At 58.1% G+C, this 55,951-nt stretch carries 38 protein-coding genes (1 of these 38 running past the window's edge); 20 read left to right on the top strand and 18 right to left on the bottom strand.

Annotated features, from left to right (window positions below; genetic code table 11):
• The coding region (rplT, locus tag ABIQ96_RS23985; RefSeq protein WP_348217190.1) for a 50S ribosomal protein L20 at positions 1 to 353 on the top strand (353 nt) is incomplete at its 5' end.
• A 273-nt stretch (positions 354 to 626) separates the two neighbouring features.
• Here rplT and ABIQ96_RS23980 read toward each other — a convergent pair.
• The 6 genes from ABIQ96_RS23980 to ABIQ96_RS23955 form a co-directional block, all read right to left on the bottom strand.
• Positions 627 to 917, bottom strand: a complete 291-nt coding sequence (locus tag ABIQ96_RS23980; protein WP_348217189.1) for a chaperone modulator CbpM — start codon at positions 915 to 917, stop codon at positions 627 to 629.
• A complete protein-coding gene (locus ABIQ96_RS23975; RefSeq protein ID WP_348217188.1) occupies positions 914 to 1,879 on the bottom strand; it encodes a J domain-containing protein in 966 nt (321 codons plus the stop codon). The genes ABIQ96_RS23980 and ABIQ96_RS23975 overlap by 4 nt, the downstream gene beginning before the upstream one ends.
• Before the next feature lie 161 nt (positions 1,880 to 2,040).
• Positions 2,041 to 2,778, bottom strand: coding sequence for a hypothetical protein (locus tag ABIQ96_RS23970; protein ID WP_348217187.1), 738 nt, complete (start codon positions 2,776 to 2,778; stop codon positions 2,041 to 2,043).
• Positions 2,779 to 2,780: 2 nt separating this feature from the next.
• Positions 2,781 to 3,485 carry an SDR family NAD(P)-dependent oxidoreductase gene (locus tag ABIQ96_RS23965; protein WP_348217186.1) on the bottom strand — a complete coding sequence of 235 codons (705 nt, stop codon included), beginning with the start codon at positions 3,483 to 3,485 and terminating at the stop codon, positions 2,781 to 2,783.
• Positions 3,482 to 4,462, bottom strand: a complete 981-nt coding sequence (locus ABIQ96_RS23960; protein ID WP_348217185.1) for an AhpC/TSA family protein — start codon at positions 4,460 to 4,462, stop codon at positions 3,482 to 3,484. Before ABIQ96_RS23960 ends, ABIQ96_RS23965 begins: the two co-directional genes overlap by 4 nt.
• 42 nt (positions 4,463 to 4,504) lie before the next feature.
• Positions 4,505 to 5,641 (bottom strand): M20 family metallopeptidase, encoded by a 1,137-nt coding sequence (locus ABIQ96_RS23955; RefSeq protein ID WP_348217184.1) that lies wholly within the window; start codon positions 5,639 to 5,641, stop codon positions 4,505 to 4,507.
• Between the two features lie 184 nt (positions 5,642 to 5,825).
• Here ABIQ96_RS23955 and ABIQ96_RS23950 point away from each other — a divergent pair, with 184 nt between their 5' ends.
• On the top strand, positions 5,826 to 7,010 hold the full coding sequence (locus tag ABIQ96_RS23950) for an RNA methyltransferase (protein ID WP_348217183.1): 1,185 nt from the start codon (positions 5,826 to 5,828) through the stop codon (positions 7,008 to 7,010).
• Positions 7,011 to 7,425: 415 nt separating this feature from the next.
• On the opposite strand, the gene ABIQ96_RS23945 is transcribed toward ABIQ96_RS23950, so the two are convergent.
• The 4 genes from ABIQ96_RS23945 to ABIQ96_RS23930 all read right to left on the bottom strand — a co-directional run bounded on the left by ABIQ96_RS23945 (position 7,426) and on the right by ABIQ96_RS23930 (position 12,899).
• Complete coding sequence (locus ABIQ96_RS23945) at positions 7,426 to 9,516, bottom strand: SEC-C metal-binding domain-containing protein (protein WP_348217182.1); 2,091 nt, start codon at positions 9,514 to 9,516, stop codon at positions 7,426 to 7,428.
• A gap of 9 nt (positions 9,517 to 9,525) precedes the next feature.
• Positions 9,526 to 11,055, bottom strand: a complete 1,530-nt coding sequence (locus ABIQ96_RS23940; RefSeq protein ID WP_348217181.1) for a hypothetical protein — start codon at positions 11,053 to 11,055, stop codon at positions 9,526 to 9,528.
• Positions 11,056 to 11,061: 6 nt separating this feature from the next.
• Positions 11,062 to 12,084 (bottom strand): hypothetical protein, encoded by a 1,023-nt coding sequence (locus ABIQ96_RS23935; protein ID WP_348217180.1) that lies wholly within the window; start codon positions 12,082 to 12,084, stop codon positions 11,062 to 11,064.
• 86 nt (positions 12,085 to 12,170) lie between these two features.
• A complete protein-coding gene (locus ABIQ96_RS23930; protein ID WP_348217179.1) occupies positions 12,171 to 12,899 on the bottom strand; it encodes a hypothetical protein in 729 nt (242 codons plus the stop codon).
• Positions 12,900 to 13,601: 702 nt separating this feature from the next.
• On the opposite strand from ABIQ96_RS23930, the gene ABIQ96_RS23925 reads away from it, so the two are divergent.
• Positions 13,602 to 14,207 (top strand): hypothetical protein, encoded by a 606-nt coding sequence (locus ABIQ96_RS23925; RefSeq protein ID WP_348217178.1) that lies wholly within the window; start codon positions 13,602 to 13,604, stop codon positions 14,205 to 14,207.
• A gap of 124 nt (positions 14,208 to 14,331) precedes the next feature.
• On the opposite strand, the gene ABIQ96_RS23920 is transcribed toward ABIQ96_RS23925, so the two are convergent.
• A complete protein-coding gene (locus ABIQ96_RS23920) occupies positions 14,332 to 15,648 on the bottom strand; it encodes a transglutaminase-like domain-containing protein (protein WP_348217177.1) in 1,317 nt (438 codons plus the stop codon).
• Between the two features lie 14 nt (positions 15,649 to 15,662).
• Entirely contained in the window at positions 15,663 to 15,899 is a 237-nt protein-coding gene (locus ABIQ96_RS23915; protein ID WP_348217176.1) for a hypothetical protein, read from the bottom strand.
• A gap of 105 nt (positions 15,900 to 16,004) precedes the next feature.
• Between ABIQ96_RS23915 and ABIQ96_RS23910 the strand changes: the two genes are divergently transcribed.
• The 7 genes from ABIQ96_RS23910 to ABIQ96_RS23880 all read left to right on the top strand — a co-directional run bounded on the left by ABIQ96_RS23910 (position 16,005) and on the right by ABIQ96_RS23880 (position 23,295).
• Positions 16,005 to 16,736, top strand: a complete 732-nt coding sequence (locus ABIQ96_RS23910) for an RDD family protein (protein ID WP_348217175.1) — start codon at positions 16,005 to 16,007, stop codon at positions 16,734 to 16,736.
• Positions 16,733 to 17,704: a stage II sporulation protein M gene (locus ABIQ96_RS23905; RefSeq protein WP_348217174.1), complete on the top strand. Its 972-nt coding sequence runs from the start codon at positions 16,733 to 16,735 to the stop codon at positions 17,702 to 17,704. Before ABIQ96_RS23910 ends, ABIQ96_RS23905 begins: the two co-directional genes overlap by 4 nt.
• Positions 17,694 to 19,124, top strand: a complete 1,431-nt coding sequence (locus ABIQ96_RS23900) for a DUF4129 domain-containing protein (RefSeq protein WP_348217173.1) — start codon at positions 17,694 to 17,696, stop codon at positions 19,122 to 19,124. Before ABIQ96_RS23905 ends, ABIQ96_RS23900 begins: the two co-directional genes overlap by 11 nt.
• Positions 19,121 to 20,215, top strand: a complete 1,095-nt coding sequence (locus ABIQ96_RS23895; protein WP_348217172.1) for a DUF4350 domain-containing protein — start codon at positions 19,121 to 19,123, stop codon at positions 20,213 to 20,215. Before ABIQ96_RS23900 ends, ABIQ96_RS23895 begins: the two co-directional genes overlap by 4 nt.
• An 11-nt stretch (positions 20,216 to 20,226) precedes the next feature.
• Entirely contained in the window at positions 20,227 to 21,219 is a 993-nt protein-coding gene (locus ABIQ96_RS23890) for a MoxR family ATPase (RefSeq protein WP_348217171.1), read from the top strand.
• Positions 21,216 to 21,881, top strand: coding sequence for a hypothetical protein (locus ABIQ96_RS23885; RefSeq protein ID WP_348217170.1), 666 nt, complete (start codon positions 21,216 to 21,218; stop codon positions 21,879 to 21,881). The genes ABIQ96_RS23890 and ABIQ96_RS23885 overlap by 4 nt, the downstream gene beginning before the upstream one ends.
• A gap of 109 nt (positions 21,882 to 21,990) precedes the next feature.
• Complete coding sequence (locus ABIQ96_RS23880) at positions 21,991 to 23,295, top strand: DUF58 domain-containing protein (RefSeq protein ID WP_348217169.1); 1,305 nt, start codon at positions 21,991 to 21,993, stop codon at positions 23,293 to 23,295.
• Positions 23,296 to 23,919: 624 nt separating this feature from the next.
• Here ABIQ96_RS23880 and ABIQ96_RS23875 read toward each other — a convergent pair.
• The 5 genes from ABIQ96_RS23875 to ABIQ96_RS23855 form a co-directional block, all read right to left on the bottom strand.
• Positions 23,920 to 25,893 (bottom strand): S8 family serine peptidase, encoded by a 1,974-nt coding sequence (locus ABIQ96_RS23875; RefSeq protein WP_348217168.1) that lies wholly within the window; start codon positions 25,891 to 25,893, stop codon positions 23,920 to 23,922.
• Positions 25,894 to 26,325: 432 nt separating this feature from the next.
• Complete coding sequence (locus ABIQ96_RS23870) at positions 26,326 to 26,892, bottom strand: hypothetical protein (protein WP_348217167.1); 567 nt, start codon at positions 26,890 to 26,892, stop codon at positions 26,326 to 26,328.
• 40 nt (positions 26,893 to 26,932) lie between these two features.
• The gene (gene hrpB, locus ABIQ96_RS23865; RefSeq protein ID WP_348217166.1) at positions 26,933 to 29,521 is read right to left on the bottom strand and encodes an ATP-dependent helicase HrpB; all 2,589 of its coding nucleotides are present in this window, start codon (positions 29,519 to 29,521) and stop codon (positions 26,933 to 26,935) included.
• Between the two features lie 77 nt (positions 29,522 to 29,598).
• On the bottom strand, positions 29,599 to 30,066 hold the full coding sequence (locus tag ABIQ96_RS23860; RefSeq protein WP_348217165.1) for a hypothetical protein: 468 nt from the start codon (positions 30,064 to 30,066) through the stop codon (positions 29,599 to 29,601).
• A gap of 106 nt (positions 30,067 to 30,172) precedes the next feature.
• Positions 30,173 to 30,382 (bottom strand): addiction module protein, encoded by a 210-nt coding sequence (locus ABIQ96_RS23855; protein ID WP_348217164.1) that lies wholly within the window; start codon positions 30,380 to 30,382, stop codon positions 30,173 to 30,175.
• Positions 30,383 to 30,656: 274 nt separating this feature from the next.
• On the opposite strand from ABIQ96_RS23855, the gene ABIQ96_RS23850 reads away from it, so the two are divergent.
• The 9 genes from ABIQ96_RS23850 (at position 30,657) to ABIQ96_RS23810 (ending at position 53,726) form a co-directional block, all read left to right on the top strand.
• Positions 30,657 to 32,864: a sialate O-acetylesterase gene (locus ABIQ96_RS23850; protein ID WP_348217163.1), complete on the top strand. Its 2,208-nt coding sequence runs from the start codon at positions 30,657 to 30,659 to the stop codon at positions 32,862 to 32,864.
• A 16-nt stretch (positions 32,865 to 32,880) separates the two neighbouring features.
• Positions 32,881 to 37,812 carry an autotransporter-associated beta strand repeat-containing protein gene (locus ABIQ96_RS23845; RefSeq protein WP_348217162.1) on the top strand — a complete coding sequence of 1,644 codons (4,932 nt, stop codon included), beginning with the start codon at positions 32,881 to 32,883 and terminating at the stop codon, positions 37,810 to 37,812.
• Between the two features lie 339 nt (positions 37,813 to 38,151).
• Complete coding sequence (locus ABIQ96_RS23840; RefSeq protein ID WP_348217161.1) at positions 38,152 to 42,414, top strand: autotransporter-associated beta strand repeat-containing protein; 4,263 nt, start codon at positions 38,152 to 38,154, stop codon at positions 42,412 to 42,414.
• A 120-nt stretch (positions 42,415 to 42,534) separates the two neighbouring features.
• Positions 42,535 to 45,327: a two-component regulator propeller domain-containing protein gene (locus ABIQ96_RS23835; protein WP_348217160.1), complete on the top strand. Its 2,793-nt coding sequence runs from the start codon at positions 42,535 to 42,537 to the stop codon at positions 45,325 to 45,327.
• Positions 45,328 to 45,332: 5 nt separating this feature from the next.
• Positions 45,333 to 46,004 carry a response regulator transcription factor gene (locus tag ABIQ96_RS23830; RefSeq protein WP_348217159.1) on the top strand — a complete coding sequence of 224 codons (672 nt, stop codon included), beginning with the start codon at positions 45,333 to 45,335 and terminating at the stop codon, positions 46,002 to 46,004.
• 607 nt (positions 46,005 to 46,611) lie between these two features.
• Positions 46,612 to 50,334: a hypothetical protein gene (locus ABIQ96_RS23825; RefSeq protein WP_348217158.1), complete on the top strand. Its 3,723-nt coding sequence runs from the start codon at positions 46,612 to 46,614 to the stop codon at positions 50,332 to 50,334.
• Between the two features lie 39 nt (positions 50,335 to 50,373).
• A complete protein-coding gene (locus ABIQ96_RS23820; RefSeq protein ID WP_348217157.1) occupies positions 50,374 to 51,114 on the top strand; it encodes a hypothetical protein in 741 nt (246 codons plus the stop codon).
• A 310-nt stretch (positions 51,115 to 51,424) separates the two neighbouring features.
• Complete coding sequence (locus ABIQ96_RS23815) at positions 51,425 to 52,585, top strand: DUF4861 family protein (RefSeq protein ID WP_348217156.1); 1,161 nt, start codon at positions 51,425 to 51,427, stop codon at positions 52,583 to 52,585.
• 28 nt (positions 52,586 to 52,613) lie between these two features.
• Positions 52,614 to 53,726, top strand: a complete 1,113-nt coding sequence (locus ABIQ96_RS23810) for a glycoside hydrolase family 88 protein (protein WP_348217155.1) — start codon at positions 52,614 to 52,616, stop codon at positions 53,724 to 53,726.
• A gap of 9 nt (positions 53,727 to 53,735) precedes the next feature.
• Here the strand turns inward: ABIQ96_RS23810 and ABIQ96_RS23805 are convergent, their stop codons facing one another.
• Complete coding sequence (locus ABIQ96_RS23805; protein WP_348217154.1) at positions 53,736 to 54,380, bottom strand: outer membrane lipoprotein carrier protein LolA; 645 nt, start codon at positions 54,378 to 54,380, stop codon at positions 53,736 to 53,738.
• 75 nt (positions 54,381 to 54,455) lie between these two features.
• Here ABIQ96_RS23805 and ABIQ96_RS23800 point away from each other — a divergent pair, with 75 nt between their 5' ends.
• A protein-coding gene (locus tag ABIQ96_RS23800; protein WP_348217153.1) for a M12 family metallopeptidase crosses the window boundary here: on the top strand, positions 54,456 to 55,951 show its 5' portion. Its footprint extends 1,408 nt past the window's final position; the window shows 1,496 of its 2,904 coding nt (coding positions 1-1,496); it begins with the start codon at positions 54,456 to 54,458; the stop codon falls past the right edge of the window.

Raw genomic sequence — 55,951 nt, 5'->3', positions numbered from 1 at the left:
GCCGCGCCCGCCGCAAGCGGACGCTGCTCCGTGCCAAGGGTTTCCGCGGTTTCCGCTCGAAACTCTTCCGTTACGCCAAGGACGCTGTCCGTAAGGCGATGACGTATGAATATCGCGACCGGAAGCGTCGTAAAGGCCAATTCCGCCGTCTGTGGACGCAGCGTATCAACGCCGCATGCCGCAACGAGGACCTGACCTATTCGCGCTTCATCGAAGGTCTGAAAGCTGCCGGTATCGAAGCTGACCGCAAGATCCTGTCGGATCTCGCGATCACCGACGCCGCCGCGTTCTCCGCCATCGTTGCCCAGGCCAAGAAAGCCCTCGAAGCGAAACACGCTTCCAAGGTCGCCTGATCCTGACAAGCGATACCCAAAACATCACACGCCGTCCGGACTCGTTCCGGGCGGCGTTTTTGTTGGACCGCGAAATTCATTTCGCCCGCATGTTGGGTGGCCGGGCGATATCGGAGGGATGAAAATCCTTTATGTGGCGATGTCGTATCCGGTCGCCTTCGCGGGGACCGGTTTGCCGTTTGAGAAGGATTGGCTCGCGGCTGCGGGTGTGCAGGGCATCCCCCACACGTTCGTGGCGAAAGACGGGAAAATCCTGTTGATGTCCGCCCCTCCTTATCTCCGCACGCGGAGCGCGGATTTCAAGCGGTCCACTTCGTCCATCAGATCGAGGATGAGCTTGAGGCCGGATAGATTGGCCTCGCACGTCTGGCGCAGGTGTTCGATGCGACGGAGGGTGTGGACGGTTTCATCGTCGAGGTCGGTTTTCCGAATAAGGCCTTGCTCCTGATAGTGGAGGATCGTTTGCGAGGAAACTCCGGTGAGTTGCGCGACGATATCGAGGGTGTAGGTCGTTTGCTCCTCGGGCTCGTAGAGCGGCAGGTCGTTGTCGGACTGCGGATTCATGCGGATGGAGTGGTGCGAGGGTTGAACTTGGAAACGTCCCGGAGTTTTTCCCAAAGGGAGCGTTCCTCGGCATTGGTGTTAGGCGGCAAGTGGATGTTGAGGGTGGCGTAATAGTCGCCGCGCCCGCCGGCTTTTCCTTTCGGCAGGCCGCGGCTGCGGACGCGAAGCTGCTGGCCGTTCTCGCTATTCGCCGGGACGCGGAGCTTGATGGGACTGTCGAGCGTGGGAACGGTGAGTTCGGCACCGAGCACCGCTTCCCAAGGCGCGAGATCGAGGTCGTAGTAAAGATCGTGGCCCTCGGTGTGGAAATCCGGATGTGCGGCGTGGCGCACTCGCAGATAGAGATCGCCCGCTTCGGCACCGCCACTGCCGGGTTCGCCCTGGCCTGGAACGCGGATGCGCTTGCCCTCGGTAACGCCGGCGGGGATGCGGACTTGGAACGAATGGGTCTCGACCTTGCCCGTGCGCGCGTTGGTCATTTGCAGGGAGATCGGTCTAACTGCTCCTTCCATCACTTCTTCCAGGGTGACGAGGATGTCGCCCTCGACATCGCTGCCGCGGCGCTCGCGGGCGGTGGGGGAGGGACCGCGCGCACCTTCGGGGAATCCGTAGCGACTGCCACCGCTGAAGTATTGCTCGAAGAAATCGCTGAAGCCGGTCCCGCCGAAGTTGAACTCCTGTCCGGAATCCTGCGGCGCTCCCTGATAGCGCTCCTGTTGGCCATGGTGCGGATCTTGCCAGTGTGCGCCGAGTTGATCGTATTTTTTCCGCTTTTCAGGATCGCTCAAAACCTCGTTGGCTTCATTGATCTCCTTGAATTTAGCCTCGGCGGTTTTCTTGTCTTTGGCGACGTCGGGATGATGGACCCGCGCCAATTTGCGGAAGGCTTTCTTGATGTCGGCGCTGCTCGCATCGCGCGCCACACCGAGGGTTTCGTAGTAATCTTTGAATGCGGCGGACATGGTGGATGGGGCGGAAACAGCTTTGCTGCTACCTGCATTAAAGCGGGATCCGGGCGGGTGTCTAGGCCGCAAAGTGGACTTGGGTTTGAAGATTTTTTAACCGCAGATGAAGACAGGGATAGGAAATCTGCCTTCTTACATTCTCATCCGAGATATCATCTTCATCCGCGGTCCAGTTGTTTGCGCCTCCGTAGTTTACCGACGACGACCAGTGCGAGAGAACCGGCGAGAAATGTGGCGGCTCCGGCGGAGGCTAACATCCACGTCGGAATTGGAGCCTTGGCTTTGAATCGGGTGATGACCGGGCCTTTGATCGCCTGTGCCAGAGGGAAATTCCAAACCAAAGTGCGCCCTTCATCCTCGATGCGGGTGGCGTTGGATTCCATGGCCGCCACTGGCAGATGGACGATGTAGCTCAAGGTGCGGCCCGCGAATTGCGAGGCGGGCATGAACGAGGATCCCGGCAAGGCGGAGCCAGCGTCGATGGTGCGTGAAAAATCCACCGTGCGGCCTTTCATGCTGACGTGGGTTTCTCCCGTTAGTCCGGTGGCGGAGGAGGGGAGTTTTTCCAAGGATTCGCCCTTGGAAATTTCCTTCAGATCCAGAGCGGAGTCGAAAGAGCCCTGGACATGGATCGTCAACCGTCCGTCGCGGGTGGTGACTTCGCAGGTGGAATTCTTGATCCCCGGAGTGTGGAGCAGGAAATCGCCGAGCATTTTTCTCACCCCGTCCTCGCCGCCTTGGAATCTCGCCGCAGCGGCGGGGAGATCGTAGGTGACGTCCGCGCGACCGCTGCCGTCGGCGTTCAGCCAGACTTCCTCATGACCATCGATGCAGGAAACCAGCAGGCACGCAGTGCTGACCGCGAGCACGCGGACGATGTAATCCGGAAATCCCATGTTCACATCTGCTGCTCCGAGCTGCGCATCAGGATGTCGCCGACTTCCACATGAGCGGGCGCTTCGAGGATCGTTAGAATGGCCCACGCCACGTCGGAGGCATCCAGCATCTTCATTGCAGCCTTGGTTTGGGTCAGCGATTCCTCGCGGCCGCGGAAATATTGGTCGAGCAGCGGTGTATCGACGAAGCCGGGGGAAACGCAGGCGACTTGGATCGGCGATCTCACGGATTTCAACTCCGCCCGCAACGCGTCGGTGATCGCTCTAACCGCGAACTTCGTCGGTGCATAGAATCCGCCGGTTGGCGGCACGCGGTGACCGCTCATGGAAGAAACGTTGACGATGCGTCCGCCGCTAACAGGGAAGTGTTTCAGCGAGAGCTGGCAGCAAAGGGAGAGCGCCATCACGTTGACGCGCCACATTTCCTCCCAGTCGGCGGGGTTGCCGTCGATGAGGCGCGAGAGGTAGGCGACGCCGGCGCAGTTCACCAATCCGTCGATTTTTCCCAGCCCTTGGAAAATCGCGGAAACCTGTTCGCGCTGGGTCAGGTCGGCGACGATTGGCGAAACATTCTCCGACAGGAGCGACGGCCTGCGGGTGACGCCGAGGACGTTGGCCCCGCGTTCGACTAACAAATCACACAATGCCTGGCCGATGCCGCTGGACGCGCCGGTGACGAGCAGGGTTTTGCCTTGCAGCGATGTCATGCGGACACCGTGTCACGACTTGTCGGCGAGGGCAACGCTTGGAAAAGCTCCGGAAGATGCGGCAGGTCGGACGCCGAATGGGCGCGCTGCGAGGAAATGATTTTTCCGTCGCGGAAAAGGAAGGCTCCCGGCATTTGCAGCCCGTCGCCGGCGAGGTGGCCGACTCCGCAGCCTTTGAAAATGGAAACCGCGCCACGCCACCAGACGTGCGGCCCGAAGAGTTCTAGGAAGCCGCCCTTGCCAAGACCGAACGCCCGATAGAGTTCGCAGCGCGGATCGGCGATACGGGCGACGCCGCTGCGCTCGCCGAGGAATTCGGTTTCCTTGCCGTTTTGCAGCATGTGGACGAGGACTAGTTCCGCGCCGTGGGCATCCGCCTCTTTCTGGATGCCTTCCAGCCCCCGCAGGATCTGGCGGGTGAAGGTGCAGCCGAAGTGGCGGAGGAATACCATCGCTAGCAGTTTGCCCTCCGATGCCTCCGCAAGGGTTTTTCCGTTGGAAAGGTAGTAGCTGTTAGCTGCTTCCTCGATGCTGTAGGGTTCCGAGCGCGTCGGCGGCACGCCGGTGTGGGCGCGGAGGCTGGCCCACAGGATGGCGGCGAAAGGAAACCACCAGATGAGATCGTCGGCGGTCATGATCCAGACGGAACGGAGCTGGATTTCGTGATGAAACAGCGCGCTGCCGAAGCCGATGATGCCGAGGGTAAATTTCACCAAACCGGTCAGGACGATCATCCAATGCTGAATCGGATTCTTCGCGGCGATGATCAGGCCGATGCCGAAAACTCCCATGACCAGTCCGACGCCTTGCCACATCAGCGGGTGGTTCGGATGTTCCATGCCGATCCAGTCGAACCAGACGCACGGCCAGACGATCGCCCACACGGCGAACGTCAGGTGATAGATCCCGGCCGCCAGCAGGACCTTCCGCATCCAGCAGGGAGTCTCGCAGCGGCCGTTTTTACAGGCGAAAGGCATGGCGGATCGTAAACGGCATTTCCCGGTGTGCAACCTGCGGATTCACGTGTGTTGCAGGCCGGAAATGAACGCGAAGAAGAACGCTGCTCCTTGCTCCAAGGCGGAAATTTCGATGAACTCGTCGATCGTGTGCGCTTGGTCGATCGAGCCGGGACCAATGCAGATGCTGGGAATTCCCCCGTTCGAGAGATGCGCTGCATCGGAAAACCACGGCGCTCCGGCGAGTCCGGTGCCGGCATCTGTGGCGAGCAGCGCTTGGATCATGGGATGATCGGGGGCCGTTTCCATCGGCGGTTTTTCGTCGGGATTGACGATTTCGACCGGTAGGTCGTGGAACTCGATGGTTTCCTTCAGCAACTTCAACGCCCCGCCCGCCGCCGAGAGGGCAGGGGTGATGCGGATGTCGATTTCCGCTTCGGCGAGGTCGGGCACGATGTTCGGTCGGGCTCCGCCGCGGATCATGCCGACGTTCATCGTCGAGCGACCGAGCACTGGATGAATGAAAGTGGCGAGCTGTCCGCCGAGGTGGTGATCGAGTTGGTCGAGCGAGCGCGTGAGTTTCAAAATGGCGTTTTCTCCGCGCTCCGGCTGTGAGCTGTGGGCGGCTTTTCCTGTCGCCCGCAGCGTGGCCCAGAGTGAGCCCTTCGTGACGTGGACGACTTGCATCGACGTCGGTTCGCCGACCAGTGCGAAGATGTAATCCTTGCCATGCCGTTTCACGAAATCCTTCGATCCCCACTGGCCGGACTCCTCGCCCATGAAGGCGACGAAATCGACAGCGACCGGCAGATCTGCTAGGATCTCCCGATGTTCGTGCAGCGCCCACAGCATCGCGGCCATCGGGCCTTTCGTGTCGGAGGATCCGCGTCCCCAGATTTTTCCGTCGCTGATCCCGCCGCCGAACGGCTCGACGATCATCCCGCCGACGCCGACGGTGTCGAGGTGCGGTCCTAACAAAATGCGCGGTCTGCCATCGAGCGGCGCGAAACGGGCGATGAGATTCGGCCGGCCCGGTTTGATTTCCTCCAGCAAGACTTCCGCGCCGATGGATTCCAGCCAGCCTGATAGAAATACCGCGATCGTTTCCTCGCCGATCTGCTCGGTGCCCGGCGCGTTGTCCGGGTTCACCGAGGGGATTCGGACCAATTGCTGGAGGAGGGAAACAACGTCTTGGCTCATGGCGGAAGAATCACCATTCCCTCGCGGCGGGGCAAGACCGGGATTCGCTGCGAGAGCAAAGGACATTTTTGCAACGCCTCTCTCTGAAAAAGATTCGCTCGATTCGCATGATTCGCGGTGCCTCCACCTCTTTTCCACAAACCAAGTTTGCCACGCGGTCCGCTTTAGGACAGCTTCCGCCTCCATGAAAATGCACCGCATCCTCGCCGAGGCCGCCTCCACTATCGCCAAAGCCGTCTTCCGCGAGCACAAGGTCCTCGATCACGAACTCGCCACCGCCTTCGAGGAAAACCCGAAATGGGGCAAGCGCGACCGCAGTTTCATTGCCGAGACCGTTTTCGAAGTCGCCCGCTGGCGGCGTGCGCTGAGTTTCCTCGTCGATAGCGAGGAAACCACCGCCCTCTGCGCCGCCCAGTGGGTCCGCATGGGCTACGAAATCCCCGAGTGGTGGGCCTACAACGGCAAAACCGCCGAGGAAATGAAAGCCCGCGAAGCCGAACTCGCCGACCAACCCCGCGCCGTCCGCGAATCCATCCCCGATTGGCTCGACGCCCTTGGTGCCGCCGAACTCGGCGATGCATGGGACGCCGAACTCGCCGCCCTCAACCAGCGCGCGTCCGTTTTCCTCCGCGTCAACACCCTCCGCACCACCCGACCCGAAGCCATCGCCTGGCTCGCCAGTTTCAACATCACCGCCACCGAAGTCCCCGGCCTGCCGGATGCCCTCGTCCTCGCCCCCGGCAAATCCCTGCCGAAAACCCTCCGCCTCGACGGCCGCGTGGAAATCCAGGACGCCGGATCGCAAATGATCGCCCCGCTCGTCGATCCGCAACCCGGCGAACGCATCATCGACGCCTGCTCCGGAGCAGGCGGCAAATCCCTCCATCTCGCCGCCCTCATGAAAGGCGACGGCCGCGTCTTCGGCATGGACATCGATTCGAAAAAACTCGTCGAACTCGAGCGCCGCGCCAAACGCGCCAACGCCAACAAGTGCATCAAGGCCAAGGAAATCAAAGCCACCACCGCCACCGAATTCGCGGAAGTCGGCGACCGCCTGCTCATCGACGCCCCGTGCTCCGGCCTCGGCACCTTGAAGCGCCAGCCCGATCTCAAGTGGCGTCTCAAGCCCGCCCAACTCGACCGCCTCCGCGGCATCCAGTCCGAGCTGTTGGAAAAATACACCGTCATGCTCAAGCCCGGCGGCCGCCTCGTTTATGCCACGTGTTCCATCCTCCCATCCGAAAACCGCGCCGCCATCGACAAGCTGTTGGAAAAAGGCGGCTTCACCCTGTTGGAAGAAAAGCCGGTATCTCCAGCAGCCACCGGATATGATGGATTCTACGCCGCGTCGCTGGTGAAGAATTCTTAACGGACCGCGGAATTCATTCCAATGCTTTTAAGGATTCGTTAGGATACCGTCTTTTCTTGATCCCAAAAGGGATCGCAGATTTTAGCCCCGGGTCGAGGAGCATCAGCGACGAAAACCCGGGGATACTTGTAGATAGAAGGATTCGACCCCGGCAGCGGGTCGCAGAAAGCGTGACGATCCGTGGCGCATCCGACGTTTCTGGCACTCCTTTCAGGGTGCAAATTCATGGGTAACCGGCACCCGGGGTGGTCGTCGCTTTCGCTTCTCGACCCCGGGCTACCCTCTGAAATCCCGACCGGGATATGGAATGAAGCCGAAATTCTATCCAGTCCTTAAAGGCATTGGAATTCATTCCGCCTCTTGTGTTCGTCCAGCGCCAGCGAAGACGAACACTCTTTGTTTTGCGTGTGGGATCTCATCCCAATTGCTTGATCCGCCGCTCCAGGTCCCTGCGGTTGATCAGGTCCACCACCTGAACGCTATCAGGCAGCAGCCGGAATAACAGGCGATGGTCGATGCCGATGCGGGCGCGCAGCGTGTCCGGACTCGCCTTCAGCCGCACCACCCCGGTAAATGCGGACGATTCACCTGCTGCCAGACGGCCGAGAAGGATCATCGCGCCCTTGCCGACCTGCTTGGGAAATCCATCGAGCGTTTCCCTGAATTTCTTCGGAAACTCGATCAGCCTCATCGGCTGGTTCCCATCCACGTCCCCGGGCAGGACCAGCGAGTCCTCGGGATCCACGGTGCCCGCCGGTTCTCCGCGCGGTTCGGTTAGGGCCTGTTTCTCGCGGAGGGTTTCCAGATCGGTGAGCGTTATTTCCAGATCACGGCGGAGGACCGCGCGCTCCTCATGACGCTCCTTGAGGGAGCCCTTGAGGAATTTCACCTTGGTCCGGAGTTCTTGGAGGGAGTGTTCGTCCGCGGCAGCCACCTCCTTGTTCTTTTCCGCGGGCGAAACGGCGTGTTTTTCCCGGCGTTCGATCTCGTGTTTCAGTTCATCGATCGACTGCTTCATCTTCCGCACCTCGCCCGCCTTGGCTTCCAGCTTCTGGTTCGCGGCGCGGAGGGCCTCGGCGTGCTTTTTGCCGCTGGCGGCGCTTCTCGTGGCGAGGATCACTTCCATGATTTCGCTGTAGGGTTCGTCGTCCGGCAGCTCCAGTTGGATGCGGGTGGCGAGAATCGTGTCGAGCAGGGCAAGCGACGTTCTCGGGTCCAACACGGGGATCATTCCGCGCGCCACCAGGATTCCCACTGCCGGCACGGTGGATTGAAGGAAACCAAATGTCACGTTCGCCAGTTCGTTCTGATCATTCTTGCTGCGCAGGACATCCATCGCCAGCTCTTCCAGCAGGTTCAGGGTTTTCGCCGGATCGTCCTTCACCAGCAGCAGCCGGGTGTTGGGGTATAACAGCTCCATCCCGGGAGTGAACTCACCCCTCACTTCCACCAGCCGCTCCGCGATGTCCTTGCGGCCCGCAAGCGCCGCCACCCGGATCACCCCCATCCATGCGTTGGCAATCCCGTCGGACCATCCCAGTTTTTCAATGGCGGTGGCCACTTCCTCGAACATCCCCAGAGCTGCCAGCTTGAGCAGATAGAATTCCACCAAATCCTCATCCAGTTCCAGCGGATCGATCCGGGCCATTTCGTGCGGATGGATCTTCTCCAGCCGGGCCATGGTAAGGCCCTGTTCCGGAGCCATCCGCACTTCCGCCTGGGTCTTCCCGGCCACATCGCTCGATTGGCTGAGCCGCTGCCGGTCGCTTTCGAAACAGCACCGCTTGTATTTCTTCCCGCTGCCGCACGGGCACGCGTCGTTGCGGCCGATCCGCTCGACGGACCGCCGCATCGTGAATCCCGTATGATTCAGGACAGGTTCGGCAGGGATCCGGTCGAGGATGGAACCCTTGGCTATTCTCATCAGAAGGTTTCTGAGATTCACACCGGCGGTTGTCGTTGATTCCGAGCCCAGCTCCTCCAGTGACGTGCCCAGGCTGGACAAGGTCTGCTCGTCCCTGATGCCCTTGGCGGTCAGAGTCAGCAGACTCTCGACATCTTCAGGAAGCCCCTTGAACCGGCAGAAAGTCCGCATGGACTTCACAAAACCCTCTGGCAGCACTCCATCCCTCCGCTCCACGCACCATTGCCAGATCGAGAAATAGGCATGGGCCTGTGTCTGTTGCAGGACACCACCCCGGCTCAACCCCGCCATCACCCGTTCCGGGACATCCTCTCCATCCAGATTCCAGATGATGCAACTGCAGAACATCGGAGTAGGCATCAATTGCAGTCCTCCCTCGATGTGCCGGGAAGCCACCTTCCTCCCCAGATGGATCGCGGGCAGCACCAGATAGGTGAAACCGCCGATATCATGTTCCTCCACCGCCTTGCCGATCCATCCGTCCAACTCCGCATCGTCCTCGGGCAGCAGGGAACCGGCTTCTATCACTGACGCATGGTAGAAGTTCGACGTGTTGATGATCTCACGGATTCTGGGGTGCATGGGTCTGTGCTAAATGGACGGTACCCCCTGAGGGACCGGAGAGCCTTGCTTAGTTTGCGAAGCGGTCTGTGGTCCAGTTTCTATGAAAATCACGACACCGCTCAGTATTAGCGTCGCTATCCAGACAAGCATTAACCAGAAAAGTCTGTCTTTTACATAAGACCTTGTCTTTATCATGGGAGATTTTCCTCCAGCCCCGAATATTGAGTCAAAATCTGCCGGCGAAAAAAAAGCGGAATATTGGGAACGAAGATCATCATACAGAGTGCACGAGCGCTCCATCTCGCCCCAAACAGAAAAGTAAGCATAGATGGCGTGTAAGAACGAAATTGCAATTAAAGCATAGCCAAGATTTGCAACTGGTTGAGAGAATGCGCCATTATAAGAATTGCTCGTCATTACTTTAATCAAAAGTATAGATGTGACGAATGTAGCTAGACCATAGAAGTTTTTCTCCATGTTGCCTGTAGCGGACTCCACAGACTTCGAGGCCTTTCCGTCGATTTCTAGAATAAATCCGGTTACTTTGGAACGGAGATCAACATAGTCCTTAAGATTGCGCTTCAAATAAAGTTCGTATCCTGAACGAACCGCTGCTACGACACGACAATCGAGATTGAATATTCCGTCTTCCCAATGCAGGGAAATGAAATTTCTTGCCATGCCAAGCCTATCTGGCAGTGGCCCTGATCCGCCCGTGGAATAGCACCAATAATATACTCCTCGTATTGCATTGCTCGGTTTCGCTGGAACGTCTCGCCAGGCAATATCCTGCTCCCGCAATCGATGACCCTTTACTTGTAAATGAAATCCATCTTGGTTTTTTTGCTGCAGGGTGGAATCGACCACAGATAGTATAGAAAGAAAATTTTCAAGTCGGGCGAACGCACCCCTAATTTTCAAAAAAGATTCTTCGCCATTCCACTTGAAATCTTCTGGGAATAATCGAGTATCTCCCCAATCTGATGTTATTTGTTCTCGACGCGAAAAAGCATATTCGTCGCGAGATGCTTTTGATCGAGCAGGAGTGAGGTTCTCAGAAGTAATCGAGAAATTAAACGTTTCGCTGCCCGTGGACTTTTTAAATGATCCATGGCAGAACCAAATTCGATCTTGGTTTTCAATTAGATCCGAGAATGCCGCTAAGGATTCAGGTATGTTTAATTTCCAAATCCAGTCACTTACTAAAGATGGATCGATCAGATTAAATATTTGAGAATTTTTATTTCTCTTTATGTTTATTCTGATTTCGATCGAATCGGCTTCGATCCAGCCCAAGCGTAGATCATCGATGAATCGATCAATATCCTGGATGCGACTTCTGCTCAATGAATGGGGGGCGTCTTGCCCTTCAATCATAATTGTTATCGTCCAATCGTCGCCCGGAAGGGCGCTTGCCGAAAGTTCGCCTGCCTTCAGCTTTTCCAATGGTGCTGGAAGGCCGATGGCAAAGATTGAATATTCCCAGAAAGTTTCTTTCTGTTCTTTTACTTCTGCTTTTGAAACGAAAAAATCGAGAATGTCAGTTAATGGATTCATCGTTGCTCAAGGAGTTAGTCTGTCGTATCCTTCAGAAGATACGATAAACACTCCCTTTTTATTATTAAAAACTTTTGGTATTATTACTGATGATAAATCTTCAATTGGTTGCTTAAGCACTAAATCAATCTCGGGAGTCAATCGTATGGGAGTGAGTCGAATGTTGCATGCTTTTGGATCAAGTTCGAATCTTTCATCGAACTTTTTTCCAAGTGATGATTGCTTCGGCAAGTCTTGCGCTGCTTTTTTGAGTTTATCAATATCGAGGTTTGGACTGCTCGCGGAATATGATCCAAGTAATGTGTCTACCAGGTCTTTGTGAACGTAACTTTTAGTGTTTTTAAAATGAAATCCCAAAGCGTTGCGCAAGATATGATAGTCGGACTCGGAAACATGCTTTACTCGCTGTTCTAGCATTCGCTTCCACGCGGCGTAGGCCCGCTGGCTGTTCGAACTGTCATTTGTAAGTTCTACAAGTTCTAAAAAATCGCTCCACCAAAAAGTTGATAAAGATGAATTGTTGTCATAAATAGAAATTTCAGTGAACTCCCATTCTTGATCAGTTAATGTGAGCTTGCACAAGCAGGTCTTGAGCAATCGATTTTTATCAAAAGGAAATCCGGCATCCTTCTGCCATGATTGCCTGCTCAAAAAATTTAGTTGTTCAAGTTTTGCCAATAAAATATACGTTTCTCCAGATATTTCTAATACCACGCTAAGAAGGTCCCCGCTCGTGACTGTAATTATTCCTATTTTGGCCTTCTGCTGCATTTCATTTAGTCGAGTCGCGAGAACTGCCGTTGCACTGTCAAATTGCTGATCATTTAGCATTTCCAGCATTTTTGTTCGTGACTCCGGCGAGCGGTCATGTGGAAACCCGAAATTCCGAGTGCTTGACTCGTTTGAAAGGTAAAGCAGCAGCTGTGTTACATAGTCATCAACTGCACCTTTGATGTTGATGGGTTCGGCGGTAGGGGGAGATCCGTCGATCGGAATGACATGCAAGGCGTATCGCTTAATTGTAATCATTGGGATTTTTATGTAACTCGCAATATGGAGGTTTTTAGAATTCGTTCCGGGTGTAACTGAAAAAGTCGAGGAGGAAACTGTTGTAATCACATCCCCAGCGGCCTCGTCAGCGGCAACCCGAAGGTCTTGCGGATCGGTCTGTTGGCTTCGTTGGACCAGGGCCAGCGGGAGTCGGCGGCGTGTTGAATGGCAGAGCGGCGGGTGTTGAGGACGTGGATGAGATCGTCGCGGTCGAGGCGGGCGATTTCCTTGTCGCGGGTGGTTTCCTGCTGGTCGCTGGATTTTCCGCGGTAGGCGGTGAGGAGGGTGGAGACGGCGTCGATCTTTTCCGGAGTTTTGAAGCCTGGCAAGTTGTCGTCGGTCGCGCGGGCGATGAGGGTTTCGGCACTCTGGAGGAGGATGGCGCGGCTGCCATTGAGGCGGCTGCCGATGAGATAGCCATCGGTGGGGAAGTTGGTGGCCGGGTCGCCATCCTCGGCGAGCATCTTGTGTTTTTGTTTGGCGGCGCTTTGGATGGATTGGAGCGCGGTGTGGAGGTGGGACGCGGCTTCGCCGGTTAGGCCGGTGGCGGTCTTGGAGTCTTCTGCATTCTGGCCGGACTCGATGGCGCGCTTGCGGGTCTCGGTGATGACGCCGTCGAAGCCATCGGCATAGGCGCTGGTGATGTCCCAGTCGATGAGATCGGCGGCATTGGCGCGGGCGGCGGCGAGAACGGTTTCCGCGAGATCGAGGTCTTCGAGCTGGGCCTTGTTGAAATAACCGCGGGTTTGGGGAGCGGCGGCGGGGGTGGGAGTGATAGGAGCGGTGTCGGGCATGGTGGTCGGTTTGTTAGGACTAGCCAGCAACTATCCGATTGTTCGGCGGATGGCACGGATTATCGTGCAAGATGCGCATTTTTGTTGGGAACGGGTGATAGAGGGGAAAGAAGAACCACGAAAGGCACGAAGAGTCACGAAAGGGAGAGGTTGAGTTGCAGTCGGTGGGAGACGGATTTTTGGTGAGATTTCGCCTTGGTGGTTAGTCATCTGGATTTGGCGGGATTTTCGGGGAAAATGACCCTTGCAGAGGGAAGCTGAGGCTCTGTTGAAGAATTCTATGGCGAAAACAATGAATTGCTCGGTATCTGCAATGAATCGGCCGTTTGCGTTGAAGGAAAATGCGGGTCCGTTGTTGAAATGCCGGGTTGCGTCGAAGAATTCGAAGTGAATGTTGAAGGTTTTCCGGTGTCCGTTGACGGAAACGGGGCTCCGGCGAAGAATATCGCGATAGCGTTGAAGGAAAATATCCCTCCGCTGATGAAAACCGGTTGTCCGTCGGAGGGAAATTCGCGCGGGCGGCAGGGTTTGGCAGGGAGGGGGGCGGACTGGTCCCTGCGGGAGGATTTCTTCGTTCGTAGTCCAGCCCTTTAGGGCGTCTTCATTCGGCTGAAGAGGAAGACGCCCTAAAGGGCTGGACTACGAACAAATTTCTGGAAAACAAGGTTGCCCCCGGAGCGGATGATTTCTATCAAATCTGCCATGGCCTATCTCTGGCGGAATTTGTCGGAATCCGGACGGAAGGAAATTCTCGCCTACCCGCAGCATCACCACCGGCCATGGCGGCGGCCTCCGCATTTCGACCAGGGAAATGTTTTCTATCACCTGACCGGCGCGTGTTACGAACATCGGGACTGGATCGGCCGTTCGCCGGCGCGGATGGAGGACTTCTGCGGCAGGCTGTTGGACGTTCCCGACGCGCACCCGGAAAGCGAATCCCCAGCAGCCTGGTGCGTTCTGCCCAATCACTATCATCTTCTGGTGAGAACCTCGGATCTGAAGTCGCTGGTCTCCTCATTGGCCAGACTGCACGGCAGCACGTCGTTTCAATGGAACACGGAGGAAAATTCGCGCGGGCGCAAGGTTTGGCACGGAGTCTCGGACCGGGCCATGCGGGGAGATGGTCATTTTTGGTCGACGTTGAACTACATCCATCAGAATCCAGTGAAACACGGATTCGTTTCAAAATGGGAGGATTGGCCCTATTCCAGTGCCTCTGACTACCTGCGGGAAGTCGGCCGGGATCAAGCCGTCACCATCTGGAAAAACTTTCCAGTCCTCGACTACGGAAAAGGCTGGGACGACTGACTTCTTCGTTTGTAGTCCAGCCCTTTAGGGCGTCTTTATTCGGCGGAAGAGGAAGACGCCCTAAAGGGCTGAACTACGAACGAAGAGCCTATCGGTTCGTTAGCGTGCGGCACAGCGGCTCGACCTATTTCAGCGTGGAGGTGGTGCCGTAGGTGCCGTTGGCGGCGTTGCCTGAAAAGACGAGCCAGCCGACTTGCGCGGTGGTTGTGTGGTCCCCGTCGACGCGATGATCTTCGCCGCGGCTGACGGCGACGAACTGGTTGAGCGAGGCATCGCTGCCGAAGAAGTAGGGATATTTCCCGGAGGGGTCGAAGGTGCGGCTTTCGGATGGGTCGAAGGGGATCCAACCGATGCCCTGGAGATAAAATTCACCGTTGACGTGCCATTGGTCGGTGCCGACCCAGAAGCCGCTGTTGGAGCGGGAGGGAATGCCGATGCTGCGGAAGCAGGCGGAGCAGAGATTGGTGTCGCTGCCGCAATCGCCCTTTTTCAGGCTGAGGGTGGTAAGGGCATCCTGGATGGCGGGCGTTTCATAAACGGTGCGTTTGACGATGGCCATGTAGAGTTTTTTGGCGGCGTCGTAGGGCGTGAGGGTGGTCTTGTAGTTCGCCGGGAGAACGGTCTTCACATACGCGGCGATGGCGGGATCGGTGGATTGGACCAAATCATTGGGCTGGAGGTAGGGCAGGATTTTCGCGGGAACCTGCGCTTCCTTGGCCCAGGTCACGGCCTTCAGATTGGAGATGCGGGTGCGGACGCTGGAGACGCTGACCTTGAAGTTCGTCGTGTCGATCCAGTGCTGGTTGTCGACGGCCGGGGTGTAGTTGATACGGGGGGTCTGCCAGATGGGATCGCCGGTGGGGGTGGTGATGACGGCGCTGCTGAATGTCGGACCGGTTGCGGATTTCACCACTTGGAAGCTATCGGTGACGGGCTTGCCCATGATGGTGTAGCCATCGGTGACGGAGCCGCCGAGGTTCCATGGCACGGTGCAGGTTTCCGAGCCGGTGTGGACGACCGGGTTGAAATATTCCAGAGCGGTCGCGGGCGGAGTGGGAGTGAAAGTGCCTTTGAAGACGTTGTTGGCCGTTTTCGTATCGCCGGAGAGATGGTCGGGATCGAGGGTGACGCTGAAGGGGATTTCTCCATCCAACTCCAAATTAAAGGAGGCGATCCCGCTGTATCCAGCACCGGCTCCCGTGCTGACGCCGGTCCATTTGTATTTCTGGCCCGCCACTTGAAAGAGAATGGAGTAGGAGGTTTTGGGAGTGCCGGTGACCTCCCACACGACCTTGAGGTAGTAGGTCTCGCCATATTTCGGATTGTAGGCGGTGCCGTTGGACTTGACGGTGTAGGCGTTCGTGACCTTGAGATCGCAAGCTGCATGAGCGGCGGAAAGGGAGATCAGACTGGCGGCGAGGGTGAGGATGAGGGGTTTCATGGGAGTGGAGGGATTTATTTTTGTTTCAGGTTGATGGCGTAGTCGGCGTAAAGCTCGACAAAACCGCAGTCGCCGCACACCCATGCGGAAACGGGAGTGGTTTGCTGGCCTTTGAAAAAAGCGGCCTTCGGATTGCTGAAGGTGGCGAGGGTGAATTCCTGCGAGGACTCGTAAGGGCTGCGGTCGAGCGCTTTCGCATCCGCGATGATGTCGGAGGAAGAGCATTTCGGGCACTTGCCTGAGGACTTCATGGGGCATAAATTGGCGCAGAAGGCCGTTCGCGGGAAGTCAGAAGTTTTTCCGACGCCGACGCTTTACGTGACTTGGAATGCCGTTAGTCTCGCTGGTAACGCGGAATGACGGCCGAAACGGAAAAACTCGACACCCTGCAAGCGGTGGAGCTGGCGGAGGGGATCGAAATCCGCCTGCGGATGGCCGGGCCGATGCTGCGGGCGGGTGCCTACATGATCGATTTGGTGATCCGCGTGGCCGTCATGGCGATCGGCGCAATCACTCTGGGACTGGCGGGAATCGGCATTGGATTCCAAGTCGCGGGCGGGATGATGCTGCTGATCTGGTTTCTCATGGACTGGCTCTATCCGGTGTTTTTCGAAGCGGGAAAACGCGGGGCCACTCCTGGCAAACGGATCATGGGCCTGCGGGTCGTTCAATCGACGGGCTCGCCGATCACGCTGGGGCAGGCGGTGGTGAGGAATTTCCTGCGCTTCATCGATGGCATGCCGGTTTTCACTTACATGTTTGGCGTGACGAGTTGCATGGCGACGCAGCGCTTCCAACGCCTCGGCGATCTAGCGGCGGGCACGGTGGTGATTTACGATCGCCTTCCACCCATGCCGGTCATCGCCGCGCCGCCACCGATCGTCGCGGTGCCGCTGCCGGTCGGTCTATCAGCTAACGAAATGCGCGCGCTGGCCTTGTTCCGCGAACGCGCTGGATTGTGGTCCGACGGCCGCCGCGCGGAAATCGCGGATCAGGCGTCTATCCTGAGCGGCGAGACCGGCGCGGCCGGAGTGAGCCGCCTGATGGCGATGGCGCATTGGATTCAGGAGAAAAGGGGGGGACGATGACCGCAGGAGATTTCGAACATCAGAACGAAGCGCGCTGGGCTGAATATGAACGGCTCGTCGGGCTGATGGAAAAGGGCAAGCGCAGTCCCGAAGCTGAGCAGTTGCCGCGGTTGTTCCGCGAGGTAAGCCTCGACCTCTCGCTGGCCGAGTCGCGGATGTATGGCACCCGCATCACGGAGCGGCTCAATGCCCTGGTCATCCGCGGCTATGAGCTGATCTATCGGACGCGGCGCGGGAGTTGGGAAAACGTGATCTCGTTCGTATCGGTTAGATTTCCGCAGGCGGTGCGCAAGGAGTGGCGTTTGTTCTGGCTGTGCAATGCGGTCTTCTGGCTGCCGTTCTTCGCGATGATGCTTTCCGCCCACCATGACATCCGTTGGGTCCAAGCCGTGCTCGGTGCCGACGGCATGGCGTCGATGGAGCAGATGTATGGCGGAAAAGAGGAACAACTCAGCCACCTGAGGTCCGAGTATGGCTCGAATTTCATGATGTTCTGTTTTTATATCTACAACAACGTCGCCATCGACTTCCGGATCTTTGCCGGCGGCATGGCGGCGGGACTTGGGACTTTGTTTTTCCTGCTGTTCAACGGCCTGAGCATCGGCGCCTCGGCGGGCTATGTGAACCACGCGTGCAATCCGGCATCGTTCTGGTCTTTTGTCGCGGGGCATTCGTCGTTTGAGTTGTTAGGTATGGTGGTTTCAGGAATGGCGGGGATGCGCCTTGGTTTGGCAATCCTCCAGCCGGGCCGCCTGCCTCGCGTCCGGGCCTTGGTGGAAGCGTCGAAACAAGCGATGCCTTTGATCTACGGAGCCGCGCTGATGACCACGATGGCGGCTGTCATCGAAGGGTTCTGGTCGGCGCAGGGGATTCCCTACGAATGGAAATACACGGTCGGCATCATTGGCTGGATCGGGCACATCGCGTATTTTTCCCTAGCAGGAAGGAGGCACGCCCATGCGGCTTGATTCGGTGACCGCGGAGATCCGTCCGCGCAGTGATTGGGAAGCGGTGGATCTCGGCTTCGCGATGGTGCGGCGTGATTTCTGGCGCTGTTTCACGATGTGGTGGCTGGCGATGGGCATTCCCACGGCCATCGCGACAGTGCTGTTATGGCGGCATCCGTTCTTGTTGCTGATCGTTTTCTGGTGGATGAAACCAGCGGGCTCGCGGATCGTGTTGTTTGAAATCAGCCGGCGTTTGTTCGGTGAGGAACCCTCATGGCGCGCGGTCTGGCGGGAAATTCCGAAGGCGTGGGTGAGGCGGTTTTTCTATCGATATCTGTGGGCGAGGTTGTCGCCGTGGCTGCCTGTCACGCTGGCGGTGGAAGACCTCGAAGGCCTGCGCGGAAAAGCCTACAAACAGCGCTGCGTGCATGTCGTCCGCCGCGGCGAAGGCGCGGTGATGTGGATCTATCTGGTGTCGCACGCCGCGGTGATCTGGTTCGGGCTGGCGATCCTCGCGACCTTGCGGATGTTGATTCCGGAAGGCCAGGACGGAGCATGGCGGCAGGCGATGGAGTCGTGGGATTCGCAAAATATGGCGGAAATGCCGTTGCTCATAGCTCGCAGCGCGGTGGCCTGCATGATGCTGGCGATGTCTCTATCTGATCTGTTCGCGACCGGAGCCGGTTTCGGCCTCTACATCAACAACCGGACATGGATCGAAGGCTGGGATGTCGAACTCGCTTTCAGACGCCTTGCCCAGCGCCTCGGCAAGGTCGCCGTGTTGCTAGTGTCGTTTTTCATCCTCGGCCTATCCGCCCATGGTCAGGAAGCTGCCACCCCTGCGGACAGGATCCAGCAAGTGAAGGCGCACAAGGATTTCATCGTGCACACCGTGACGGACCGGATTCCCAAATCAAAATCACCTTCCGGTTTCTCGTTTCCAAGCGAGCTGATGGAGATCCTGATGTATGTGTTCGGGATCAGCGCGGTGGTGTTGTTGCTGGCGTTCATCGGGCGTGCGATTTGGAAAAATCGTCATGTTTTCGGAATGAGGATGCGGGGCGAAAAACTCCAGAAAGCAGCGCCATCCGCACGGGTGGTCATGGGCATGGAAGTCTCGCCGGACACGCTTCCCGGCGACGTCCCATCCGCGGCATGGGCGCTGTGGCAGCAGGGCAAACATCAGGAGGCGCTTGGTTTGCTCTATCGCGGATCGATTTCACGGGTGATGGAAATCGGACGGGTGGAAATCCAGGAATCGGACACGGAAGGCGATTGCATGCGGCGCGTTGATTCGGCGGGCAATGCGGCGCATCCGGATTATTTCCGCGGCATCACCGGAGCGTGGATCCGCTTGGCTTACGCCGGAATTAACCCGGCCGATGCGGACGTGCAGGCGCTCTGCCAGCAGTGGCCGTTTGGAGAAGGGAGGGCGCTGTGAAAAGGATTTTCCTGCTCGTTGTTTCACTGGCTCTAACTGCTTGTGACTACACCGAAGTGAAACGCGAGATTGGTTACAAGGGCAAGTCGCGGGTGAATCCATGGCTCGCCGCCGAACGGTTTTGTGAACAATACGATGGCGACGTCCGCTCGCTGGCATCGTGGACCGCACCGACCGTGGCCGACGCCGTGTGGTTCGTACCCGCACCGATCCTGAGCAACGAAAGTTTCACTCGCCAACTGGAATCCTGGATCGAGGATGGCGGACATCTGGTGGTGCTGGTGGACTATGCGAACGCCGAGACAAACGACTGGTCGGGACCTCCGCCGGTGACGAACCCGGAACCGGCATTTTTAAAACTGTTGGAAGGGGCGGGGATCAAGTTGGAGCATCCCGAGATCGCTAGAAACAATGTGAAGGCTTCGGAGATCAAATTCGATGGCAAGTCGTACAATGTGGTCGCCGAGTCGGACAGCAGTGTCGCCCTTCGCGATGGCGAGGCCGGAGTCTTTGCTTCCGTGAAAAAAGGTGAGGGACGACTCACTGTTCTAACGGACGGCCGGTTGTTTCGGAATCGTTGGATCGGTGAGAAGGATCACGCGGCGCTGTTGGACGCATTGATCAGCGCAACCGAATATGACGGCAACATCGGCTTCACCCGTGGCTCGGCGCTGTCGCTTTGGGCGCTGCTTTCGGAACACCTGTGGCCGGTGTTGATCGGACTCGCTGTTCTCACGTTGCTGTGGCTTTGGAGAAATTTCAGTCGCTTCGGACCGCTCGAAGCCGCGCATGGGATTTCCACTCTCAGGGGCTACGACCATCATCTCGAAGCGCTGGGGGATTTCCAGTGGCGGCTCGACCGGGCGGCGGCACTCCTCGGACCGCTGCGGGCGCAGATCGTCGAGCGCGGCCAGCGGATGAGCCAGCGCTCCGGCCATCGTGACGACGACTTCTTCCAGTTTCTAGCCGATCTCGCCAGCCTGCCACGCGAAAGGGTTTTCCGTGCCCTGGCGGAAACCGCGCCAGCCGATTCAGCCATCCTCACCCGCACCACGGCGGACCTTCAACACCTGCTCCAGGTTCTTCACTAACACTCGTAACCATGAATCCCGATCCCTACGCCCCTCCTTCTCAAGAAATGCCGCCTGTCCGCAGTTTGGCCGAGTTGATCCAGCGGATGCGCGAGCAGATCCGCAAGGTCATCCTCGGTCAGGAAATCGTGATCGATCAGGTCATCGCCGCCTTGCTTGCCGGTGGACACGTGCTGCTGGAAGGCAAGCCGGGCCTTGGAAAGACCCACTTGGTCACAACGCTGGCAAAGACCTTCGGCGGCGCATCGGCACGCATCCAGTTCACGCCCGACCTGATGCCGTCCGACGTCACGGGTTTTCGACTGTTCGATATGAAGAGCCAGACCTTCCAGCTCCGCCAAGGGCCGGTTTTTACCAATCTCCTGTTAGCGGACGAAATCAACCGAGCCCCGGCGAAGACGCAGTCTGCGTTGCTGGAGGTCATGCAGGAGCAGCAGGTCACCATCGACGGCGAGACGCTGAAACTCAGCCCGCCGTTCATGACCCTCGCCACGCAGAACCCGGTCGAACACGAAGGAACCTATCCGCTGCCGGAAGCCCAGCTTGACCGTTTCATCATGAAGGTGCTCATCGACTATCCGGAGCGCGAGGCCGAGTGTGAAATCGTCACCCGTGCCTCTGCCGAAACTCCCGGCGGCGCGGGCCGCGAGGTTGCCGTGATCTGCGGACCTTGGGAAATCGTCGCCGCCCAGCAAGCGACGGCCGCGATCCAGGTCGTCCCGGAAGTGGTCGGCTACGCAGTGGCGATCGCCCAGGCGACCCGCGAGTCCCGTTCCGTGTCGCTGGGTGCGGGCACCCGTGGCGCGATCAGTCTCGTTAGAATTGGCAAGGCCTTTGCCGCCCTCGACGGCAGGGGATTTGTCACGCCGGACGATATCAAACGCGCGGCTCTCCCGGTGCTTCGCCACCGCGTTCAACTCACTCCGGAAATCGCGATCAGCGGCCAGGACGTGGACGACGTCCTGCAAGCCATCGTCGAAAGCGTGCCCGCCCCGAGACAATGAAACGCGTTGCGTCCATCGTATTCGTGGCCTTGCTTGGCTTTGTTGCCGGTTGGATGTGCGCGTGTATCCGTTTGCAACGCAGCTTCGGGGAGAGTCAGGTAATTTCACAGGTGGGCCGGGACGAGGAAATCAAGACGTTGCGTCAACGCATCTACGGATCGAACCATTATCACCAGAAGTGGATTTCTCCCGAAAGCGACGAACGGTTGGAGCGTCTGGATTTCTCCCAAAGCGGAGGGTCGATTACGCTGGCTTACGCGAATGGTCTCAGTGGCAGGAAAAGTAATCTGCAGATCCGATGCGATGGAACGTTTTCTATCAATAAGGACGGCGTGCCCCGCCTAATCACGACATTGGACAGCACCCGTTGTGCGGATTTCTTCAAGCGAGTGATCACCAGCGGGCTTCTGAACTATTCCGACGATGTGGTCGAAATGAAGCGCGATTTGAAACGGCCTAACCCTATATCCGATGTCAGCGACGCGTCGTCGGTTGGATTTGTCATCTCCGTCCCGAAACTTGATATCGAAAAAGAATTTTCCATCTATGCGCCGGAAGTGGAGCTGCGCAACTATCCCGACATCATTGAATTCCAACTTATTGTTGCAGTTGAGAAAGACATTTTGAACTTCATTCCGAAGAATGATCCATACTGGAAATGAACCGAGAAAGTGCGACGACAAGCGGAAGAAAAAATTCAAACTCCAAACATTACCTTGTTATTTCGATGGCCCCGTTCCCGAAAGAAATCGATAGAACAATTTTCCATCCATGACCCCGACTCCCCGACTGCTGGCATTGGCTGCGACATGGTTGCTCCTCGCAATCATCGCCAGTGCCGTGCCTGTGCTGATGATGCCTTGGCTGTGGCTTGGCGGAACGGTGGCAGTTGGAATTCTAATCGATGGTGTGAGAGTTCGCTTGCAGAAACCCTTGGAATTGCAGCGCCGCTTGCCCGGCCGTTTTGCCATGGGAGAAGCGGGCGAAGTGAGATTGATCATCCGTAACGACAGCAGCCAGCCGGCGATGGTGGAGATTTTCGATGGCATTCCGCAGGGGGCTGTGGCTCCGACTTTGCCTTGGTCGGGTGAAATCCCGGCAAACCGCGAGATCCGGGTGTTTCATCCGGTGACCTTGTCGGAGCGCGGCGAATCCACATTTGGTCCGGTGCATGTCAGACGAGTTTCCCCGTTCGGTTTGTGGACACGGAAAACACAGCACTTGGCGGGTGAAATGGTGAAGGTCTATCCGAACTACGAGCCGGTGATCCGCTTCGCGCTGCTTGCCATGCAGCACCGCGAAAGTCCGATGGGCATCGTCCGCCGTCCTCGTGCGGGGACGAGCCGGGATTTCCATCAGCTCCGGGATTATCGCGATGGCGACCCGCTTTCTCAGATCGATTGGAAGGCCACCTCGCGCCGCCAAACGCTCATCAGCCGCGATTTCCAGGAACAGCGGAACCAGTCCATCGTTTTCCTATTGGACACCGGCCGCCGGATGCGCGCGCTCGATGGGGGGGTCCCGCAGTTCGACCACATTCTCAATGCGATCCTGCTCGTCTCGCACGTCGCGCTGAGGCAGGGCGATCAGGTCGCGGTGAAATCCTTCGGCGGCTCCGACCGCTGGCTGCCACCGGTGAAGGGGGCGCACGCCATGCCGGTTTTGCTGAACCACCTCTACGACTATCAGACGACCGCCGCGCCCAGTGATTTCAGCGGAGCGGTGGAGCAATTGATGGCCCGCCAGCGCCGCCGCTCGCTGGTGATCCTTCTCACCAATCTGCGTGGGGAGGACGGCAAGGAATTGATTCCCGCTCTGCAGGTTTTAAAATCCCGCCACCTCGTCCTGCTCGCGAGCATGCGCGAACGGGTGGTCGAGGACTCGATCACGCAACCGGTTGAATCGTTTTCCTCCGCATTGAAATTCCTCGCAGCGGACCGCTACGTGCAGGAGCGCCGCGAAATCCTCGCCACGCTCGGTGCCTTGGGAATCCTGACGCTCGACTCCACCGCGCAATCATTCGCCATCGCTCTTGCGAATACCTACCTCGACATCAAGTCTGCGGGAAGAATCTGAGACTGATAGTTCTACGCGATCGCGGTATGGCGATGTGGCCGTTTTCTGGCATTCTCACCTGCGTAAGGGATAGCACAACAGCCCCCCAAAAGGCCCACGGGCGTCGGAACAAGGGATCCGGCGCCCGTGGTTTTTTCAGGCCTAAAGTTCTGGCCGAAAAGGATTTACGGAAATCCGGCAATCAAAAAACTACGCGATTGCGGTATGGAGATGTGGCCGGTTTGTGGCATCCTCATTAGCGTAAGGGATAGCACAAAAAAAGCCCCCCAAAGGGCCCACGGGCGTCGGAACAAGGGATCCGACGCCCGTGGTCATTTTAAGGCCCGGTAATCGGGAGATTCAGTGGTGAATTTTTTAAAATTGCTGCCTCAAAATTCAAATTTTGGCTTGCGAACCTGAAAAGTTTTTGCAACTTATCAATCACAGTGTGTGAGCTATTCATTAACGTGAATAGTTAATACCTCTGGCATTTCCAGCTTCCAGTTGGACGCCGCGAATATCGACTCGAGATCCGGGGGGAGATCGAACTCGAAGCGGATTCCATCTGGAATTCTTTGGGGGGAATGTGCTAAACGAAAGGCGTGGTCCGGAAACGGCCCACGCCTTTTCTATCTCATCGAGCCGTCAGGGGCGTGTGATTTTCAGACGGATAAACCGTTTCCCGGCGGTGGCCGAGAGGACGGAGTCACGCGCCTGAAACGCGGTCGTCGTGTTGGTTTGAATCACGGCGGATTGCCAAATTGAAAGATTGTCAGTGACTTCCGAATTCCAGATGACGTCGGTTGCCGCGGTATTCTTGGTTGCGGAAAGCGTCAAATAGCCGCCGGTGTTGCTTTGGATGATTGGCGAGGTGCCCGCGATTTTAGGCGGTAGTCCGAGGGCGTATTCGATCAAGTTGGCCAATCGATCACCGTCAGGATCCGAATTTTCCGCACTGATGGCAGGTTGGGTCAGTTCAGGCGCGGTGAAATTGGCAAATCGCCAGGCATCGAACGGCTTGTCCTGGATAGTCACGACTGCGGACTGCGCGGGATCCCTGACCAACGCGAAATCGGCGGCGACATTCAGAATTACGTTGCGATCTCCTTGGGCGAGGGCGTCGGAAATCGGCGTGATGGTCAGTGTGGTGGAGGCTTGCCCGGTGGGAATGGTGACTGTCGCCGGAATTGGTTGATAATGAGCGCCGGCGACGGCGGTGCCGGAAACCGTGAGCGGCACGAGAAGGGGCAGGGTGGTGTCACCGGTGCGGCTGATCGTGACGAGGCCGGTCTGGCCATCGATTTCACGGGCGGTGGCAGCGGTCGCGGCAATGGTCACGGTGGGAAGGCTGTGCCATGCGAGGGCATAGGGAGTCGCGGTGGAAGTGGCCGCGCTTTGAACGACCAAGGCGTAGTTTCCCGGAGCGAGCGCTGACTGGTAAACCAGTTCGACGTTGTCCACAGCGCTGTTGCTGGCAGCGATTTCGGAGCCAACAGTGAATCCTGTGGCGTGGTGAAGGTGAAGACCGAGGTCGGGGAGAGTGGAATCCCAGTTGTTGGCACCGGATTTTGTGGAAATCCGGTGCCAGGTAAGGGCCGCGCTGAATGGAGTGGTCACGGGACCTGCAGGAATGTTGAAATAGTAGGTTTTGGTGGAATTTGACGAGACTGTTTCCGCCGCCCAGCCACGAATGTTATATTGGATGGAGTTCGATGCGGTGGCTTTTCCGCTGCGAAGCGTGCTGTAGGCGTGGTAAATATTGAGTTCTCCGGCACCGTAAACGCTGTCGAGCGGGGAGGTGGCGGTGTTGTCCCATCCGGGCACGGTGTTTTTTGTCGCGGAGGCGAGCAACAGGGCTTTGATGACGCGAGGCAGGTCGGCGCCGGAGATCGCGTAGGAGTTGGTGAGTTTCTGGTAAAGCAGGCCGGCGGAACCCGCCACCATCGGAGTGGTCCAACTCGTTGCGTATTCAGGATCGGCGCTGGGGGCGACGATATCGGGTTTCATCCGCCCGGTTCCGTCGATGGCTGTGAGTCCGGCGCTGTGTCCGCCGTCGTCGCGCCCGACGGAAATAGTGTTGTAGCTCTGGCTGAGAAGGCCGGGCAGGGTGGTGGAACCGTTGTTGTCCGAGCCGACCACGCAGACGAAACCATCCCGGTTGATGGCGTAATCAAGGCGTCGATTCGCCTCGGCATCGGAAAATGAAGGCTCCAGCGATCCCACCCAACTGTGGTTTTGGACGGCGCGTGATTCAACGGCCGGCACGGTGTTGGAGCCCATTTTGAGGAAATCCGAGAACAGCCAATTGTCGGCGAGATACAGGTCCACTCCGCAGGCCCCCGGGATCTGGCTGGTGGACCCGTAGAAATTGGTCGCAACATGGGTGGCGTGGAAGCTGACGCCCACCGCTCCGGTTTTGGGCACGAAGGTTTTTCCTGAAAAAACCGGGCTGGCAGTATCCGGAATGCAAAGGGTGGGAGTCTCTGACAGAGAGGCTTCCACTTGAGTGAGTCCGTCGTTCGGAAAAGCCGGAAGAGAGTCGGAAAGGGCCACCTGTTTGAGGCGTGTGAATCCGATGTCATCCCGCCAGTCGGCGTGCAGCGACTCAAGGTTACCCAAGGCAAACCCAATGAGAGCAATCGTTTGAATTTGAAATCTCAATGGGCTCGGGAAGAGTCGATAGTGCATCGCAGGATGATCTAAACGTGGCGGGATTCGACTGCAAGAATCTTTACATGGTGGTTACCAGGAGGTGGAACGACTGTTTGATTCGCCTCATTCCAAAGTTATTCACATTGACCTGCGAGCACTTGTGTTGTTGCTCTGCTCACGGATTCGAACAAGTGATTGAAAAGCGCTGATCGAGATCACAATATTATTTGAATAGTGCTTTAAATCAATGATTAGAGTATAAATTTATTGATTTATAAACAAAAGCTCTGGCTGGCATTTAGTTGTGAGCAGGCTTCAATTTAAAGGTGTCATCTCTTTTGATTTAAACGATCGATGGGTCAGCTTCGCCGAGCTATTCCCGAACGCGAGTTACGAGAATTATTTCTGAAGCAGCCCGAGAATCGGCGGCAGCGTTTCTTTCCAAGCGTGAGCCATGGCGCAGCGAATCACCGCTTCTTCATCGTCGCTCCGGGGAAAACTTCTGGCCTCCCGAAGTCGGCGGGCGGTCCGGGTGATGGCGGCGAGTTCCGGGGTGAGGGAGAGAATTCCGAGTACGGCGGAAAGTGCGGTCGCGGCGAGGATGGCGGAAATGGCTCCCATCGCTGGAATTTTGGCGACCACTACAGCCATGATCGCGACGACCCCGCTCAAAGGAGGTACCGCCATTCCGAATCGTTTGGAACTCGCGCGGGCTCTTGCGGCCTTCGGGTCCTGCTCCTGCCAGTCCTCCAAAGCCCTGAGTCTGAGCTGTCGGCCGAATTCGTAGGCGGATTCCTCGGATTTCTGACTGACTTCGACTCCGGTTGAAACCGGGACCCATTTCGCGAGGTCGCATTTGCAGGGACGACCGCCATTTTCGGTGAGCACCCGCAGCCCGAACCACCAGCGGGCGACCATCGCCGCAACGAGAGGAATCAGGGAAAACATCAGGATCACGCGCCACATGTCGCCAGCGTCGGGTGAAATCGAAAGAATGTCGCGCTGATTATTTCCTCGGCGAACCCGCCGCGACCCAAGCCCGAGGATCGTCCGGCCACGGATGGCGCGGGTAACGACCGGCGACTTCCTTTTTCATTTGGGCGTAGCCGGTTGTCCAAAAGCCCTTGAGATCCTTGGTCATTTGCCATGGTTTTTGGCCCGGCGTGAGGATGTGAACCAGCAGCGGAATCCGTCCGCTCGCGATGGTCGGCGTTTCCCAAATCCCGAAAAGGTGGGAAACCCGCAGTGAAATGAACGGGTCTCTGCCTTCGCCGTAGGTGATTTTCGCGGATTGGCCGTTCGGCAGATCCACCCGCTCCGGACAATACGAATCGAGCGCCGCCCGTTGCTCAAAACTCAGCCATTCGCGCAACACCCGCCAGACGTTTGCCTCCTTGATTTCCTTGTAGCTCACCGCGCCATGGCAGATTTGGGCAATGGCATCCGTCCGGTCCTCGTCCGACCAGCCGGGCATTCCCAGCTCAGGCATCCAGGTTCCCAGCGAGGCGAGGCGGGCGGTCCACTGGGTCACCGAATCGTCCCAATTTTTTAAAATTAGCTCACCCGACAGCACTCGCGTGGCGAGTAATTCGGCGGCTTGATCGAGATTCACGCCGTGGTCGCTTTCCTTGGCTTCGAGCACCAGATCTCGGAAACGGGTTTCCTTCCGCGCGACCACCCGGCGGCGGGTGTCGTCCCAAGCCGCTCCGTCGTTCTGTGCCAGATCGTCGGGAAACAATTCCGCCAACCACGCCGGATCGATGGCGGTGGCGCGGCGCAAATGGACGATGATTTCCCGTGCTTCGACCTCGGTGATCTCCGCCGCCACGAATGCCGGGGCGTTCCTCACACAGGATTCCTCGTCGAGCTTCCCTTTGCGATTTCCTACCAGCTTGCAGGCCAGCGTTCCCTGGCTGATGCGGATCGCCAATTGATCGCTGAAGGCGGCGAGCATCGCTTTTCCCACCGCCTCGCGCCGGGCTTTGAAATCAACGGGCTGCCACTCCCAACCGAAGCGCTTCGCCATCGAGCACAGCCGGTCAAATCCCTGCGCCGTTTCGCGGGCACCGCGCGCCATGACCCCGACCTGATCGCAGCGCCGCGGATCGAAACCCATCGCTTCCGCCGATTCGAAGGCCCGCCACTCGCCGGCGAAATCCGAGTCGTCATCGGCGAAAATGAAATCCTTGCGGCCGACTCCGCCGCGTTTGTTCGTGAAAATTCCCTCGCCCTGCACCGTCGCCGCGATGAACGCCGTCTCCGCCACACAACCGTGTTCGTAGCCTGCTAACATGAGCCGTGAGAAACGTGGCTCCAGCGGTAGCGATGCCATTTTCCGCCCCTCGTCGGTCAATTGCCCGCCCGCATCCAGCGCTCCAAGATCGTGCAACAATCGCTCGGCGCGAGTCAGCGATTCCTCGGTCGGCGCATCGAACCAACGGAAATCCCTAACTTCGGAAACGCCCGCCGCTTTTAATAAAAGCACCGCCTCCGCCAAATCCACCCTCCGGACTTCCGGCGCTTCGAATTCCGCCCGCCGCCCGTGATCCGCCTCGCTCCACAAGCGGAACGCCCGACCCGGTGCCGTCCGTCCTGCCCGGCCCGTGCGTTGCTCGGCGGCGGCACGGGAAATCTTCGTGATGAGCAACGTGTTGATCCCGCGCCGAGGCTCGAACGATGCGGTGCGTGCGAGCCCGCTATCGATCACCGTGCGCACGCCATCGATGGTGAGCGAGGTTTCCGCCACGTTGGTCGCCACGATGATTTTCGGCCTCGGCGCTGGAGAAATCGCCGCCTCCTGCGCTGCGGGAGCCAGCGCCGAATACAGCGGGAAAACGTCCCAGCCTTTTGCCAAACCGCTCGTCTCCAGCAGTTCAACGGTCCGCCGGATTTCATGCGTGCCTTGCAAGAACATCAGGATGTTTCCCGCGTCCGGCATCGCCATCCCCTCACGGCAAACGGTCGCCATTTTTTCCCAAATCGGCGTCTCCCGTGGCGGTCCGCCGCGCCGGTCGTTCACCGGCGGCCGGTCTGCCCGATAGAGCACCTGCACCGGATGCGTCCGCCCGCCCGCTTCCAGCGAAACCGCCGGGGCCAGATAGTCCGCCAGTCCCGCCGTTTCGAGCGTCGCCGACATCACCACCACCCGCAGGTCGGGCCTTGCTCCTTCCTGCAAATCCAAACAACGCGCCAGCGCGATGTCCACCGCCAGCCGCCGTTCGTGAAACTCGTCGAACACCACCGCGCCCACGCCCGTCAGCTCCGGATCGTCCTGGATCCAGCGTTGGAAAACCCCATCCGTCAGATAGACGATCCGCGTGTCCGCCCGGTATTTCGTATCGAACCGCACCGCATAGCCCACCTCGTTTCCCAAAGTCGCCTTGCGTTGTTTTGCCACCCAGCCCGCCAACAACCGCGCCGCCATCCGCCGTGGCTCGATCACAATGATCCGTCCGGAAATCCCCGCATCCACCAGCATCCCCGGCACCGACGTCGATTTCCCCGATCCCGTCGGCGCTTTGAGAAGCACCCGGGCACGCTCACCCTGCACCGCATTCCGCAGCTCCCCCTCGATTTCAAATACCGGCAACGTCACGCCGGAGGATTTGCCGGAAATCCCAAGGAGTGGCGATCTCCGAATCGCGTCTTTTTCCCGATCACTGAACCTTCCGGCTAATAAAGGAGGCGCTTCGTCTTCGCATAAAGCCGCTCTGCAATGTCACCTATCGGATCAGTAAGTCCCTCGAGTGCACCTAGAATTCCAATATCACCGCTGGTACCGAAATCCTTGAGGAGGCGGATCGCGACCACCTTCGCTCTTGCTGGGTTTTTCAACGGAATCTCCTTCCTCCGGGTCTTCGTTCCATACGTAGCGGTGGGATGGCTATTGAGAACTTTTGTAGTATCAATGTCGAAACACATGTCGTATTGAACTCCCGTTTTATCGACCAGATCTATTCTCACGCTTCCGCCGTCCATAATGGTGTAGCCGGTGATCGTTTGTAGAGGCAGCACCATCGACTTGAACGGTTCCTCTTCGTGGCTCAGATCAAGGGGAGCGGGCGGGAGCAGGAGGAAAACGAGGGCGATTACCAAGAGAACTGCAAATGCGGCTAGCAGAATGTAGCGGGGTCGTTTCATTGAATCGAGCTGGCAAAGTAATCACCGACACCTGCCTCCTGTGCTTCATAAAACCAAAAACCATCGTCCAGATCATCAAACGCTTCGTTTGAAATCCTGACCTTGATCATCTGCGTCCGATGCTGTGCTTCACCACGTCCCAATCGTGCAGCGTGGATTCTCCCGCAGCGACCCGCGCGCGGCGGGCGTCGAAAAGCTGCCGGTGCTCCGGAGGATTTTCAAATCGCTCCACCCGCTCGCTCAGATCAGCCCAAATGGCTTCCATGATCTGGAACTTCTCGCGGAGCGGAAGCTTGGCTACTTCGGTGAGACTCATGGGAAGAACCTACCCGAGTGACGGAATCCGATCCAGCGGCAATTTCAAAACCAAGTAACGTCATGGTGGAGGATTTTCCGGAAATCGGGAGGAGCGGCGATCTCCGAATCGCCTCTTTTCATAAGGGGCTGGGACGTCTCGTCCCAGCGGATGGACGAGATGTCGATGCGTCTTATTTTTAGCCTCGGTGCGATCCGAAATCCTTGCCATTGCTTACCTATTACCCCTTTTGAGTAGGGGACGGCGGGGCCTTTCCGTGTAAGATTTGCACCTCATGTCGCTACGTGCTTTTGCTGTTTTCTGCCTCGCCGCCGGGGCGATGGTCGTCTCCTGTTTGGCGAAGCCGACCCTCTACATCATCGGCGACTCGACGGTGCGGAACGGCACCGGCGGCCAGATGGGGTGGGGGGATCCGCTGGTCAATGAGTTCGATCCGGCGAAGATCTCGGTGATCAACCGCGCAATCGGCGGCCGCAGCAGCCGGACTTTTCTAACTGAATGCCGCTGGGATGCGTTGATGGCGCACCTGAAACCCGGCGATTTCCTGCTGATGCAGTTCGGCCACAACGACGGCGGAAAATTGAACGACGAGAAGTGCCGGGCATCGATCAAAGGGATCGGCGAGGAAGTGGAAGACATCGTTCGCGTCACCGACCAGCAACCGGAGACGGTTCATAGCTACGGCTGGTATTTGCGCAAATTCGTGACCGAAGCGAAGGCGAAGGGGGTCACTCCGATCATGGTTTCGTTGATTCCCCGCAACATCTGGACGGACGGGAAAATCGGACGTTCGGGAAATGATTACGGCGGCTGGGCGAAACAGGTGGCGGAGCAGGAGCACGCTGCCTTCATCGATTTTAACAACCTGTTAGCCAACCGCTATGAAAGTCTCGGCGAGGCGAAAACTGCGGAACTCTTCGCCGGCACCGACCACACCCACACCGGGCCCGCGGGCGCGGCATTCAATGCCCGGGTGATGGCGTCGGCGATCCGCGGGCTAACCGATTGCGATCTGGGCAAGGAACTCTATCCGGCGGATCTGTGGCTGCCTTCGGTTTTTTCGGATCACATGGTCCTGCAACGCCAGATGCCGATCCCGGTTTGGGGAACGGCGGTCCCCGGCGCAGAGGTGAAAGTCACTCTAGCAGAAAAATCCGCGGTGGCGAAAGCGGACGAAATCGGGAATTGGAAGACCGTGTTGCCTGCGATGGAGGCGGGCGGGAGCCAGTCGCTCGAAATTTCATCCGGCGCGGCCAAGCGGGTTTATGGCGATGTATTGATTGGCGAAGTCTGGCTGTGCTCGGGTCAGTCGAACATGGATTTCACGCTGGCGAAAACCGCGAAGCGCTCGTTCTCAGGCGCGGCGGATTGGGAAAAGGAAGTGGCGGCGGCGAATCATCCCGCGCTCCGGATGTTCTCCGCGGAGTGGGAGATGAATGAATTTCCCCAACGTGACGTGCCGGGCAAGTGGGCGGTATGCACGCCGGAAACAGCCGGGGACTTCTCGGCGGTCGCCTATTATTTCGGACGGCAGCTTCAGTTGGATCTCAAGGTGCCGATCGGCTTGGTCACTTGTGCCTACGGGGCCAGCACCATCGAATCGTGGATTCCGCAGGAAGCGCTCGCGGCTCATCCGCAGTTCAAGGAGTTGCTCGATGCCTTCGGCAAGAAATGCCTCGTTTACCGTGACGATCCGAAACAATTCCTTAGCTATGGTGAAGCCCTCGCGAAATCGAAAGGTGGAAGATCCCCGAAAAATCCCGATCCATTTCAAGACCAGCACAATCCCTTCGTCCTCCACAACGGCATGATCGCCCCGGTCGTTCCCTACGCCATCCGCGGCGCGATTTGGTATCAGGGCGAGTCCAACATGAACACCCGCAAGCTCTACCCGGAACTCCAGCAAGCGCTGATAGAAACCTGGCGCGCGCAGTGGGGAAATCCCAACCTGCCATTCTATTTCGTGCAGCTCGCTCCTAACAAAGCGCCATCGCCCGAACCGTCTGGCGGCCAACTTCCGGAAATGCGTGAGGCACAGGCGAAGTCGCTCGCCATTCCCCACACCGGCATGGCTGTGACTCTCGACATCGGTGATGAAACGAACGTCCACCCGCGCAACAAGCTCGATGTCGGGAACCGCCTCGCCAGACTCGCAATGACCGGGACATACGGCCAGTCCGGTGAATCAAGCGGCCCGTTGTTTCGTGAAAGCTCGGTGCAGAACGGCAAGGTGATCATCAAGTTCGATCACGCGGGCGGTCTTGTGGCCAAGGATGGTGCTCTCAAGCAATTTGCGATCGCCGGAGCCGATGGTAAATTCGTCTGGGCGGACGCGGTGATCGATGGCGAAAGCGTCATTGTTTCCAGCCCGAAGATCACCGAACCCACCCAAGTCCGCTACGCTTGGGGCGAAAATCCTGCGGGTGCCAATTTGACCAACGCCGAAGGACTTCCGGCAGCTCCATTCCGAACCAATCCTTGATTCAAACCCATTTTCCATGCTTAAACCCAGTCTTGCTTTTCTTGTCGCCGGCATCGTTCCTGCGATGGCGATCCCTGCGTTTCCCGGTGCGGAAGGGTACGGCGCCAACGCGGTGGGCGGCCGCGGCGGCGACGTGTATCATGTCACGAACCTCAATGCGTCCGGCGCGGGGTCGTTCGCGGAGGCCATCGCCACCGTGCCATCCGCCGGACGGACGATCGTGTTCGACGTGAGCGGTTACATCCGGCTCCCGAGCGGATCCAATGGAACGCGGATGACGACTTCAAAGGTCACCATCGCCGGGCAAACGGCCCCCGGCGACGGCGTGGGTTTCTATAACAATTTCTTCCGCATCTCCGGAGATGATGTGGTCATCCGCCATCTGCGTTTCCGGCATGGCAAATACGGCTCGGGCGGCGACTGCATCGACCTCGACAGCGGTTGCCTCAACGCCATCCTCGACCACGTCTCGATGCAATTCAGCACGGACGAGAACATGTCGAGCTTCGGCAGTCCGCCGGAAAATCTAACGCTCCAATACTCGCTCAACGCGTGGGGCCTTGAAAGCCACTCCTGCGGCGGACTGTGGGACCAAAATCACGCCACGTCGCACCACAACCTGTGGGCGCACAACCACACGCGGAATCCGAAGGCCCGTCCTAACGGATTGTTGGAATGGGTGAACAACGTCACATTCGATTGGGATATCGGCTTCATCATGGGCGATACGACCAGCGTCCAGAACTACAAGGCGAACGTCATCAACAACTACTTCGTCTGCCCGCCCGGCAACACGCAGTCCAAGGCCCTCGTCAAAGGCAGCGTGGCCACCAACGGGCTGCCGAACTTCACCGTCTTTCTCGGCGGCAACCTGACCGACAACAACGGCGACGGCATTCTCAACGGCACGGACAAGGGCTACTCCATCGTCGAAGGCTCGCCCTACTCCGCTGCGGAAAATCCGCCAGCCGCCACGGGCGCGTTCCGCTACTATCAGGCCCCCTCGGCCATCACCGGATCCACCGTCGGAGTCGCCGCGGATCCTGCATTGGTGGCTTACAAGAAGGTCGTTTCCAATGCCGGCGCGCTCCGCCTCGATGCGAACTACACCGGCGCGATCCGCGACGAAGTGGACACCATCCTGATGAGCAAGCTGACGACACAGGCGCGGTTCCACGTCTCCCGCGAGAGCGATACCGGCGCGAGTGCGAGCGGCTTCGGCGTGCTGGCTTCCACCGCTGCTGCGGTGGACACGGATCACGACGGCATGCCGGATTTCTATGAATCCGCGCTGGGATGGAATCCCGCGGCGCAGGATCACAACACGGCGCTCGCGAACAGCGGCGGCCTCATCACCGGCACCACGTTTTTTCCAACAGGAACCGTCGCGGGCTACACCCGCCTGGAGGAATACCTGCAATACCTCGCCATCCCGCATGCGACCGTGGCAAAGAACATTTCGGGCACGCCCACCAGCATCCAGATGGACTTGCGGAAGTTCACCTCGGGCTTTTCCACCACGCCGTCCTTCGCCATCGCGGCGATTTCAAACGGTGCCATCACCCAATATCTAGCGGACGGAGTGACCCTATCCGCCACCGGGCCGATCGTGAAATTCACGCCCACGCTCAACTTTGTCGGTCGCGCGCGTTTCGATTTCACCGTGACCGATGCGGCGGGCAGTGCGTGGACGCAGACTTTAGCTCTGCTGGTCTCGCAAAGCGGCCTGCCTCGCGATCTGACCTGGAAAGGCGACGGCTCCGCGAACGTGTGGGACTCCGCGGCTAACAACTGGGTGCGGAATGGAGCCGCGACGGCTTTCAGCTTCGGCGACCGTGTGACGTTAGACGACGGCGGTTCGCAATCACCCGCCGTAAACGTCACCGGCGCGGTTGCTCCGACGACCGTGGACGTGAATGCCACCGCAAACTACAACCTCGGGGGCACGGGATCGGTGACCGCATCCGGGGCGTTGACCAAACGGGGCAGCGGGATACTTACTTTCTCCAACAGCGCGGCGAACGGCTTCGGCTCCGTGATATTGGACAGCGGGACCATCACCGCAGGCCGGACCGACAGCATCGGCACGGGCAACGTGTCTATCGGGGACGCGACGCTGAATCTTCCCGGCGGAGGCGGCACGTTCACCAATCCGCTGGCGATCAACGGCAGCTCGACGCTCAACTGGACGAGCAATTCGAACATGTATTTAAGCTCCAACATCACCGGGGCGGAGCAATTCAACCTGAACTTCTCGAACAAGCTTTTCACGCTCCAGGGAAGTTGGGCGAATTTCACCGGCACGCTGAACACAGGAAGCAGCACCGGCACCCTGCGCATCAACAGTGCCAGCTCGCTCGATTTTTCGAAAACCGATTTTCAGCTCGGGAACGCCTCGGTAAGGCATCACTTGAACGGCGCGCAGAGCGTTTCGTTCGGAAAGCTCAACGCGGGCGCCGGAGCCTTTCTCACGGGAGGCGACACCAACTACGCGGTCACCGATACCTACACCATCGGCGCGCTCAATGCGGATTCGACCTTCGCGGGAACCATTGCCGATGGGTCGGGCACGGGCCACAAGCTAGGCATTACGAAATCTGGAACGGGTGCGCTCACTCTATCAGGATCCAGCACCCACACCGGCCCGACCGCTGTTAGCGCGGGCTCGCTCATCGTGTCGGGAAATCTGATGAATTCCCCGGTAACCGTCGCCAGTGGCGCGGTGCTCGCCGGCGGGGGCACGTTAGGCGGCGGAGTGACCGCCAGCGCGGGTGCGATTCTCTCACCCGGGACCGCGCCGTTCACCGGCGCGACGATGACGGTTAGCAACGGCCTCGCGCTCAACGGCGCGACCTTGTACTTCGACATGACAAATTCACCGGGCGGAGCTAACGACCGGATCGCGATGAACGGTGGCACGCTGGCCCTGGCCGGCAGCCAGTATTTTCAGTTCCTGCTGCTTCAGGGCGGGCTCCAGGCCGGCACCTACGACCTTATCTCCGGTGCGACTAACAGCACCGTGAACGGCGTCACCCTCACCCACAACCTTCCCGCTGGCAGCCGTCAGACCTTCACGCTCAATCGCACCGCCGCAGGCTCCAATCCTTCGAAAGTCTGGCTCGATGTCGTGGGGGATCCCGGCACCCTGACGTGGACCGGTGGAGCGAGCGCCGTCTGGGACACTGCCACCGCCGGCAACTGGACCGGTGCGTCGCCCGGCACGTTCTATCCGTACGACGCCGTCGTTTTCAATGACTCCAGCACGGTCAGCAACATTTCCCTGCCGAGCCCGGTCAGCCCGCGCTCGACAGTGGTCGACAATACCGCCCGCGCCTACACGCTTGCCGCTGGGTTGAATGGAGGCTCGCTGGTGAAATCCGGAACGAACTCGCTCACCTTGTCAGGTGCTAACACCTTCGGTGGCGGTCTCACGCTCAGCGCGGGAACCATTGTTCTCGGTAGCGAGGCAGCCAACGGTAACGGACTTGGCACCGGCAGCGTTACGATGAACGCCGGCATCATCTCGATGCGCGATGACATCGCGACTTACAATGATTTCAACGCGAACATGGTTGTCCCGAACGGTGCCACCGCACGCCTGAACGCCGACGGCCGGGTGGACATGTATGGAACACTTGCCGGCGCGGGCACGCTGAACTTCTACGTTCCGTGGGTGCGCACCACGCTCTACACCGATTGGAGCGCCTTCACCGGGACCATTAATGTCATCACCGATGCCGACGGCGGCGATTTTCGGATGGGCACGAATTACGGCTTCCCGGGCTTCCCGAATGCGGCGCTGAATCTATCGGACAAGATCTACGCCTACCATGTCGGCACGCTTTCCGGCGGTGCGGGAACCACCATCGACATCGGCGAAGTCAGCGGCACCAGCCAGGCCCACCTGCGCGGCGGCGTGACCGGCGGACGGGCGCTGACCTATCGGATCGGCGGCCGCAATACCAACGCGACCTTTGCCGGCTTCATCGAAGAGCAGAACACGGGAACCGCCACCAACTTCGTGAAAATCGGGACAGGAACGTGGACATTGGGAGGCAGCGGACTCTGGAACGGCGGCACCGCGGTGAACCAGGGGACTCTCGCCATTTCCGGCAATTTCACCAGCACCGGCGCGGTCAATGTCGCCAACGGCGCGGCTCTGGTCCTTACCAATGGAACGCTCGCCACCGATGCCGTGAATCTGGAAAGCACCGCGAATCTAACCGGCTATGGCACCGTGGCGGCCGATCTCAACTGCAATGGCAAGTTCGAGGGCCGCGGCTTTTCATCGGGCACTCCGGGGACCCTCAACATTGGCGGCAGTGCCTTCTTCGATGCTGCCTCAACGATCCGCATGCGCGGCGGCATTTCCTCCGATCTCATCGCGATCAACGGCGATCTATCACTTGCCGGCACGGTCCAGATCGCCCTCGCGCCGGGCACGGCCTTCGGCCGTTATCCGCTTTTCAGCTACGGTGGAAGCCTCGCGATGGATTCGGTGTCACTCACCGGAATTCCCGGTGGCACCACCGCACAGCTTTCCACGAGTGTTGCCGGGCTGGTCTCGCTGGTGATTGATGACTCGGACGAGGACGGGCTGCCGGATTCCTGGGAAATGCAATACCTCGGAAATCTCTCAACCAACGGTGCTTCGGACCCGGATGGTGATGGGCAAAACAATGCCATCGAGTTTCTCGCCGGAACGAATCCCAACAGCGGAACCTCCCGATTTGCCGTCACGATGGCTCCGGCGAGCGCTACCCAATTCACGCTCACCTGGCCGAGCGTTCCCGGGAAATCCTATCAAATTCTAACGAATTCTGCGCTTGTCGGGGGCTGGAGTCTTCTTACAACGGTTCCAGCCGCGAATTCTCCGGCGGCAACCACCAGCTACACGGTGACGAAGTCTCCCGGAAGCAGGTTCTATCGGATCGCTATCGCCCCTTGAGCCGCCTGTATCGACTTGGGAATCGTGGATGATCGGCTGTATTCGACCGCAAACCCATGTGTCATGCGTCTGTTGAGCCCGCCATCCCGCTTTGGTCGATGTTTCCAGCATAGGGAAGGGAACCCGCGGATTGAAATTTCAATCCCGGCGGACGTCCGGTTGCCGCAACTTCGAAGAGGAGATGTTTTTGTGTTAGGAAAATGGCGGTCTTGATGTCTTAGAGCGTTCGGGACCAGGAAGCTACTTCATACGGGTGATTGCCCGTCTTGCGCCGGGGCTCGTTTAATCACCACGACGGAGATTCAAATCCGTAATCCATCGTTTCCAAACCCACCCTTCATGAAATCCCGCAGATTCTTCCTTGGTAAATTATTGTTGTCCGCGCCCGCAGCCTTTTTCGGAATCACAATTTTTATCGGTGGTGAAAAGGCGATGGCCGCGAATGCAACGCATACTTGGACCAACACCACTGCCGCTAACTGGAATGCGGGGACCTGGTCGGGCGGTGCGCCGAGCGCAAGTAGCGCGGGCGACATTGTGCTGCGGAGTGCCACGACCGCCGCGACGGTAACTCTGAATGTGTCGGGAGTCGTCGTCGGGGCTATTAGGAACTCCGCAGGCAGCGCAAACAACTGGACCATTCAGGACGACGCCAACCACTATGCGATCACCCTCGACAATTCCGGTTGGACGGGCGCTGCGAATTCTTTCGGCAGCACGGTGAATTCGAGTGTCAATGCGACGAGCAGCGGTCCGCTGACGGTCAACGCGAATCTCGTGTTGTCCAATACCGACGCGGATTTCGGAACCGTCAATGCTAACAACGGCGGACTGACAATCGGCGTTCTCGGTGTCAATACGATCAATGCCGCGGCGTCGCAAAACCGGGTTCTCAATATTTATGAAAATGATACCGCCTCGGCTCACATTCTGAACATCAACAGCGATATCGGAACGTCGGGAGGCAACCTCACGGTCAACAACATTGGCACGGGGAACAAGAACACCACGATCAACGGCAGCCTTGGAGCGAACGTTACCAACCTCAATCAGAATACCGTACAGGCAGCCAGCATCCTGATTATCAATGGAGCGAACGCCAACTATGCGGGAACGACCGCCATCAAGGCCGGCACGATCCAGACGAATACGGCGACGAAGCTTGGTTCGGTGGTGATTGGAACCGCGACAACGAACGGAACCCTGGCGACTAACAGCCAAATCGTCACCGTCTCGGGCCTCACCACGGGAGCGGGTGCCACATTAGGTAGTCAGACCATCAACGGAGGTGGCACTTTGAATTATGCAGGTTCCACCAGCAACGAGTTTGACGGAATCATCACCGGTACTGGCACCAAGCTAACAGTCAGTTCCGGCACCCTGGTTCTCAATGGCGCGGGCAACTCCCACACCGGAGTCAACACGATCAACGGCGGCACTCTGAACATCAACAGCCAGTTCGCGTTGGGCGGAGCGAACTATTCCGGGCTGACCTTCGGGGCGAGCGGTGGTACGCTGATCTATAATTCCACGTTGCTGAACGCCACGACCGACGTGACGGCCAACTCTGTCGGTGTTGCGAAAGCAGTCACTTTCACAGGCAACGCGACCATCAATACAAACGGAAGCAATGTCACCTTTGCCAACCCGGTCGGCAACAGCGGGACAGGCGGTTTTACGAAGGCTGGTAACGGCACACTGACCTTCAACAATACGGCGACCTATTCAGGCGACACCACCGTTGGCGGAGGCACGTTGAAATTCGGAGCCACCACCAGTACTCCGGCATCCGCGAAGTTCAACATCGGATCGGGTGCGATACTCGACGTGTCCGGACTTACCAGCAGCACGCTGAGCTTGGGCAGTGGCAAGACCCTGACCGGTGCTGGTTCTGTTACCGATACGGTTTCCGCTGGAAATGGTTCGTTTTTGACTCCCGGTACGGTCATTTCCGGCAATGCGGGTTCCGGTTATCTAACAGTAGGCAATCTCGTCCTGAGCAGCGGTTCCGCACTGAACTTCGGACTCTCTACGGGGAATGCGCTCAACAACTATCTGAGCACCACCGCGCTGACACTTCCCGGCTCGGGATCGATCTCGCTGAATCTTTACGCGCCGGGTACGGCAACGGCATTCGCTTCGGCCGGAACCTATGATCTTTTCCAATACACCTCGATCAGCGGCGGTACCCCGTCCAGTCTCTTTACCTTCGGAACGAGCATCGCCGGTTTCACACCAAGCTTCGGAACGGCGGCGGGTCCCGGTGGCACGACTTATCTAACATTGACTTTGACGCAGGCTGGAGTGCTGGCGTCCTGGACCGGTGGCGGACCGGGCACGAACTGGACCACCTCCACCAACTGGCAGGGCGGCAATATTCCCGGTGCTGCCGGTGACAGCGCGACTTTTGACAATGCAGCCACTCCCGGAACCATCACCTTGGATGCCAACGAAACGGTTGGCGGACTGACCTTCAACACCACCAGCGGGTCCTACACACTCGCCGGTGCCAACACGCTTACTTTGGATAACAACGGTTCCGGAGTTTCGATTTCGAACACGGGGACGCACGCTATCGCGGCCACGCTGGCGTTGAATGAGAACACCAGCGTCAATGTTGCAGCATCTTCCACTCTTAGTGTCTCCGGCGCGATCAACGACGGATCCGGTTCGCACAGTCTCAGCAAAACCGGCTCGGGAACGCTGGTCTTATCCGGATCTAACGGATATTCAGGCGGCACGTCGATCAATAACGGCGCGCTCGATTTCTCCTCCTTGGGCAATCTCGGAACGGGCGGGATCTCCATCGGCGGTGGAACCTTGCGCTACAACGGAAACACCGACGATATTTCGGTGCGAACGGTGACTCTCAGTAGTGGTGTCGCGACGGTCGATACCAATGGCAGCGATGTTACCTTTGCCAATGCCATCGGCAACGGCGGTAACGGATCCCTGAACAAGGCTGGAAACGGAACCCTAAGCCTCAGTGGCACGAACAACTATACCGGCGGCACTGCGATCAGTGCCGGTACCGTTGTCATCAATAATTCAGCGAGTCTGGGAGACGTGAGTGGTGCCTTGACCATCAACAACGGAACGCTTCAGACGACGGCGGACATTGCTACGGCCCGCGCCATGGTCATCAACCATGCGAACAGCGGGATTCTTGTCGATGCCGGCACGACCTATGCCGACACCGGCGCGGTCAGCGGCAGTGGCACACTCAACAAGACAGGTGCCGGTACCCTGGCTCTTGGCGGGATCAACACATTCAACGGAGCCTACTCCGTAACCGCAGGCACGCTGTCCTTTACCAGTGAGAATGCGACCGGCAGCAATGTCATCAACATCGCGGACACTGCCGCGGTGACGCTCACCTCCGCTGCGGCCGATACGGTGGGCAACCTGAATTTCACCAGCGGCACCGGCAGCTTTTCATCTAGCAACACGGGATCGAACTATATCACCACCGGAGTGGTGAACGTCGCCTCGGGCGTCACCGCGAATCTGCAACTTGGCAATGGCGGGCGTGCCAGCATCGTGGGCGGCTCCGGCAGTGGCACTCTCAATCTGGCCGTCGGCAACGTCAACGGTCAGGGCGATCCCCGCTATGAGCTCAATGGAAGTTGGACTGCTTTCAGCGGCACCCTGAATTTCACCGCCACGACAGCCTCCAGTGGCGCGCGTCTCACAGCGAACGGTGGAACCTTCAACGGCGACCTCTCGAATGCGACGGTGAACATCTCCGGGACCAGCGGCAATTCGATGGCGGTCGCCGGACGCTTCTTCACGAGCGGCAGCATGAGTATCGGAGCCTTGAGCGGAGATACCGGTGCCATCCTACAAACCGCAAGTGGCAGCGGCGCGGGAACATTCGTGATCGGAAACAAGGGATTGAACACCACCTTCGCCGGTGTGATTCAAAATGGAGCAACCACTCTCTCCATCACCAAGGTCGGAAGTGCCGGAAGGCTGACGCTAACAGGCAACAGTAATTACACCGGAGCCACGCTCGTCTCCGCCGGAACGCTTCTCGTCAACGGCTCGCTTTCCAATACGTCGGGTACTACGGTCACCGGCGGCAAGCTCGGCGGAACCGGAGCGATCGCCAGTTCGGTGACGCTTTCCGGAACGGCGACCCTCTCACCCGGAGCCTCGGTGGAAAGTCTTGCCACCGGATCACTCACCATGGGTTCGGGGACTACTTTTGTCTATGAAGCCATCGACAACAGTTCCAGCGGAGGTGACCTCCTCGCCGCCAACGGCAGCCTGAGCCTGACCGGCGTCACCCTCGATCTATCAGGTTCGAATCTCGATCTTGGCACTTGGCTGGTAGGAGACAAGCTGACGCTCATCAGCTACACTGGTGCTGGAATCACCAGCGGTTTCACCGGCTTTACAGACGACACAACCTACACCGGCGGAGTCTTTGGCGGCAACCAGTGGCTCTTCAACTACAACGATACCGCCTACGGCAACAACTTCTCGTCTGAAGCGTCCGCCACCGGAACCTCATTTGTGACACTTACCGTCGTCCCCGAGCCGGCATCGCTGATTCTCGGCTCCATCGGTTTTCTGACGCTTCTTCGCCGCAGAAAATGATCTTTCCGGGTTAAACAGGGTATGGACTACAACCGTCGGCTTCGTGGGAAGCCGGCGGTTCGTCTTTGCTGGGTTCCGAATCCTCGACAAACCCTCCGCTTCCGTTCATTGGTCATTCCCGTGCGATTCATCGGTTTCATTTTCATTTTCCGGTTCCTTCTCGGAGTTGCGTGGAGCGAGGTTCCGGAAGGCCAGTCCGGATTTCTGGTGCGCGTCTGGCAATCGCAGGACGGTCTGCCGAGCAACGTGGTGCGGTCGGTGGTGCAGGCAAGCGACGGCTATCTATGGGTCGCCACAGCGGAAGGGGTGGCGCGTTTCGATGGATTTGATTTTGAAGTGATCGAACCGGAGGGGGAGCTCCGCCGGTTCCGCCTCGCGTTTTACCGGCTTTTTGCGACCGGTGACGGTGTGGTCTGGGCCACGACCTATCAGGGCGGGCTTTTCCGGGCGGACAATGGAAGACTCCATCGGATTCTCGACAATATCAGAACGCCGCTGCCTCCGCTGGTGACGCAGCTGATAGACGTGGGCGATGGTCTGGTCTATTACAAGCGTGGTCCCGAATACGGCCGGATTGCCGCGGACGGAACGGTCACGGTGGTCAATCCGGATGACACGCTTTTGGCGAAATTCGCCGACGATCTCGACAAGCAATCGACCAGCGGGAGAATCGTTGAGAAAGCGGGCAGGGCGGTTTTGAAGGACCGGATGGGGAGCACGTGGACGGCCGGTGCCACGGGTGGATTGAGCGTCACCACCGAGGGGCAACAGGAGATGAAGGTCGAACTACCCGACCGTGGCCAGGGCTTTGCGGTGAATGAGTTGTTAGAAGACCGGGAGGGAAATGTCTGGATCGCCTCTCCGATCAACGGGCTGGTCCGAGTCCGCCATTCCCGGGTGAATGTGCTTGATACCAATGAAGGCCAGACTGAACGAGCGGTATCCTCGGTCTTGCAAGATCACGAGGGCACGTGGTGGATCGCCAACCGCCGCGGTGGAGTGACGCGGTGGACGCCGGAGGAATCCCGCTACATCCAGTTGAGCGCACGTTACTATCGACCCGCCGCCGCCTTGTTTGAAGACAAGGACTCGCAACTGTGGGTCGCCTCGCGGGACGGCAGTGTTTTTCGCTACAATGCCGGGGTCTTCCAACCGCAGTTTTCCAGGACCCAGGTTCCTTCCAAGGTGCGATCCATCACTCAGGATTCGAATGGGGTATTGTGGTTCGGCGGCTCCCAAGGTCTTGCGTCCTATTCCGGTCAAACCGTTCGCAGTTTCGGAAAGGCCGAAGGAATCGGCGATCTTGATCTAACGGTCCTTCAGCCGTTCCATGGCGGCAGGATCATCGTCGGCACTTCGTCGGGACGGGTAATGTTGGGAGATAGCAGCGGTTTTACCACCATCGCTTCTCCCGAGGTCCTCAAACACCAGTGGATTTCCGGAATCCTGTCGCTCAGCGCGAACGAAACCTGGGTCACCACGCTCGGCAGCGGACTTTATCTCTGGGACGCGAAAAAATGGTCCTGTTTCGACATCAATGACGGACTGCCCGACGTCCGGCTCACCTGTGTTGTCAGCGACGACCGGGGCTACATCTGGATGGGGTCGCTCAGCGGCATCATCCGGGCCGAGCGGAAACAATTGCTGGCCCACGTCCAGAAACCCGATGCCCGGGTGCAGTGGCTCCGTCTCGATCATACCGACGGCCTCGCTTCGCGCGAATGCATCGGCGGCTATCAGCCGGCGGGGTGGCGTGCGAAGGACGGATTGTTGTGGTTTCCCACCGGCAGCGGGATTGTTAGGGTTCGGCCAGATTTCGTCGAACAGAACAAGATTCCCCCACCGGTGTTTCTGCAAACCGTCCGCACGAACGGCGTGCTTTACACCGGAGCTGTCGGACCGGTGACCACCGACCCCGGCACGGCCCGTCTCGAGTTCCGCTTTGTGGGTTTGAGCTTCAGCGCCCCCGAAAAAATCACCTATCGCGCCCGGCTTGCCGGCTCGGACGATTCATGGCGAGAACTCGGCAATCAACGGGTCGCCGCTTTCGAGGCCGTGCCGCCGGGGAAATACACCTTCGAAGTGATGGCAGTGAATGGCGACGGGATGCGCAGTGTCGCCCCCGCCCGCATTTCCGTCGTAATCCCGCCTCATTTCTGGCAGACCGCGTGGTTCTATCTATCAGTGGGCGGTCTGATTCTCATCGTTGCCGTCGGCACCGGTTGGGTCGCAGCCCGCCTCAAGATGAGGAGCCGGATCCAGTCGTTGAAAATCCGCAACGCGAGGGAAGGGGAGCGTTCCCGGATCGCGCGCGACCTGCATGACGATCTCGGCGCGAGTCTAACGGAAATCTCCATCCTCGCCGCGCTTGCGGCCGAGGATGCGGAGACCACTGCCTTGCGGCCGTCGCTCGACCAGCTTTCCGTCAAGGCCAAGCACGTCGTCGGCAGCCTGGATGAAATCGTCTGGGCGGTGAATCCCCGTGAGGACAACCTGCGGTCGCTGGTGGATTATGTCGCGGCGTTTGCCCGCGAGTTCCTCGACATCGCGCGCATCCCGCTGCGGACCGATGTTGCCCGCGACATTCCCGAACATCCGCTTCCCACTCCCCAGCGCCACGGGGTGTTCCTGGCGGTGCGTGAAGCGCTCAACAATATCGTCAAGCATTCTCAAGCGACCGAGGTGAACCTTCGAATTTCGGTTTCAGACGATTCGCTGGAAATCCACATCGAGGACAATGGCTGCGGATTCGAGCCCGAATATTCCAGCGCCAGCGGTGGAAACGGGCTCGGCAATCTCAAACAACGCATGCAAGATGCCGGCGGTGATTGTCGTATCGAAACGTTCCGCATGCAGGGAACCACGATTTTCCTGACTCTTCCCTTGCCTGCTCCCGCCAAATCCGTTTCCTGAATCAAATGCCGACCGCAAAAGAGCCGATCACCGATGTTGCCATCGTCGAAGACAATGCCGCTCTCGGTGCCGGGTTGCGTAAAATCGTCGAATCCGCGGAGGACTTCCGTTGCCTCGGAGTCTGGACCAGTGCGGAAGAGGCCTTGAAAAAAATCGATGCATTCCGGCCGCAGGTCGTTCTAATGGATATCAATCTGCCGGGAATGTCCGGGATCGAGGCGACCGCGCGCATCAAGCACCACCTTCCGGAGATTCAGGTGATCATGGTCACTGTCTATCGCGATCACGACCAGATTTTTGCCGCCCTCAAGGCCGGGGCTTCGGGATATTTGCTCAAGCGCTCCACCCCGGAGGAAGTTCGTCAGGCGGTTCGTGACGTGCGTTCGGGCGGTGCGCCGATGAGTGCGGAAATCGCCCGACGTGTTGTCGAAGCTTTCCACCAGCCCGTGAAATCGACCGAGGCGGCCGCAGTGAAGCTCTCCAAACGCGAAACGGAAATCCTTGAGCTGCTCACCAAGGGGCTGGCTAACAAGGAAATCGCTGATCGGCTCGACATCAGTGTGGAAACCGTGCGCGTCCATCTTCGCCGGGTTTACGAGAAGCTTCACGTCCATTCCCGCACCGAAGCCGCGATGAAATTCCGCGACTCGAAAGAGGACTTCCGCGGAAATCTTTAAGGCCTGACCTCCCCAAAGTGGTGAGGCATCGCCAGCAGAATCATGCGGCGTTTGCTGCCGTTGTGTCAGTGAAATCCGCGTCTCGATTGATGCTTGGAAACCGCTGAGCGCCGGGTGACGTTGGAGTCCGCGCGGTCCGTTTTTAGGGGAAGTCTTTGGCCCTGTCTGGCGGGATCTTACACAACAAACCCGCAATCTTACAAGCGAAGCCCCCCTCAATTGGGGTAGATTGATTCAGCCCTCGTGGGTGACTTGAAACCTTGGATTGCGCCTGTGAACCGCTTCCAACAAACCCTTCGCCAGTTCGGAATTTCTAACATCCGCTCTCGCTTTTTTAACGATTTTGAAGCATTTTCCTACGATTTTCCGCCGTCTCCAATTACCCCACAATCGGGGGGGTACGGCCAATTCTATTTGTGGCCACCGGAATGGAGGGGTAGGGTTCTCAGCTCTGGATGCGTCCGGGGTTGCGATGGCATCGATAGGGAGAATTTCACACGCCTGATCTCCCTGAAAAAATATTTCAGGGATGGAATAAATTTCGATTGTAATCACATTGTGATCATTTAGTATTTCTTCGAAGTCATTGAAGAAACCCCATTTTCCCATGAAGACTAACCCAAAAAGAACCCGGCAATCCGGATTCGCTCTGATTGTCACCCTTAGTTTGATGATTCTACTCACCGTGATCGCTGTGGGGTTGCTGACACTTTCCAGCATTTCGTTGAGATCCGTTGGACAGACTTCGGCAGCGAGCGTTGCTCGAAGCAACGCCCGGCTCGCAATGATGTTAGCCTTGGGAGATCTGCAAACTTCATTGGGTCCGGATAAGAGTGTCTCCGCGCCGGCTTCTTCCGTCTTTTCCACGACCCCGCGCCCGCACATTGTCGGAGCTTGGGAATCTACGGATACTTCGGATTATTGGCACTGGACTCCGACAACAAGCGGCTCGCCCTCTTTCTCCAGCAAACAGGCCCGTTTCAGCCGTTGGTTGGTATCCTCTCCCACACCTGAGGATGCCAGGGATTTTAATTTCGGCTCGAAAGCCGCTCCTACCGAAGACAAAGCGGTCGCGTTGGTGGGCAGCTTGACCAATCCGGTAAAAGACAGTGAAGGCGTTGATACTACGGTAGTCGCTGCCAAGGTCAAGGTGGGAGGTACGCGAAATCCAGGCAAGTTTGGATACGCGGTGTTCGACGAAAGCACCAAGGCCGCGATCGATTTGGGCGATCCTGCGACCGCGCTGTCCCAAGGAATTGAAATCGCATCCCGCACCGTTCCCAATCGAGTGCGCGCGGACGTACTCGACTCGAAATTGTCGTCGCTGAAGACGCCGAAAAACCTGATTTCTCTCGAAACTGCGGTTCTGCCCGCAGGTTCTGAGAACCAATCCGAATTCCGCAAGCGTTTCCATGATTTCACCACCGGCTCAGTCGGGCTACTCACGAACACGGCCACCGGCGGTTTGAAGACCGACCTGACGTCGTTGTTCGAACCGGCGAACCTTCCAGCGGGATCCTTCGTCGCGCCCACCGCGATCTCTCCCTACCCCTCGTCTTTTAACGTTTCCTCAGGGGCACCCCGATGGAGCTACCTCCGCGAACACTATCGGAAATATAAGAACATGGCATCCGCATCGGGTGGTGAAGTGACTTACAGCCTGACTTCCGCCTTGGCGAAAGATCTCAGGCTCAACTCACAAGGAATCAACCCCGGCGATCCTCTTGGACTCAGCCCCTCGCCGGATACAGAGCGTTTGCTTCCCGTGATTGCCAAATTCCAGTTGGTATTTTCCCTCGTGAGCCACAGGCCCACGTATGGAAACCGGTTGGCTGAGTGGGATGCCAGATTGGGAGCAGGCAACAGCGCCGTTCCCCACTTGGTTTATGATCCGGTGATTACGTTGTACAATCCTTACGACGTGACCTTGAGTCTGGTGAAAACCCGCATCCGCATCTGGGATCCACCGGTGGGCTTCCGGTTGACCAAAATCGACAAAGCGCCCGGCGGCAAGCCTCCTTCTCCATTCCGGGATCCAAACTCAGCCGGTGTCATTCCAGGTTCAGGTGGATTCACCAGCTTGGCTCAAATGCAGATTGATAATCAGACAACTCCCACCTCCCGCAAATGCTTTACTTTAATCCTCACTGACGGCACCCCCGAGGCATCAGGTGCCTCCTTAAGGCTGAAACCAGGTGAGGTGAAGGTCTTTTCGCCCCGGGTGCAGGCGGGTTGGAGTTGGGGTTGGGAAACCTCCAATGGACCGAATGTGTTTTTCGATTATGCCAAGAACCTTAATTTCGGAAACGAGGATAACAGAACGAAAAACCAGTCGGGTTCGCTTGGATTGTATGGCGTGGAAACCGTACCCGGATGGAGTTTCCGAGCGGGATTGCAGGAGGACCATTTGGCGATGAACAATCCTCGTTATGAACTTTCCAAATATGCGGTCGAATCGGGCCTCAATGATGGGTTCGTGACGATGCGGATGACCGATGAGGTTACCTTGGAGGTCAAGCCGATGGTCGCATCCGCCTCCGCGCCCAAGCAATTCCAAGTGGATATCCTAGCTGGAAATAACGTTGGAACTCCGACCCCCGACGACTCGAATAACGGTGTGAAGGGCGATACCTTGCGCAGTTACGGTTTTACTTTCACCGGGGACCCCTCGGCGGACATGAGCGAGGATCCGTCCAAGCCGATCATCAAATCGCTCAACTATACAATCGCGGAGCTGATGCAGAAAAATGACGATAATTTCACCAAAGGTGGCAAAAAGGCGGTCGCCATGCTGGAGATGACGGCACGCACCACCAAGGATGACCTCACGGACAGCAAGCCGTGGCTTTACAACAACCCGGTGGTGGAAGGCGCGGAACAAGACACGTCCCGAGTCGGGCTCAGTAATCAGCCTTATGATCTCCGCCTGATCCGTTTGACCAGCCTCGATAGCTTTCCGCGGGGAATCGCGGTGGATCCGACCACCTATCGTGGCTATTTTGGTGCCAGCGGCAGTTCGACCGATGGGTCATCTTTCGTGCCGATGCTGCATGTGCCGGTCGCTCCCGCAGCGTCGTTGGGCGACCTGATCCACACGAACATGGCCAGCGGCTCGCAGCTTCCGCGGGTGGTGCATCCTTTTGGAAACTCGCGGGCTCATCCGCTCATTCCATCCTCCAAGGTGGCGCAAAATCTGACCAATGTCATGATGGACCATTCCTATCTCCTCAATGATGCGCTCTGGGATTCCTATTATTTCTCAAGCTTGACCGCCTACGAAGGTGGAAGTGGCAAGGTCATGACCAAAGCACGAACCGCCAAAGAAGTGGTGACAGGCGTGTTTGATGGATCTGAACCAGCCCTCAATAGCCGCCTTGTGCCGATCACTCCTGGTGACTCCAAGAAACAGGCGGACAAGGTCCTGGCGCTCACCGATCTTGAGCGTTCACGCCAACTTGCGAAATATGTCGGCGTCAAAGCTCCTTTCAATGTCAACTCGACCTCGCTGGACGCATGGTGTGCCGTGTTGATGTCGCTGCGAGACCGCAATATCAACGGACTTAACGTAAAGGTTACTGCGTCTGGCACTACCAAACCCTACCCGACCACCTTGTCTAACATTGGTTATGCCAACGACGACAAGACTCCGTTCGTCCGGACCAGCAAGCCAATGGCCGGTGCCGGGGGGGGAGGACTGAGTTCCGGACTGCAATGGGCGGGCTACAACGCCCTCACTGACGACGATATCAGGGAACTGGCCAAACAGATCATCGTGGAAATCAAGAACCGTGGAGTGGTTGACGGCGCACCTCCTTTCTCACTTGCTGAATTTGTCAACCGTCGTCCGAAATCATCCGTCCATGAGACGGCAGGCCTCCTCCAGTCTGCCATCGACAATGCCAGGATGAAAAACAACAAGAGCATCAACGATGTTGCCATCGGGAAGGATTCTAAAAAGGTTTCCGCCTCCTTGATTACTCCCAAACGGAAACTCGGAGTGCAGACCACCTCTGTCATGGACGGGGAAAGTGCCGAAGGCGCGCCAACCATGTTGACCCAGGGAGACCTGATGGCCGCTCTCGCACCGATCGTCACGGTGCGCGGGGACACGTTCAAGATCCGCAGTTATGGAGAAGCCACCGCCCCCAATGGCACTACTGTGATCGCCCGGGCCTGGTGTGAAACCGTCGTCCAACGGGTGCCGGAGTTCGTCGATCCTACCGAGACCCCAGACACCTTGGTGGCGTCCCTGACCTCGACAGCTAATATCAAATTTGGCCGCCGTTTTAACATCGTCTCGTTCCGTTGGCTCAACGAAAACGAACTCTGAGGCTTGCTTCCCAACGAATTCCCTTCTTACTGACGCGACATGATTTCCAAACATTTGCTAGCCGCCGTCCTGCTTTGGTCGTCCGCATTGCCCGTATTTTCCCAAGCTCCTCCCGGGACGCGTACGGAAATCCGCTTGCTCGCGTTCAGCCCCGACTTGGAGATGGATGAGATATTCGCGCAGGATCCGGCGGCCCCTCCGGCCACCGCCTCGGTGAAATCAGCAATTAAGGGCGGGCTGAATCACGAGTTCAACGTATTCCAACTGATGGGCAGGAAGATCGTGTTTACAAAGAAGGCCGACCGCGAGTCGATGACGCGCGAGGGTGAACTTGTCGCGGAAGTCACGTTGCCGGAAGGGGTCAAGTCCGCCATCCTTCTGGCGATCCCGCCTTCGAAGGACAGTAAGGCGCTCTGCCGGATTCTGGTGATCAACGATTCCAAGCGTGCTTTTCCGCCCGGTTCCTACCATGTCACCAATCTCAGCCCGCTGAAAGTTCGCATGATCCTTGAGGACAAGAATTATGATTTCAATCCATCCCAGACCGTGTTGATCGAAAAACCTCCCTTCCGGCCCGATCACTCGATCGGAATGCGGACTTTCGCCTTCAAAGACAATACATGGTTGCAGATGGCAGCGAGTATTTGGTCGGAACCCGGTCTGAGGCGGGGCGTTCTGATCCTCTATCCGGACGTGGCATCGGGCAACGTGCAGCTACGGGCGTTCGACGATGTTCTTCCGAGGGCAGAAAAAGAGGACGCCGCTGCCGCCGCTCCCTGAGCTGTTGGAAATCCGCCGGACATAACTGGGAGCCTGACGGTTGATCGGGCTTCTTCCCGTCTCGAAAGGCGGTTTCTCCTGTGGATACGGTGGGCCGTTGGCTCTCGCTGAGCGTGGAGACTCTCCGCGCTGTGGATGAAATGGGATAAAGTGCCCTTGTGCGTTCCGTCGGCAGGTGGGCCGGAAAGAATACCAGCACATCTAGTTGGCGTGAAATCCGGCTGGAATACTCCGTATGGGCTGTTGACCGTCGATTTCCAGCATCACACATTCACGCGCTGGTTTTCGCGGTCCTGTACAACCAAAATCCATGAATTCATTTCTTAAAACCACCGCCTTTGTCGCCCTCGCGACGTTCCCCCGGCTTCACGCCGCTCCCGTCGAAATCACCGCGGCGAACAAGCTGCCTTTGGCCCGCACCAGCCAGACCATCGAACTGTCGGCGAAAGATCTGGCCCCGTTGAATGCGAAGGATCTCAACCTGATCCACGTCACGGATTCGTCGGGCAAGGAGTTGATCTGTCAGGCGATTGATAACGACGGCGATGCTCTACGGAAATTCGATGCTGTCATTTTCCAATCGGATTTCGCCGCCGGGGAAACCAAAACCTTTACGGCGACCGTCGGCGGAAAACAGGTCTATCAGAAGGACCAATACAAGGCCTTCGGTCGCTTTGTCAGGGAGCGCTTTGATGATTTCGCCTGGGAAAATGATCTCATCGCCCACCGCACGTATGGTAAGGCGCTTGAAACCTGGCAGGGCGAACCGCTCACCAGCAGCACCATCGACATCTGGTCCAAACGCACGCCGCGGATGGTCATCAACGATTGGTATCTGGCCGACGACTACCATGCCGATCACGGCGAAGGTGCGGATTTTTACTCCGCAGGCCCGAGCCGTGGATGCGGAGGCAGTGGCTTGTGGGTGGAGGACAAGCTGTGGGTGTCGAAAAATTTCATCAACTCCAACGTGCTCGCCAACGGACCGATTCGTGTTCTGTTCGAACTCGAATACGCACCGTTCGCCGCCGGTAAACTGAATGTCGGCGAGACCAAGCGAATCTCGCTGGATGCCGGACAGCAGTTTGATCGCTTCGAAAGCCACTATCATCTTTCCACGCCGGACACCTTGGTCACCGCCGTCGGACTCAAGAAGGCCGCTGGCGAAAAAGTCGAAGTGGACGCCGCGCACGGCTGGCTGGTGAAGTGGGAAAAGATGGAAAAAGGCGCGGGCAACCAAGGTCTTGCGATCATCACCCGCCCGCAGGATTTTCTGAATCCCGTTCAGGACCCGTTGAACCAGATCGTCTTGGAAAAGGGGGATGCGGGGAACGTCGCGACCTGGTGGGCTGGCTTCTGTTGGGACAAGGCCGGTCGTTTCACGGATGCCGAGGCCTGGAAAAAGCACGTGAGCGAATTCGCCCAAGGCTTGGCTTCGCCCGTCGAGGTCAGGATCACATCGGCGCACTGAGCCCGGGAAATCCCGAATTCATCCATTCATGAGATTCCTTTTTGCTAACAGCTTATTGATGCTGGCTGCCTCGCTGGTTTTTGTCGGCCGGGCAATCGCGGACGAATCCCATTCCAAATACTTTTCCGACTGGCCGGACGGCGCTTCTCCCGCCGTCGTCGGCAAGCGGATCGCCGAGAACCTGATTCCGCGGAAATTCCGTTTCGAAACCATGCCCGAGAAGGCATCCATCGGCGTGATTTATCCTGAAATCATCTCATGGTATGGGGCACTGACCGTAGCAAAGCTGACTGACGACAAGGATTTACAGGAAAGATTGGTGAAGCGGTTCGACCGCTTTCTATCAGAGCCCGACGCGCAGCGGATCAGCCGCAAGGGCCACGTGGATTTCCGGGTTTTCGGAGCGGTGCCGCTTGAAATTTTCATCCAGACCAAGGATCCGCGCTGCAAGGATCTCGGCCTCAGCCTCGCCGATGCCCAGTGGGAGAAGACCACGCCGGATGGCATCACCGAAGAGGCCCGCTATTGGATCGACGACATGTACATGATCCCGCTGGTTCAGACGCAGGCCTTCCGCGCCACCGGCGACATCAAGTATCTCGACCGCGCCGCACTGACGATGACCGCTTATTTTGCGAAGATGCAGGAGCCTAACGGTCTATTCTATCACGGAACGAACGCTCATTTTTTCTGGGGCCGTGGCAACGGCTGGATGGCCGCGGGATCGGCGGAACTGCTGCGCTCGTTGCCGGAGTCGCATCCGCTTCGTGCGGGGATCCTAGCCGGCTATCGCAAGATGATGGCCGGGTTGTTGGCCAATCAGGCGGAGAACGGCATGTGGCGCCAGCTTGTCGATAAGCCGGAGTCATGGACGGAAACTTCGGGCTCCGCGATGTTCGCCTTTTCCATGGTCACCGGCGTAAAAAGCGGTTGGCTCGACGAGGAGAGCTACGGTCCCGCCGCCCGCAAGGCATGGCTGGCTTTAGTTGCCAACCTGGATGAAAACGCGAATCTCAAGGAAGTCTGTATCGGCACCGACAAGGGGTTTTCCGAAGAGTTCTATCTGAATCGGCCGCGCACGGCAGGGGACCTTCACGGTCAATCGCCGATGCTCTGGACGGCGAGCGCCTTGCTCCGTTGACCCATCGGGTTACTTCACATCATATCCGGTTAGATCCGGCTTGAATAGGGAGTCGTCGAGTTTGACGTTGAACTGCGGATTGTGGAAGACCGTTCTCAAACGGGATTTGTCCTGCAGTTCCATTTCAAGAGCGCGCAGTTCGTTTTTCGCGGGGTCGATATCGAGAAAGACCCATGGAATCTGCGACCGGACGCGGCGGTCCTTGGCCTTGATGGTGTATTGATGGATCCCCGATGTAACCCGGGTTTCGATGACTTCAAACGCTTCGTAGAATTTTTCCGGTGACTCGAATGCCTTGCCGGACAAAAGCGAAAATCTGGCGGCTTGAGGTGAATTGACCCCGGTTCTGCGGGCGGTCTTCGGTCCCGATTCAATGAGTGTTAGAGTCGTTCCGTCCGAGACGGCCAGGGTTTCAAATGGATTGCCGAGCTGCCAGCGGACTTTGTCGGGTTTCACGAAGCAAAGCCGGCCTTCCGTGGTGGTGGGATTTTTCAAAGCCGGAAGCATGCGTTCCTGGGTGAATGTCGCATCCAGCGAAGTGATGGACGACTGTCTCTTGAGCCAGGTCTCAAGTTCGGCGTTGTCCGCGCGCGCGAGCGAGAGGACGAGTAGGGGTAGAAGTAAAAACCGCATGAGCAATGGCGGAAGTGTCATGGTGGCGGGAGAAGATGCAAGTTCAGTCTGGAAATCCCCGAAGCGGGTGCCACCTTGCCGGGGAAGTTGTATTTTATGAATGCCAATCTCCCCCTGTGGCTCGCTGTTTTTGCGGGCTCCGTCACGACTGTCGAAGCGGGCCTTCACCAAGCCTCTGTTTCTCCGGGAAACGTGCCGTGGCCGGGCGGTGTGGTGCCGTATGTGATCGATGGATCCTTGTCCATTGACCAGCGGCAAACCTATCTCGATGGACTCCGCGAATGGGAACTCGCCGCCAACGTTCATTTCATCCCGAGGACGGCGGAAACCCAGTATGTGTTTTTCAAATATTCGCCCACCGGCCCCAATCTCGTCTCCGGCAGCCAGCCGCAAACCGTTGAAATCAACTTGCTGACCCGTGGGCAGATTTGTCACGAAATGGGCCATTCCTTCGGGCTGGAACACGAACACCAGCGGCCGAACCGCGATACCTACATCACGGTGCTTTACGGAAATGTGACGTCGGGAAATAACAGCGCCTTCGATATCCTTCCCGGCAGCGTGTCGTTCGGGAGTTATGATTTCGAATCCGTGATGCACTACGGCCGGAATGTTTACACCACCGCGCCTTGGCTCGACACGATCCAACCCAAGCCGGGTTACGAAAAATACCAGCCCCGCCTCAGCAACGCCGCGCTCAGTCCGGAAGATCGAGCGCACCTCGCGTCGCTTTATGGAGCACCGTTAGTGCCGTTGTCTTCCGTCGTCACCACCACGGCGGACGGTGGTGTCGGCAGCCTGCGGGCTGCGATTTATTACGCTCAGGACCATCCCGGATCGACCGTCACGTTCAATATTCCCACCAGCGATCCGGGCTATGTCGGTGGTGTTTTCACGATCAAGCCGACAGGCCATCTGCCGCCGCTCGCCACGAATGGTCTTACGATTGATGCCACCACCCAGCCGGGCTATGTGGGGAAACCGGTGGTATTTGTGAACGGATCGGAACTCCTAACCGAAGTCGGGCAGATTCCGGCATTCTTGTTTCTGGAGTCGAACTGTACCGTGAAAGGGCTCGGTGTACAACAGTTCCCATGGTCCGGCATGGTGATGCGTTATCCCGATGCCACCGGCAACCGCATCGCAGGGTGCAGCGTCGGTGTCGATTCCATAGGCAACGCCGCGGCTCCCAATGCATTTCAGGGAATCATGATCTCCGACGGGGCTCATGGAAACTTCGTGGGAGGCACCGGCACGAACGAACGCAACGTGATCTCGGGAAACACCCAATACGGCATCTGGATTTCCGGTTCAACGACCACGGGCAACTCGGTTCTCGGGAATTACATCGGCACGAACATCGCCGGAACCGCCGCGAATCCTAACAATGCCGGCGGTGTCATTCTGATCGACGGCGCGAACCACAACATCATCGGCGGTGATACCGCCGCGGCCCGCAATGTCATTTCAGGAAACACGGACGCCGGGATTTGGATCACCGGCAGTGGCGTGGATTCCAATACGGTGAAAGGCAACTACGTCGGCACCAATGCCGTCGGCACCGCTGCGCTCTCGAACACGTTCAATGGCAT

It is taken from the genome of Luteolibacter sp., assembly GCF_039920825.1.
Classification (GTDB): domain Bacteria; phylum Verrucomicrobiota; class Verrucomicrobiia; order Verrucomicrobiales; family Akkermansiaceae; genus Luteolibacter.
Note: the sequence above shows the minus strand (reverse complement) of the source record. Positions and strands in the feature narration are given on the sequence as shown.

What these genes read in the sequence shown, in the direction of transcription:
- ABIQ96_RS23950 (WP_348217183.1), top strand. Translation starts at nt 5,826, where the DNA reads ATGAAAATGCACCGCATCCTCGCCGAGGCCGCCTCCACTATCGCCAAA.
- ABIQ96_RS23915 (WP_348217176.1), bottom strand. Translation starts at nt 15,899, where the DNA reads ATGAAGTCCTCAGGCAAGTGCCCGAAATGCTCTTCCTCCGACATCATC.
- ABIQ96_RS23965 (WP_348217186.1), bottom strand. Translation starts at nt 3,485, where the DNA reads ATGACATCGCTGCAAGGCAAAACCCTGCTCGTCACCGGCGCGTCCAGC.
- ABIQ96_RS23890 (WP_348217171.1), top strand. Translation starts at nt 20,227, where the DNA reads ATGAATCCCGATCCCTACGCCCCTCCTTCTCAAGAAATGCCGCCTGTC.
- ABIQ96_RS23975 (WP_348217188.1), bottom strand. Translation starts at nt 1,879, where the DNA reads ATGTCCGCCGCATTCAAAGATTACTACGAAACCCTCGGTGTGGCGCGC.
- ABIQ96_RS23960 (WP_348217185.1), bottom strand. Translation starts at nt 4,462, where the DNA reads ATGCCTTTCGCCTGTAAAAACGGCCGCTGCGAGACTCCCTGCTGGATG.
- ABIQ96_RS23850 (WP_348217163.1), top strand. Translation starts at nt 30,657, where the DNA reads ATGTCGCTACGTGCTTTTGCTGTTTTCTGCCTCGCCGCCGGGGCGATG.
- ABIQ96_RS23980 (WP_348217189.1), bottom strand. Translation starts at nt 917, where the DNA reads ATGAATCCGCAGTCCGACAACGACCTGCCGCTCTACGAGCCCGAGGAG.
- ABIQ96_RS23840 (WP_348217161.1), top strand. Translation starts at nt 38,152, where the DNA reads ATGAAATCCCGCAGATTCTTCCTTGGTAAATTATTGTTGTCCGCGCCC.
- ABIQ96_RS23855 (WP_348217164.1), bottom strand. Translation starts at nt 30,382, where the DNA reads ATGAGTCTCACCGAAGTAGCCAAGCTTCCGCTCCGCGAGAAGTTCCAG.
- ABIQ96_RS23925 (WP_348217178.1), top strand. Translation starts at nt 13,602, where the DNA reads ATGGCCTATCTCTGGCGGAATTTGTCGGAATCCGGACGGAAGGAAATT.
- ABIQ96_RS23920 (WP_348217177.1), bottom strand. Translation starts at nt 15,648, where the DNA reads ATGAAACCCCTCATCCTCACCCTCGCCGCCAGTCTGATCTCCCTTTCC.
- ABIQ96_RS23805 (WP_348217154.1), bottom strand. Translation starts at nt 54,380, where the DNA reads ATGACACTTCCGCCATTGCTCATGCGGTTTTTACTTCTACCCCTACTC.
- ABIQ96_RS23845 (WP_348217162.1), top strand. Translation starts at nt 32,881, where the DNA reads ATGCTTAAACCCAGTCTTGCTTTTCTTGTCGCCGGCATCGTTCCTGCG.
- ABIQ96_RS23860 (WP_348217165.1), bottom strand. Translation starts at nt 30,066, where the DNA reads ATGAAACGACCCCGCTACATTCTGCTAGCCGCATTTGCAGTTCTCTTG.
- ABIQ96_RS23935 (WP_348217180.1), bottom strand. Translation starts at nt 12,084, where the DNA reads ATGATTACAATTAAGCGATACGCCTTGCATGTCATTCCGATCGACGGA.
- ABIQ96_RS23905 (WP_348217174.1), top strand. Translation starts at nt 16,733, where the DNA reads ATGACCGCAGGAGATTTCGAACATCAGAACGAAGCGCGCTGGGCTGAA.
- ABIQ96_RS23830 (WP_348217159.1), top strand. Translation starts at nt 45,333, where the DNA reads ATGCCGACCGCAAAAGAGCCGATCACCGATGTTGCCATCGTCGAAGAC.
- ABIQ96_RS23820 (WP_348217157.1), top strand. Translation starts at nt 50,374, where the DNA reads ATGATTTCCAAACATTTGCTAGCCGCCGTCCTGCTTTGGTCGTCCGCA.
- ABIQ96_RS23945 (WP_348217182.1), bottom strand. Translation starts at nt 9,516, where the DNA reads ATGCACCCCAGAATCCGTGAGATCATCAACACGTCGAACTTCTACCAT.
- ABIQ96_RS23880 (WP_348217169.1), top strand. Translation starts at nt 21,991, where the DNA reads ATGACCCCGACTCCCCGACTGCTGGCATTGGCTGCGACATGGTTGCTC.
- ABIQ96_RS23970 (WP_348217187.1), bottom strand. Translation starts at nt 2,778, where the DNA reads ATGGGATTTCCGGATTACATCGTCCGCGTGCTCGCGGTCAGCACTGCG.
- ABIQ96_RS23885 (WP_348217170.1), top strand. Translation starts at nt 21,216, where the DNA reads ATGAAACGCGTTGCGTCCATCGTATTCGTGGCCTTGCTTGGCTTTGTT.
- ABIQ96_RS23910 (WP_348217175.1), top strand. Translation starts at nt 16,005, where the DNA reads ATGACGGCCGAAACGGAAAAACTCGACACCCTGCAAGCGGTGGAGCTG.
- ABIQ96_RS23955 (WP_348217184.1), bottom strand. Translation starts at nt 5,641, where the DNA reads ATGAGCCAAGACGTTGTTTCCCTCCTCCAGCAATTGGTCCGAATCCCC.
- ABIQ96_RS23815 (WP_348217156.1), top strand. Translation starts at nt 51,425, where the DNA reads ATGAATTCATTTCTTAAAACCACCGCCTTTGTCGCCCTCGCGACGTTC.
- ABIQ96_RS23825 (WP_348217158.1), top strand. Translation starts at nt 46,612, where the DNA reads ATGAAGACTAACCCAAAAAGAACCCGGCAATCCGGATTCGCTCTGATT.
- ABIQ96_RS23930 (WP_348217179.1), bottom strand. Translation starts at nt 12,899, where the DNA reads ATGCCCGACACCGCTCCTATCACTCCCACCCCCGCCGCCGCTCCCCAA.
- ABIQ96_RS23810 (WP_348217155.1), top strand. Translation starts at nt 52,614, where the DNA reads ATGAGATTCCTTTTTGCTAACAGCTTATTGATGCTGGCTGCCTCGCTG.
- ABIQ96_RS23900 (WP_348217173.1), top strand. Translation starts at nt 17,694, where the DNA reads ATGCGGCTTGATTCGGTGACCGCGGAGATCCGTCCGCGCAGTGATTGG.
- ABIQ96_RS23940 (WP_348217181.1), bottom strand. Translation starts at nt 11,055, where the DNA reads ATGAATCCATTAACTGACATTCTCGATTTTTTCGTTTCAAAAGCAGAA.
- ABIQ96_RS23870 (WP_348217167.1), bottom strand. Translation starts at nt 26,892, where the DNA reads ATGTGGCGCGTGATCCTGATGTTTTCCCTGATTCCTCTCGTTGCGGCG.